Here is a 57671-nt window from a genome sequence, read left to right on the forward strand (position 1 = left end):
TTACGTCAAACTCAGGTTATAGTATGCATATTTATCCAATTATCTCCTACCTTGGTTTCGACAATGAGCGGAACCATTAATTTAGATGAATTTTCCATAGTAGTTTTAATTAGTTGTGTCGCTAGTTCTACTTCATCAATGGGCGATTCAAAAAGTAATTCGTCATGGATTTGTAAGATTAGCTTGGTTTTCAATTTTAGTTGTTGCATTTTACGGTCAAGATCAATCATCGCTATTTTGATTATGTCGGCACTAGTCCCTTGGATTGGAGCGTTGATTGCTGCCCTTTCGGCAAATTGCTGTAAGGAATGTTTTTTATCATAGATTAAGGGAATAAAGCACTTTCGCCCGAAGAGATTCAGGACATAACCATGCTCTCTGGCGTAGTTTTTTGTATATTTCATATATTTTTGAATTTCTGGATATTCTTCAAAATATTTCTTTATATATTCAGCTGCTTGTGTAGAGCTAATATGTAACTGCTTTGCTAGTCCAAAAGCACTAATACCATAGATAATGCCAAAATTTATAGCTTTTGCTTTATGCCGATGTTCGGAAGTTAACTGCTCTTTAGTAATTTTAAATATATTACAAGCGGTTTTACTATGAATATCCTCACCATTAACAAAAGCTTGTTTTAAAGAAGGTATATCTGCCATGCTACTTAATATTCGCAGTTCAATCTGTGAATAGTCCGCTGAAATTAATTTATGCTTATCTTCTGCAATAAAAGCTGCTCTGATTTTATTACCTTCTTTCGAGCGAATTGGTACATTTTGTAAATTGGGTTCTTGAGAACTAAGCCTACCAGTACTAGTTGAAGTTTGTAAAAATGTTGTATGTACCCTATGAGTTATCGGATTTACTTGCATAGGTAAGCTATCTGTATAGGTATTTTTTAATTTAGTAAAGTGACGCCATTTTAGCAATAAATCAGCAATAGCAAAGCCACTTTCGCTAATTTTTTCAAGAATTTCTGCACTAGTAGAATAAGATTTTGCTTTTGATGACAATTTACCAAAGGGTAATTGCATTTTTTCAAATAAAATTTCTCCCAGTTGCTTTGGTGAAGCGATATTAAACTTTGTGCCGGTAATAGCAAAAATATTATGTTCTAATTGAGTAATTTCACTGCCAAATTCATCCGATAATTGTTTAAGATATGGTGAATTGACCTTAACCCCAATTTTTTCCATTTTATCTATTATATAACATAAAGGTAAATCAATATCTCGATATAGTGCTAAGGCATGATTATCTTTTAGTTCTAGCAACAGTTTTTGGTAATTATCACTAAAGCCGGTAACTACTTTTGCTAAATTGTCTAAACTATCCTGCTGTATTCCATCAAATGGATTCTTCTGAGGCTTGCCAGCAGAAATCAGATATTGCATTAGTTCAATATCTTCACATGAATATATTTCATTATCGACAAAGAATTTTAATAATGATTTAAGCTTATAGGTGATCTTCTTAATAGATTTATTTTTTAGCAATTGAAGAATATCAGCCATAAAACATTGTTCCAGGTAATTTTGACGAAAATCGTAAGCAAGTAAATCAGACATATTGCCAGAAATTTTAGCAATAAACTTAATATTGTAGCATTTACCATCAATTGATAAAATTATAGAAGGAGTTTGCCCAGGGTAATCGGATAAATGAATATTGACAATCCCATATTCTTCTGCCTTAGTTAGCATAGCATCAAACTGTTGTTGAGAAGCAACTTCTTGAATTATAATTTGCTTAGTAGGTAAAGATTCGTTGGTAATTTGTATTTGGAATAAGTTCTCCACTCTTTTATTTAGAGATTTAAAACCATATTTTACCAGAAAATCAGATATTTGTTTGCTATCAGGTGCGGTATACTGCAATAAACTAAAATCTAAATCGATATCAACATTATAATCTAGACTAAATAATTGCCAGGAAATTAAAGCTAAATCTTTTGAGGAGCTGATGATTGCTCTCTGGCGATCGTTAGTGATTTGATCGAGTGAATTTAACAGCTCTGCTAATGAACCAAATTGTTTAATAAGTGTTGCAGTAGTTTTAGGACCAATGCTTGGTACGCCTGGTATATTATCGGATTTATCGCCGATCAACGCCATTACTTCCCTGATTTTACTTGGTTCTACACCAAATTTCTCTATCACGTCATCTTCGGAAATATATTTTGCTTTTATTGGGTCATACATTTTAGTATGCGAATTAATTAATTGCATTAAATCTTTATCAGAAGAAATAATGATAGTATTTTGTTGTAATGCAGAAGCTTTATGGGCTAAAGTGGCAATTATATCATCTGCTTCATAACCAGCTTTCTCAATTATTGGAAAATTTAGGCTATTTGCTGCAAGGCGAATAAGTGGTAATTGACTCTTTAAATCCTCTGGTATAGGGGGTCTATTTGCTTTATATTGTTGATAAATTTGATGACGAAAATTCTTACCACCAGAATCAAAAACTACAATAGCATGTTCTGGCTTAAAATCATTCAATAACTTCAATAGCATTGAAGTAAAACCATAAAGTGCTCCAACAGCTAAGCCACTCGGAGAAGTTAATGGTGGCTGAACATGGTAGGCTCTAAAGATAAATCCGTAGCCATCAATTATTAATAAAGTATTTTTATTAGTCATTTTGTTATTAGGTCAAATTGTTATATTTATGTAGTATACAACAATTATAATCTGCACTAAGCTTTATTAGTAATAATTTTATAAAAAATATTATATTTAAGCTGAAACAGGTTCTTCCACAAATCCCTTGATTGATATTTTATTTGACTTTTTAGACAAACAGCAAAAGCCGATAATTCCGATAAGACAACAAATGGGAACTATAGAAATTGCCACAATAAAATCATAGTGACTATAAATAGGAGTGCCAGATTCACTCAGTAAGCCGTCCCAATTATAAGAGATTAAATAACTCATAATTTTGTGAAAGAAATGCCCAAAAGACATGTTGATACAGTTGACTATCGCAACGGCAAGTCCAATAGATTTCTCCGTAACAAGGTTACTGACAATGGTAAAGATTAGAACCTGATAACAACAAAAAATTCCTAATAAAAACATTAAAGAACTACTAGTAAAGAAATTTAATAAAGGACAATATAATAGAATGATAAAAATTACTATTGTCAGCAATCCAGTGATAGTTATTATAGCATCAGATGATTTTACTAAATTAGCAATAAGAGCAAGTATTGGACCGCCAAGACACATCCCTATATAAACAAATGAGGTAGCTAAGTTACTATTCATATCATTCATTTGATAAATTTGTTTGAAAAATGGAATAGCCCATACTATAATGGTTCCAATATTTTGGACAGAAAAATAAGAAAAATGAGATAGAATTCTTTAGCAAACAAGGAGAGCTAGAGATGAAAAAACAAGTAAGGCAATATAGTGCTGAGGAGAAAGCCAAAATTGTCATAGAAGCAATTAAGGGAGAGCTAACAATAGCCCAGATAACCAGTAAGTATGGTGTTCATGCAACACAGATCAGTAACTGGAAAAAACAAGGTCTTGAGTTGTTAGTACAAGGTTTTAAGAATAAAACACAGAGTGCTGATCCAAATCAGCAGGGGGTTAATCAAGAATCTATATGAGCAAATTGGTCAGTTAAGCGTTGAGTGTGACTGGCTCAAAAAAAAATCTGCATTGTTTGGAATTAAAGGTTAGGTGTAATATGATAGAGCCTAATCATAATAAGTTAACAATTGTACAACAGTGTAAGTTATTGGATATTAGCAGGTCAACCTATTACTATCAACCTACTGGTATTAGTGAACAAGATATCAAGATTATGGCAATAATTGATGAGACCTATACTATGCATCCATATTATGGTATGCGGCGGATGGCTAAATATTTACAAGCCCAAGGTTTTTCGGTAGGTCGTAAAGCTGTTAGACGTTACTACAAGATAATGGGTCTTGAAGCTGTTTATCCTAAAATAAATTTAAGCAAGAGGAATCAAGTGCATAAAATATATCCTTATTTACTAAAAGGATTAGAAATAGTATTGCCAAACCAGGTTTGGAGTGCAGATATAACGTATATAAGACTGAGCCAAGGGTTCGTATATTTAGTAGCTATTATTGACTGGTATAGTCGTTATATTCTAAGTTGGCGAATCTCCATTAGTTTGGAAAGTGAATTTTGTGTAACAGCCCTTGAAGACGCTATAGAAAAATATGGTATGCCAAAAATATTTAATACTGATCAAGGAGTACAATTTACCTCGGAGAATTTTATTAGTATGCTAAAGCTACATAATATCTTGATTAGTATGGATGGTAAGGGACGAGCCTTAGATAATATTTTTATTGAACGTTTTTGGCGATCATTAAAACAGGAAAAAATTTATCGGATTATTTTAACAACAGTAAAGGAGGCAAAGACAGCAATTAACGAATATATGGACTTTTATAATAGACAAAGGATGCATCAAGCTTTGGATTATAAAACTCCAGAATGTGTATATTTTGAAAAAAATATTGTATAAAAACAACAATTTAATTTTTGTGAATTATATCTCTATTTATCTAAATTTTTGTCTAGACAAAGGGGACCACCTTAGTCTTAATATAAATTGAAAGGCAAAAAACATGCTGGCAAGAGACCATAATAAAAATGGTTTTTTCAAGGATAGAGCTGTATTCATAAAAAATTTAAATTATAATTATGTTGTATTTTAAGGTAACAAATTATAGTATTGAAGAGTATTTTGTCAAACTTTATAAACTAGGAGGTTGTCGGAAATAACTAAAGTAACCTGAGTTTGACGTAAGCACCAAACAAAATGCTAAGCATTATGTAATAACATAAACAAACTGTTGGTGGTGAGCTATGGTAAAAATAAAACCTTCTTTCAAACCAGTTTGTTAGAAAGAATATTTGAAAAGTAAGAAGGGAGGGATTATAAAGTTCTCGAATAATAACAACAAAATTGGAGAATATATTATGATCCCTCTTACGGAGATTTTCTGCTTAATTGATGATTTTTGCAAGCATTTTGATACGGAGCAAAATAAATATATATTACCAAATCCTAACCGTAAGCGTAAAGTAGTTTGCAGTATAGGACTCTCAGAGATTATTACTATTATAGTAAGGTGGTCCCCTTTGTCTAGACAAAAATTTAGATAAATAGAGATATAATTCACAAAAATTAAATTGTTGTTTTTATACAATATTTTTTTCAAAATATACACATTCTGGAGTCAATCATTTAATTTGTGTAAGTTCATTTTTTATTTTCCAATAAATCATATTTAAAATCTCCACAAAGTATTTCAAATTGATTTAAAGCTAAAGACCAATCTTTAATAGGCATGGTCCATTTTTTGGCTGCATTTTGTAGGGATAAAAATATTATTTTTTGAATTGACTTATCATCTGGAAACACCCCCCTTATTTTTGATAATTTTTCTAATTTGACGATTTACAGATTCTATAGTGTTAGTAGTATAAATTACCTTTCTGTTCTCTTCAGGAAAGGCAAAAAACGGTATTATCCCAGACCAATTACGTTGCCAAATATCAGAAATTACCGGATATTTTTTATCCCATTTTACACCAAATTGCTGAAGTTTTAAACGTGCCATTTCGTCATTATTAGCTGTATAAATTTGTTTTAGATCTGATGTGACCTCTTTTAAATCTTTATATGACACATACTTTACTGAATTGCGAACCATATGTACAATACATAATTGTACTATAGTACTCGGGAATACACTGCTTATAGCTTCTGGAAAGCCCTTTAAACCCCACACAAGCAACATAAATTTGTTCAATTCCTCGATTCTTTAACTCAGTAACTACTTGCATCCAAAATTTAGCACCTTCATTTTTGCCTATCCAAATGCCAAGTAACTCCTTTTTCCCTTCTATATTTACAGCAAGTGCTAAATATACTGCTTTATTTATTACTATGTGATTGTCTCTAGATTTTACATAGATACAGTCCAAGTATAATATTGGATACACCCTATCTAAACAACGATTTTGCCACCTAGTTACTTCTTCTATTACCCCATCTGTTATGGTGGATATCAAGTCACCAGATACATCAGTTTGATATATTTCTTCTAAATGCCCTCGGATCTCGCTGACTGTCATACCGCGACCATAAAGGGATATCACTTTCTCATCAAATCCATTAAATCTCCTCAGCCCTTTTGGTATTAATTGAGGATTATACTCTCCTTCCCGATCTCTTGGTACTTCTACTGTCAGCTTACGACCATCCCCATCAATTACTGTCTTCTCATAGCTACCATTACGACGATTATTATCTACTTTTGCCATCTTGCTATGTTTTGAATATCCTAATTCATGATCCAACTCACTTGCTAATATTTTATCAACTATTTGCTTCTTTAGCTGTTGAAATAAACCATCTCGACCAAATAACTCCGATGGATCTGCTTTTGATAATAATTCTTCTACTAGCTGATTACTGATGTTTAATGTATCTTTATCTGTATCTAATTTTTTAGCCATAATACCAATTGCAATAATTAACGCAGTGGTGTAAAATGGGTTTTTAACTGATAAAGGTACTCAAATGGCTAGGTTAATATTACCACAAGGTTTTCATGGTCATGATTTTATAAAAATGATGAAACATGAGCCGCATGGTCGAAATCGTATACGTTTATTGGCGATGTATCACCTTCAATTAGGCAAATCTTTAAAAGCCATATCTGAAATAGTGAAGTCACACTGGAAAACTGTGCAATCATGGCTCAGAAGATTTAGGAATCATGGTTTTGAAGGATTATTTGAATCACAAAGAAGCGGTGCCCCTAGGAAGATTAACACTATACAAGAGTCTGCTCTTTTTGATAAAATCAATACGCTCAGTGAAAGTAAAACTGGTGGGTATATAACTGGAAAGGAGCTACATATCATGTTACTTGAGAAATATGGTGCTAAATGCGCTTTAAAAACAGTCTACAATACTATGCACCGCCTTGGTTTTAGCTGGATTACTTCTCGTTCAATGCATCCAAAGTCAAATCAAGAGACTCAAAATACATATAAAAAAACTTCCCAGACATGTTAACAAAATTATTACCAAAAAATATCGATAGATGTAAAGTTGATATATGGTCTCAGGATGAAACTCGAGTTGGGCAACAAGGTAGCTTAACTCGTATATGGGCTAAGCGTGGCACTAGACCCCGTAAAGTTCGGCAACAGCAATTCATTTCAACATATATTTATGGAGCTGCTTGCCATGATACAGGAGAAGCTTTTGCATTAATTTTACCATATGCAAACACACAGGCAATGAATAAATTCTTAGAAGAGCTTTCTCGCAGTATTCAAGGCAACCGACATATAGCTTTACTAACGGATAATGCAGGTTGGCACACAGCCAAAAAACTAACTGTGCCAAGCAATATCACTTTGATACCGCTTCCGCCCTATGCACCGGAACTTAATGCAATGGAACAAGTTTGGGAATGGATCAAAAATCATTTCTTGTCTAACCAATGTTATGGTGTATATGAAGATATCGTCACTATGGCTTGTTACGCTTGGAATCAATTTGCTCATAATGTAGATTTAGTAAAATCAATTATGTATAGAGACTGGATAAACACACCGTGTTAATTATTGCAATTGGTATAATACCAGTAGGTTGATAGTAATAGGTTGACCTGCTAATATCCAATAACTTACACTGTTGTACAATTGTTAACTTATTATGATTAGGCTCTATCATATTACACCTAACCTTTAATTCCAAACAATGCAGATTTTTTTTTGAGCCAGTCACACTCAACGCTTAACTGACCAATTTGCTCATATAGATTCTTGATTAACCCCTGCTGATTTGGATCAGCACTCTGTGTTTTATTCTTAAAACCTTGTACTAACAACTCAAGACCTTGTTTTTTCCAGTTACTGATCTGTGTTGCATGAACACCATACTTACTGGTTATCTGGGCTATTGTTAGCTCTCCCTTAATTGCTTCTATGACAATTTTGGCTTTCTCCTCAGCACTACATTGCCTTACTTGTTTTTTCATCTCTAGCTCTCCTTGTTTGCTAAAGAATTCTATCTCATTTTTCTTATTTTTCTGTCCAAAATATTGGAACCATTATAGTTTGTTTATGTTATTACATAATGCTTAGCATTTTGTTTGGTGCTTACGTCAAACTCAGGTTAAATATAATGTAGAGACTCTTTCTATTATTTATGTTTGTATTTACCAAATGGTTCTATAACCTGATAGAATAATAATAGTTTAAATAAATTAGATTTTATGGAAGATAAAGAGATACTATGTCCACAAGATATTTATGAAAAGCACTTGATAATAATTAACAATATCAGCTTTACATCAAGAGAAATAGACGTGATAGCATGCATTATGCATGGGAAAAACACAAAAGGAATAGCTAATTTCCTATCAAATGAGGATAAACAGATCGAGACAAGGACTATTGAAAGTCATATCTCTAATATCAAACGGAAAATACGAACAAATACCCGAGAGGGAATTATAAACTTTATAGAAACATCTGATAAATACAAGCTAATACAAAGTTATTATTTAAGTTTGTTAATTCAACAAGAATTTAAAAAAATCTTAAAGGAAATTTTAATATTAACAAAGTCTGATAATATATCATTTTTTATTGTTTTACAGATGCTAGAAAACAATGATTTAAACTTGATAATTAATAAGATACGTAGTGATTTACAACTTATAGGCATAACAGTTTTTATAGAACTACGGGAAAATTTTGATAACATTCCTATAGTTTTAAGGCACAAGGAGACACATGATGAAGGCAGAAAGCAATTAAGGCAATGTACTGTCTATGTTTTACCTGTAAATGAAGCTAATATATCTAAACAACAGCAAGGTGATAATTCTGTTATTATGTCTAATGAGCACGATATATCTAAAGTATTTTTTCTTATACCGCAGGAATGTATAAAATTTTCATCTAAACAAACTAATTTTGAATATATTAATCTCTCTTTGTCCAAACAATATTATTTTGTTTTTTTAGAAATTATTACAAAGATTTTTCCTAATATGAATGTAAACAACATTATTATTAAGTTCAAGGAAAGGTATAATAATATTATATCCAATAATTCTGCTTCACTTTCTCCTCAATCTTATTTGACAAATAAAAGTGTTCAAGGTAAAGCTAGAAATATTTATCTACTAATAGTTGGTGTATTGATTTTGATTATTTGTAGTACTTATTTTTTAATATTTAGCCCAACTATTAAAAAAACGGTTAAAAATCAAGAAGCAGAAGTGTCATATCTTAAAACACAAGAATCAGTAATACTTCCTAAGAACTTGACTAGTTGGAATATACCTAGACAAGATAATGTTTTTGTTGGAAGAGAAAAACTATTGAGTGATTTATACAATAAATTGCATAAGAATCATACACCAAAAGGAATAAGCAATTTAGCAATTAGTGCATGTGCTGGACTTGGGGGAATTGGTAAAACACAATTAGCCTTGCAATATATAAATCATACAAAACATCCTTATACACTTAAAGCTTGGTTTCCTGCAGAGAACATTGATTATTTGTATAATAAATATGTTGAATTTGCTAAGTTATTAGGATACACAGAAGCCGTCTATACAAAAGAAAACATTATTGCTTATATTAAACAATGGCTAATTGACAATCCAGGATGGCTTTTAGTTTATGATAACGTAAACAACTATCGTGAAATTGAACCATTTCTACCAGAAGCTGGTGGACATGTGATTTTAACAACTCGTCAGCGTTATTGGCCAACAAAGTTTTCAATATTACCGGTTAATATCATGACAGAAGAGGAAGCTATCAAAACAATAAAGACTTTAATAGAGCGAGATATAACAGCAGAAGAACAAGATGCTATAAAAGAATTAGTAGAAGTTTTAGGATATTTACCCTTAGCACTAGTACAAGCTGGTTCTTATATTAAGCAAAAACATATAACTATTCCAGAATATTTAGGTCTTTATAAGAGGTATGAATCAGAACTATTAGCGGATAATTCTTTTTTAGAAGAAACAAAAGGCTATAACTATCCAGTGGCAATAACCTGGAATATTAGCTTAGAGGCAATTGTTAGAGATACTAAAATTAATAATGAACCCCCTATAGCTATTGAACTTTTAGCGGTATGTGCATATCTAGCTCCAGACAAAATCTCTCGTAAACTATTACTGACATGGCTACAAACAGCTTATCCACATTTATTGTCTCCACAATTAACATTAAATAAACATATTGCTCTATTATGGCAATATTCTATGATCAATTATGATGATAATGATAATATTGCTATTCATCGCCTAGTACAAGCAGTTTTATATCACCAGATAAGTCAAGTGTCAGAGAGCAAAAATAATATTTATTCTACCTTAAATTTAAGATGGTTTGAATCACTATTACAATTTTTTATAAATAATGAATACGAATTTAAACTAACTAATTCTTTTCAACAACTTATTGAAACTGGTCAGCAATTTAAAACTAAATTTAAGGATAAATATAATGGAAATCTTGCAGCAATGGACTTAATAATTTCTTTGGTCTACTTTGAGCAAGAGAAATATGAAGATTTTCTAAAGATACTTGATCAGGTTAATACATATTTGCAAAAAACTGATGGTTTAGAAATATTAAAGTGTAAAATTCTAGGTTTATACTCACTATATTTTCGTAAAATTGGTAATTATCACAAGGCTGAAGAAAAAGTAAATGAAGCATTTTATGAGTATAATAATATAAAAATAAGTAAGTCAGAAAAAGATAATGATATAAAAAATTTAAAGGCAAATTTATTGTCGAATAAAGCTAGTCTTATCTTAGTCAGAAATAAAGCAAAGGATAAAATCAATATAAATATACTAGAAATAGAGACTGCTATAAAATCAATTCAAGAAGCAATATTTTTATTCAAGGGAACTCATAACACTAGAAACTTTTTACGATCCATAATATTATATGGAAAATTATTTATTTTAGCCAACCAAGCTGATAAAGTAATAATAGAGTTTAATAAATATAATAACTTAATTGAGCAAGTAGCTGATAACAGAACTAAAATGTTTTTTTATATAACTTATTCAGATGCTTATTTTAGTAAAGGTGATTTCAATAAAGCTTTGGAGTATTGTGGTAAGGCTAAACAACAAGCAGAAAGATTGCATCTTAACGATGCACTAAATGATATTAACAATAAGGAAAAAACTATTAAAGCATCGCTGCAATAAAATTGAGTAGGGCTTACAGCATAGTACCACAATTTTTATAAGGAATAGTTAGAGTCTGTCCTATAGTTTGTGTAAGTTGCAAAGAAAGCAGTAAGAGATTACTGTAAAAAAAGTAACTTAAGCAAGCAAGGAGGAATTATGGCTAAAAAATTAGATACAGATAAAGATACATTAAACATCAGTAATCAGCTAGTAGAAGAATTATTATCAAAAGCAGATCCATCGGAGTTATTTGGTCGAGATGGTTTATTTCAACAGCTAAAGAAGCAAATAGTTGAGAAAATATTAGCAAGTGAGTTGGATCATGAATTAGGATATTCAAAACATAGCAAGATGGCAAAAGTAGATAATAATCGTCGTAATGGTAGCTATGAGAAGACAGTAATTGATGGGGATGGTCGTAAGCTGACAGTAGAAGTACCAAGAGATCGGGAAGGAGAGTATAATCCTCAATTAATACCAAAAGGGCTGAGGAGATTTAATGGATTTGATGAGAAAGTGATATCCCTTTATGGTCGCGGTATGACAGTCAGCGAGATCCGAGGGCATTTAGAAGAAATATATCAAACTGATGTATCTGGTGACTTGATATCCACCATAACAGATGGGGTAATAGAAGAAGTAACTAGGTGGCAAAATCGTTGTTTAGATAGGGTGTATCCAATATTATACTTGGACTGTATCTATGTAAAATCTAGAGACAATCACATAGTAATAAATAAAGCAGTATATTTAGCACTTGCTGTAAATATAGAAGGGAAAAAGGAGTTACTTGGCATTTGGATAGGCAAAAATGAAGGTGCTAAATTTTGGATGCAAGTAGTTACTGAGTTAAAGAATCGAGGAATTGAACAAATTTATGTTGCTTGTGTGGATGGTTTAAAGGGCTTTCCAGAAGCTATAAGCAGTGTATTCCCGAGTACTATAGTACAATTATGTATTGTACATATGGTTCGCAATTCAGTAAAGTATGTGTCATATAAAGATTTAAAAGAGGTCACATCAGATCTAAAACAAATTTATACAGCTAATAATGACGAAATGGCACGTTTAAAACTTCAGCAATTTGGTGTAAAATGGGATAAAAAATATCCGGTAATTTCTGATATTTGGCAACGTAATTGGTCTGGGATAATACCGTTTTTTGCCTTTCCTGAAGAGAACAGAAAGGTAATTTATACTACTAACACTATAGAATCTGTAAATCGTCAAATTAGAAAAATCATCAAAAATAAGGGGGTGTTTCCAGATGATAAGTCAATTCAAAAAATAATATTTTTATCCCTACAAAATGCAGCCAAAAAATGGACCATGCCTATTAAAGATTGGTCTTTAGCTTTAAATCAATTTGAAATACTTTGTGGAGATTTTAAATATGATTTATTGGAAAATAAAAAATGAACTTTGTGAGTAGACCTAACCAATTGCTTGGTTAAGCCCCTCCTCAGAACCGGACATGCAGAGCTACCGCATCCGGCTCCCGAAAGGTAAGATAGGCTTGTACCCTATTTTTTTTTGTTGGTTTTAGAACATTGAAATGGTCTTCCACTTATTTGGAAAGTCGACCCTTTTGAGTATTTCAGCTAATCTTTGCCAATTCATCTTACGCTTCCCACCCATTCTATTAAACCACCCATATATTGCTCGCCTAGTTTGGTGAATAAATGAACTTACTCGTCTTTGATTATCTGATATACCATGATAATTGATCCACCCCTTTGTAGCTCTAATGACTTGCAATAATATCTGTTCTTTGCCCCTCTCATTAAGGTGACTTCGTAGATATTCTCTTAGCCCTTTAAGCTTCTCGGTAAATCGATCTTTCCTTGTGGTATATTTTAATCTCCATATGTTACCAAACCTTGATTTACCCCAATAGCAAGTAAAGCCAAGAAAATTATAACTCTTGATCTTCTTACCTTGCTTAGCTAAGTCCTCAGCATGGTATCTACCGGACTGAATCATCTGCGATTTAGCTTCATTGATGTTCAAGCCATACTTGTTTAATCTTTTGGGCAAAACCTCATAAAACTTCCTCGCGTCTTCTTCATTCTCAAAGACGAACACCATATCGTCACAATACCTCACCATTCCAGTTTGCCCTCTTATGTTTTCCTTGCTGATTTTAGCAAACCAACAGTCAATAACATAATGTAGGAAGACATTTGCCAAAATTGGTGATGTTTTAGACCCTTGGCGGCATCCTTCCTTGTTAGTAACTGTAATGCCGTTTTCTATAATTGGTGTTTCCATCAGTTTCATAACTAGTCTTAGGAATCTTTTGTCAGATATTCTCTTTCTTAGGAATCCCATCAACTCAGAATGTTTGATTGAATTGAAGCACTTAGTTATATCAATTTCAACTACAGCTCCTTTATTGAAGTTATACGTAAGTCTATTCAACTCCTTAAGTGCATCATGGGCGTTTAATTTAGGTCGAAACCCGTAAGAACATTTTAAGAATATTGGCTCGAACACTGAGTTTAATATCTTGCTTACTGCCGACTCGATTATCTTGTCTTCAAAGCATGATATTACCAAAGGTCTTTTGCCTCCATCTTCTTTTGGAATCAATGTAATTCGTGCAGGTTTAGCTTGATATTGCCCCTTGCGAATTTTAGTAAGGAGCGAGAGCAAATTTGCTTCCAACTTCTTACCATAAACCGCTTTGGTTATACCATCTATTCCTACAGCTTTCTTGCTATCAAGTTCCTTATATTGTTCTTCTAACATCTTTAAATCAATAATATGTCCAAGATTATTAAACTTTATGTCTTGATTTTGTGATGATAGCAACTTTATACGCTCAAGTTTCGTTGACCATGTATTTCCGTCTATGCTGTGTACGGTCATTGTTTCCCTCTTACGTTCTTACCTTTCTGTCAGCCCTTCGCTCCACTCCCATTACGAAGCTTCATCACTACTACAACTGACTCAGCCATCCTTAACACCATCTCCAAAGCCTTATGTTTCGGCACTTGTACTTTGAATACTTACTTAACTCAGTAAGAGTTATAAGGACTTCTCAAGTTGTGTCATTAATCTCTACAAACTCGCTGACGCCTGAGACCCCGATGGTTGAAAACTTTCGGATTTTCGCTAGTTTGACCTCTAGTTTTCTCTTGTCTACTGCGTTGTGTAGCACATCGACTTCCACTACCAATATCATTTCAGGGCTATCACGTTCACCATTTGGTTTCGGCTCGGATGTTTCGCTGTCTACGCTTTACTACTGTCGTTACCTTCAGCAGCACAAGACTCGCTATATGGTGGAGCTAGCTACTCCTTCCATAACAGGACTTTCACCCGTAAGATTAATGCACCTTATCTTGACGCACACACAAATTAAATGATTGACTCCATGAATTTTAGTACTAAAACCACCTTTGCTTCTACCTAAAGCTGCTTCCTCTTGATTACCTTTAATATATCCAGATGAGCAAGCATGTGCTCTTACAATAGTTGCATCAATCATCATTGATTCCATATCTACATCTACTTTAACATGATCCATTAAAGCTTCCCATATACCTTTGTATAATGGTCCCAATATTTTGGACAGAAAAATAAGAAAAATGAGATAGAATTCTTTAGCAAACAAGGAGAGCTAGAGATGAAAAAACAAGTAAGGCAATATAGTGCTGAGGAGAAAGCCAAAATTGTCATAGAAGCAATTAAGGGAGAGCTAACAATAGCCCAGATAACCAGTAAGTATGGTGTTCATGCAACACAGATCAGTAACTGGAAAAAACAAGGTCTTGAGTTGTTAGTACAAGGTTTTAAGAATAAAACACAGAGTGCTGATCCAAATCAGCAGGGGTTAATCAAGAATCTATATACGTTAATTCGGGATAAGGATTAGTAAAAATAGCAGACATATATACACTACGAAGAGCAATTAATGTATGAATTCACAGAAATGCAATTTATACATATCCAAAATCTTGTATTAGTTATAGCTAAAGCATTTTTACTAATCCTTATCCCGAATTAACGTAAATTGATTACAATAACGTGAATTATGATAAGTTTGTATAAAAATATTTATAGAATTCAAGAAAATACATACAAATCTTTAACAGAAAAATAGATTATTCGTCTTAAAGTTGAGTGGATCGCAATGCTAAAATTTCCCTATGTATCCATAATGTCATATTTGGAATTGCTGGTTTGAAAGAAGGTTTTATTTTTACCATAGCTCACCACCAACAGTTTGTTTATGTTATTACATAATGCTTAGCATTTTGTTTGGTGCTTACGTCAAACTCAGGTTATCTTAGATAATTTATCCAACTTTGACTACTTTTTTAACTATTCCTCTACGAAAAACTTATTCCATATCCTTTTACTTACCTTCCTTCTATGACATATTTGGAATCGCTGTGAGCGTGGCAATGGCAATTAGAATTTCAGGCAAAAATTAGTTGTGCTTACTATTATATTTACTATAATAAACTATTTGAAGCTTTATCTTAAAGGGCAGATATTACGTAAATTAAGGATGGTTATGTATAGAATTAACTTTATTATTATAATCTTATCTTTCATACTTACAGGTTGTCTTCCAGCTATTTTTACTGCATCCACTAGTTCTACTATCGCTGCTGCAAAAGATCAGTCCATTGCCGAAACAATTGATGACGTAAAAATATCGGCAAAGATCAAAGCTTCTTTTATAAAAAATAGTTTCAGGGGATTATATACTAAGATTAAGGTTGAGGTAGAACGGGGTAGGGTGCTACTGACTGGAATCATAGACAAAAAAGAAGATGCATTAAAAGCTGTAGAACTTGTCTGGGATGTAACAGGAGTTAGTGAAGTTATTAATGAATTGATAATAGATAAAAAAAGTGATCATTTTGACTTAGTACAATACACTAAAGATGCTATGATTACTAGTCAGATTAAAGCTCGGCTTTTTATTAAGCGAGATATAAAGTGGGTAAATTACACCATTATTACAGTTAATAATATAGTATATATATTTGGTATAGCAAGGTCTGAAGAAGAGCTAGAAATGGTCACTTCTATTGCTTCTCAGATTAATGGGGTGGAAAGAGTAATCTGTCACGTTAAAATGAAGGAAACTAAAAAGATTAATAATGAACATGATATAAATGAAAGTGAAATTTAGATATATTCTTTTGTTGCTAGTTTGTTGTATGGGGCTTAGTTCTTGTTCTACTTCATCAAAGACTAGCATATATAAAAAATTATCTCAGGAAGATCCTAAAAATACTCATTATAAGGGACATTATAAGATAGGCAAAAAATATACTATCAAAGGTAAAACTTATAAGCCTAAGGAAGATGTTAATTGTGATCAAATAGGTATGGCATCTTGGTATGGTTTCAAGGATAATACCCATGGGAAAAAAACAGCCAATGGTGATACCTATAATAAACATATGCTAAGTGCAGCTCATCGTAGTTTACCGCTGCCTAGTTTGGTCAAAGTTACTAACTTAAGTAATAATAAGTCCCTGATTGTGATGGTTAATGATCGTGGGCCTTTTAAAAAAGACCGTATTATAGATGTTTCAGAAAAATCTGCTAAGATTTTAGGATTTAAAAGACGTGGTATAACAAAGGTTAGAGTGCAATATATGGGTAAGGAGACTAAAGAATTTTTGCATAATATTGCTTTAAGACCGAAGGAAAATTGTATTGCCCAAAGAAAAGTAGCCAATCCTAAATGTAGCGTTAATTGTCATATAAAATTAGTAAATCTAAAACATAAATTGACAGTTAATCCTTGATTTAGTTTCATTCCTGTGTAGGATGTCACCCCTGCGAAAGCAGGGGTCTAGATTCCGCACCGAAGCTGGAATGACGAAAAAGTTAGGATAACGTTTTTTATGGGATGGCATAAAGTTTGTAAATAGTTGAGAATATAGAGGAGTCATAGATGATTGTTCCTGGGAAATATAAACTAAACAGTACTCAATATCTCGAATCTTATAGAAAAATATTGTTGCTTAGAAGATTTGAAGAAAAATGTGGACAATTATACGGTATGGGTCTAATAGGTGGGTTTTGTCACTTATATATTGGACAAGAAGCGATAATTACTGGTATAAATTTAGTAAAACAGGCGGGTGATAATACTATTACCAGTTATAGGGATCATGCTCATATTATTTCAGCCGGGACTGAAGCAAAATATGTGTTAGCAGAGCTAATGGGTAAAGAAACTGGTTGTTCGAAAGGCAAGGGTGGTTCAATGCATATGTTTGATGTACAAAACAAATTTTACGGTGGGCATGGCATTGTAGGAGCCCAGGTGCCCATAGGTACTGGTCTGGCTTTTGCTGAAAAATATCGAAATACTGATAATGTGTGTTTTACCTTTTTAGGAGATGGGGCAGTTAACCAGGGGCAAGTATATGAAGCTTTTAATATAGCGGCATTATGGCATTTACCGATAATTTATATTATTGAAAATAATCAATATTCAATGGGTACCTCAGTAGCCCGTTCGACCTTTATGACTGACCTTTACAAGAAAGGGGAGTCGTGTGGTATTACTGGCTTTAAAGTAAATGCTATGTCATTAGAATCGGTTTATGATTATGCTCGGCAAGCTGCAGAGTTTACAAGAAATGGTGGCGGACCAATAATATTAGAAATGGATTGTTATCGTTATCGAGGACACTCAATGTCTGATCCAGCCAAATATCGTACTAAGGAAGAAGTGGAAATCTATAAAGAACAAGATCCCTTATCACAAGTGAAAGATATAATCTTAGCTAACAAATATGCTAGTGAGCAGCAGTTGAAAGAAATTGACAAAGAGGTCAAAGATATTATTGCAGAAGCAGTTGAGTTTTCAGAAAGCTCGGCCTTACCGGATGAGAAAGAATTATATACTAATATTTATGTTGTGAATGAGTAGGAAGATGTTACAAATAACAGTACGGGAAGCTTTGCGTCAGGCAATGCAGGAAGAGATGTTGAAGGATGACAGCATCTTTATTATGGGAGAGGAAGTTGCTGAGTATCAAGGAGCATATAAGGTAACCCAAGGATTGTTAGAGCAATTTGGAGCAAAAAGAGTAATTGATACACCAATAACAGAACATGGCTTTGCTGGGGTGGCTATTGGTGCAGCTTTTTCGGGATTGCGTCCAATTGTTGAATTTATGACATTTAATTTTGCTATGCAAGCAATGGATCAAATAGTTAATTCTGCAGCTAAGACTCATTATATGTCTGGTGGAATTATTAAATGTCCAATAGTATTTCGTGGACCAAATGGAGCAGCAAGTCGAGTTGCTGCACAACATAGTCAAAATTATACAGCTTGTTATAGTCATATTCCGGGGTTAAAAGTAGTAGCTCCCTATAGTGCAGAAGATCACAAAGGGTTGTTAATGACGGCTATTCGTGATGATAACCCAGTAATTTTTCTAGAGAATGAAATTCTCTATGGGCATAGTTTTGAAGTTCCAGAAATAATCGAGCCTATTCCTTTTGGGCAAGCTAAGAAACTTATGGAAGGTGATGATGCTACCATAGTAACATTTTCCTTGCAAGTTAAGTTGGCTTTAGATGCAGCAAATAGTTTGCAGGATAATGGTATTAACTGTGAGGTGATTGACCTTAGAACGATCAAGCCTTTGGATATAGAAACTATATTACAATCAGTCAAAAAGACTAATCGATTGGTTATTATAGAAGAAGGTTGGTTTTTTGCCGGGGTTGGGGCAACTATAGCTAGCATGGTGATGAGTCAGGCATTTGATTATCTAGATGCTCCTATAGAAATTATCTCGGCTAAGGATGTTCCCTTACCATATGCTGTTAATTTAGAGAAATTAGCCTTACCAACTATCGAAGATGTTATTAGTGCTGTGAAGAAAGTGTGTTATAGTTAAGAGGAGTAACTACAGCACCATATTGGTTGCTTTTTTGGATTGCTTCGGAGGCTTACGCCTCCCTTGCTAATAGACAGCACTAATTCAGGTTAATTGACTATATTTGTAAAGTCAATCAGTCAGTCATTTAACTAATTTTAAAATAAATGAAAATAGTACTTGCAATATTATAAAAACGCCGTATAAACCGGAACAGACGGATGAAATATCGTCATATATTATTAACAAATTTATTTATTAGGAAAAAATTTATGTCAGACGATAATGATAAATGGTTTAAAAAGATGAAGGCAAACCTAGCTAAGGAAGGATTGCCAGAAGAAACATCTACAACTACGTTTGGTTTACCTAACGAGCAGTATAAGGAATGGGTAGCTGAGAATACTAAATGCTTTAAAGAGATAAAGGAGAAATTAGCTCAGGAAGAATTGGCAAAGTCAGAGCTATTGGAAAATCATGTACGTATGTTGAGCGATGATAATCGTATCTCAGAAATCAGTAAAAGCTTATTTGGTCGTGAAAACGGATTTATAGACAAGGGGACTGAAGCACAATTTATGAAAAATGTGAGCAATTATGTAAATGTTAAGTGTTGGGGTGCTAGTTCTGCAGTCTCTTCACCCGTTACTACTGAACCTAAAGTTTCTTCTGATGCCATCAGTAATAGCGACAATAAAGAAACTGACAGTACTGATACTGTAAGTGAAATAACTGTAGTTACAGAACTAGCAAGTGATAGAGAAGATTCATCTATAATTTTGCCTCCTTCTGAGAATGCGGATAATACTAATGAACTTGAGAGCGAAGACGAATCATATGATGACCTAGTATCTTCTTCTGATGAGAGTAACATTGATATCCCTAAATATACAGAAGTAGAACCAACAGGTTCATTAAAGGGTGTCGAGTCAATCATTTAATTTGTGTGTGCGTCAAGATAAGGTGCATTAATCTTACGGGTGAAAGTCCTGTTATGGAAGGAGTAGCTAGCTCCACCATATAGCGAGTCTTGTGCTGCTGAAGGTAACGACAGTAGTAAAGCGTAGACAGCGAAACATCCGAGCCGAAACCAAATGGTGAACGTGATAGCCCTGAAATGATATTGGTAGTGGAAGTCGATGTGCTACACAACGCAGTAGACAAGAGAAAACTAGAGGTCAAACTAGCGAAAATCCGAAAGTTTTCAACCATCGGGGTCTCAGGCGTCAGCGAGTTTGTAGAGATTAATGACACAACTTGAGAAGTCCTTATAACTCTTACTGAGTTAAGTAAGTATTCAAAGTACAAGTGCCGAAACATAAGGCTTTGGAGATGGTGTTAAGGATGGCTGAGTCAGTTGTAGTAGTGATGAAGCTTCGTAATGGGAGTGGAGCGAAGGGCTGACAGAAAGGTAAGAACGTAAGAGGGAAACAATGACCGTACACAGCATAGACGGAAATACATGGTCAACGAAACTTGAGCGTATAAAGTTGCTATCATCACAAAATCAAGACATAAAGTTTAATAATCTTGGACATATTATTGATTTAAAGATGTTAGAAGAACAATATAAGGAACTTGATAGCAAGAAAGCTGTAGGAATAGATGGTATAACCAAAGCGGTTTATGGTAAGAAGTTGGAAGCAAATTTGCTCTCGCTCCTTACTAAAATTCGCAAGGGGCAATATCAAGCTAAACCTGCACGAATTACATTGATTCCAAAAGAAGATGGAGGCAAAAGACCTTTGGTAATATCATGCTTTGAAGACAAGATAATCGAGTCGGCAGTAAGCAAGATATTAAACTCAGTGTTCGAGCCAATATTCTTAAAATGTTCTTACGGGTTTCGACCTAAATTAAACGCCCATGATGCACTTAAGGAGTTGAATAGACTTACGTATAACTTCAATAAAGGAGCTGTAGTTGAAATTGATATAACTAAGTGCTTCAATTCAATCAAACATTCTGAGTTGATGGGATTCCTAAGAAAGAGAATATCTGACAAAAGATTCCTAAGACTAGTTATGAAACTGATGGAAACACCAATTATAGAAAACGGCATTACAGTTACTAACAAGGAAGGATGCCGCCAAGGGTCTAAAACATCACCAATTTTGGCAAATGTCTTCCTACATTATGTTATTGACTGTTGGTTTGCTAAAATCAGCAAGGAAAACATAAGAGGGCAAACTGGAATGGTGAGGTATTGTGACGATATGGTGTTCGTCTTTGAGAATGAAGAAGACGCGAGGAAGTTTTATGAGGTTTTGCCCAAAAGATTAAACAAGTATGGCTTGAACATCAATGAAGCTAAATCGCAGATGATTCAGTCCGGTAGATACCATGCTGAGGACTTAGCTAAGCAAGGTAAGAAGATCAAGAGTTATAATTTTCTTGGCTTTACTTGCTATTGGGGTAAATCAAGGTTTGGTAACATATGGAGATTAAAATATACCACAAGGAAAGATCGATTTACCGAGAAGCTTAAAGGGCTAAGAGAATATCTACGAAGTCACCTTAATGAGAGGGGCAAAGAACAGATATTATTGCAAGTCATTAGAGCTACAAAGGGGTGGATCAATTATCATGGTATATCAGATAATCAAAGACGAGTAAGTTCATTTATTCACCAAACTAGGCGAGCAATATATGGGTGGTTTAATAGAATGGGTGGGAAGCGTAAGATGAATTGGCAAAGATTAGCTGAAATACTCAAAAGGGTCGACTTTCCAAATAAGTGGAAGACCATTTCAATGTTCTAAAACCAACAAAAAAAAATAGGGTACAAGCCTATCTTACCTTTCGGGAGCCGGATGCGGTAGCTCTGCATGTCCGGTTCTGAGGAGGGGCTTAACCAAGCAATTGGTTAGGTCTACTCACAAAGTTCATTTTTTATTGTCCCAAAATTTGGTTAAAACCTCCGGCTTCAGCCGGAAAAGACTTCAGTCCTTGTTCTAAAATATTTCAATTTACTAATGTTATCATATATATTATTCTCTGAATAGAGAATAATATATATGACTGATTATAGTAAGTCTAGCCACACCGTATTTTACCACCGCTTCCATATCGTTTGGATTACTAAGTATCGATACAAAGTACTCACAGGTAACCTCAGGATTAGAATTAGAGAAATTATTGCTCAGGTAGCAGAATATCTTGGTATCAAAATCATCAATGGAATATTATCTGCCGATCATGTCCATATTATGGCTGAAATTCCACCTCATATATCCATTAGTCAGTTTGTTAAAGCAGCTAAAGGACGTTCATCATATAAAATTCAGCAAGAATTTCCTGAAATTAGAAAAACTTACTGGGGACGCCACTTTTGGGCTAGGGGCTTCTTTAGCTCAACCAGTGGTAATGTCACTGATGATATAATCAATAACTACATTAACAATCATTCAGATGCACATCAGCCTAATAATGTAATGAATATCTCTTTAGAGTAAATCCGTGACTTCTAGTCGCAACTTCAACCTACCAGCTTCAGCTGGTTAGTTATTGAGTTTCCAATAAATCATATTTAAAATCTCCACAAAGTATTTCAAATTGATTTAAAGCTAAAGACCAATCTTTAATAGGCATGGTCCATTTTTTGGCTGCATTTTGTAGGGATAAAAATATTATTTTTTGAATTGACTTATCATCTGGAAACACCCCCTTATTTTTGATAATTTTTCTAATTTGACGATTTACAGATTCTATAGTGTTAGTAGTATAAATTACCTTTCTGTTCTCTTCAGGAAAGGCAAAAAACGGTATTATCCCAGACCAATTACGTTGCCAAATATCAGAAATTACCGGATATTTTTTATCCCATTTTACACCAAATTGCTGAAGTTTTAAACGTGCCATTTCGTCATTATTAGCTGTATAAATTTGTTTTAGATCTGATGTGACCTCTTTTAAATCTTTATATGATACCAATTGCAATAATTAACGCAGTGGTGTAAAATGGGTTTTTAACTGATAAAGGTACTCAAATGGCTAGGTTAATATTACCACAAGGTTTTCATGGTCATGATTTTATAAAAATGATGAAACATGAGCCGCATGGTCGAAATCGTATACGTTTATTGGCGATGTATCACCTTCAATTAGGCAAATCTTTAAAAGCCATATCTGAAATAGTGAAGTCACACTGGAAAACTGTGCAATCATGGCTCAGAAGATTTAGGAATCATGGTTTTGAAGGATTATTTGAATCACAAAGAAGCGGCGCCCCTAGGAAGATTAACACTATACAAGAGTCTGCTCTTTTTGATAAAATCAATACGCTCAGTGAAAGTAAAACTGGTGGGTATATAACTGGAAAGGAGCTACATATCATGTTACTTGAGGAATATGGTGCTAAATGCGCTTTAAAAACAGTCTACAATACTATGCACCGCCTTGGTTTTAGCTGGATTACTTCTCGTTCAATGCATCCAAAGTCAAATCAAGAGACTCAAAATACATATAAAAAAACTTCCCAGACATGTTAACAAAATTATTACCAAAAAATATCGATAGATGTAAAGTTGATATATGGTCTCAGGATGAAACTCGAGTTGGGCAACAAGGTAGCTTAACTCGTATATGGGCTAAGCGTGGCACTAGACCCCGTAAAGTTCGGCAACAGCAATTCATTTCAACATATATTTATGGAGCTGCTTGCCTGATACAGGAGAAGCTTTTGCATTAATTTTACCATATGCAAACACACAGGCAATGAATAAATTCTTAGAAGAGCTTTCTCGCAGTATTCAAGGCAACCGACATATAGCTTTACTAACGGATAATGCAGGTTGGCACACAGCCAAAAAACTAACTGTGCCAAGCAATATCACTTTGATACCGCTTCCGCCCTATGCACCGGAACTTAATGCAATGGAACAAGTTTGGGAATGGATCAAAAATCATTTCTTGTCTAACCAATGTTATGGTGTATATGAAGATATCGTCACTATGGCTTGTTACGCTTGGAATCAATTTGCTCATAATGTAGATTTAGTAAAATCAATTATGTATAGAGACTGGATAAACACACCGTGTTAATTATTGCAATTGGTATAATTTCTCCTTTTGTTATATTATATTTTTATATAACCTTTGAAAAATTTACACACTTATTTGTACAGAGCCAAAACATTAGATAAAGTTATGCAGTTTTGCTGCAGGTATACATTGTTTTCATTATTTACCTATGGCTTTGATCATATCAAAAATGCTTTTTATCAATCTACAACAGCCATAACGCAGCTAATATCCACATTATTAATACCTCCCAAACAAAAACTTTTTTCTATCCTAATACCATCTTTACAAAAATTGTAGGGTACTATGGTATAATCCTCAATTAATACCAAAAGGGCTGAGGAGATTTAATGGATTTGATGAGAAAGTGATATCCCTTTATGGTCGCGGTATGACAGTCAGCGAGATCCGAGGGCATTTAGAAGAAATATATCAAACTGATGTATCTGGTGACTTGATATCCACCATAACAGATGGGGTGATAGAAGAAGTAACTAGGTGGCAAAATCGTTGTTTATACCAATTGCAATAATTAACACGGTGTGTTTATCCAGTCTCTATACATAATTGATTTTACTAAATCTACATTATGAGCAAATTGATTCCAAGCGTAACAAGCCATAGTGACGATATCTTCATATACACCATAACATTGGTTAGACAAGAAATGATTTTTGATCCATTCCCAAACTTGTTCCATTGCATTAAGTTCCGGTGCATAGGGCGGAAGCGGTATCAAAGTGATATTGCTTGGCACAGTTAGTTTTTTGGCTGTGTGCCAACCTGCATTATCCGTTAGTAAAGCTATATGTCGGTTGCCTTGAATACTGCGAGAAAGCTCTTCTAAGAATTTATTCATTGCCTGTGTGTTTGCATATGGTAAAATTAATGCAAAAGCTTCTCCTGTATCATGGCAAGCAGCTCCATAAATATATGTTGAAATGAATTGCTGTTGCCGAACTTTACGGGGTCTAGTGCCACGCTTAGCCCATATACGAGTTAAGCTACCTTGTTGCCCAACTCGAGTTTCATCCTGAGACCATATATCAACTTTACATCTATCGATATTTTTTGGTAATAATTTTGTTAACATGTCTGGGAAGTTTTTTTATATGTATTTTGAGTCTCTTGATTTGACTTTGGATGCATTGAACGAGAAGTAATCCAGCTAAAACCAAGGCGGTGCATAGTATTGTAGACTGTTTTTAAAGCGCATTTAGCACCATATTCCTCAAGTAACATGATATGTAGCTCCTTTCCAGTTATATACCCACCAGTTTTACTTTCACTGAGCGTATTGATTTTATCAAAAAGAGCAGACTCTTGTATAGTGTTAATCTTCCTAGGGGCGCCGCTTCTTTGTGATTCAAATAATCCTTCAAAACCATGATTCCTAAATCTTCTGAGCCATGATTGCACAGTTTTCCAGTGTGACTTCACTATTTCAGATATGGCTTTTAAAGATTTGCCTAATTGAAGGTGATACATCGCCAATAAACGTATACGATTTCGACCATGCGGCTCATGTTTCATCATTTTTATAAAATCATGACCATGAAAACCTTGTGGTAATATTAACCTAGCCATTTGAGTACCTTTATCAGTTAAAAACCCATTTTACACCACTGCGTTAATTATTGCAATTGGTATTATAATGCGTCACAAACAAAATGAAGCAATGAATCAAGCAATAGATTTATTAATAAATAATGATACAGATATATCAACTTTATTTAAAGAGGATGGTTTATTAAAACAATTAACCAAAAGGCTTGTAGAGAAGGCATTGCAGTCAGAGATGAATAATCACTTAGGATATGATAAATATTGTCATACTGATAGCAATAATGTTCGTAATGGTAGTAAAGTAAAGAATCTAGTAACAAATAATGGAGTTGTAGAGATTGGGGTTCCAAGGGATAGAAGTAGTACATTTGAACCTGCATTAATTCCGAAGCGTCAAAGACGTATTGAAGGATTTGATGATAAAATAATATCGTTATACGCTAAAGGAATGAGCTTATCTGATATTAAGATTCAAATGCAAGAATTGTATGGAGCTGACGTTAGCGAAAGTTTGATAAGTCAAATTACTGATGATGTAATTGAGGATGTCAAGATATGGCAAAGCCGACCATTGGATCGAGTATATGCTATAGTATTTTTTGACTGTTTAGTAGTAAAAGTACGTCAAGATAAACGAATTATCAATAAGTCTGTATATGTAGCATTAGGTATTGATTTATCTGGAAGGAAGGATATTTTAGGATTGTGGAACAGTGAAAATGAAGGAGCTAAATTTTGGCTTGGTAATTTTACTGAGATGAAGAACAGAGGTATGCAAGACATGCTTATTGCTTGCAGTGATAATTTAACCGGTATGTCTGAGGCAATAGAAGCAGTTTTTCCGAAAACCGAACATCAATTATGTATTGTACATCAGATTAGAAATAGTTTAAAATATGTATCATATAAAGACCGAAAAGAATTAGCGGCTGATTTAAAGCCTATATATACTGCTAGCACAGAGGAAGAAGCACATCTTGCTTTAGAATCTTTTGAAGCTAAATGGAGTAAACAGTATCCACAAATTGCTAAATCTTGGTATGTTCATTGGGAAAATTTAATGGTTTTTCTAGAATACCCTGAGGCGATAAGGAAAGTAATATACACAACTAATAGTATAGAATCTGTCAATAGCCAATTACGTAAGGTTACTAAGAATAAAAGGGTTTTTCCAAATGATAATGCCGTTTTTAAGACCTTATATTTGGCAATTGATTATATGACCAAGAAATGGGTTATGCCGATTCCGAACTGGAACGCAGCTATGGCTCACTTTTTGATAAAATTTGAAGGTAGAATTTAAGCCCTATGAAAAATTTACACACTTAATTAGAAAGGCTCAATGTTTTTGCTAGTATGAATTTTTTATACATTTGGATTCCATACTATGCAAATACCATCAATTACTATTGAGCAAGTAGCTCAGCAATTTAAAGCCTGGCGTCAAACTAAAACTAATAAGTTTGATCCTATACCAAACCATCTAAAGGAATTAGTTTACCAATTACTCCATCATTATTCTTACCAAGAGATAGCTAAACATCTTAATATTAATAAAGCAACAATCAGTTCAATTAAAAAAGCCCATGAGCCTACCCTCAAAACTTCTCCTGTCTCAACTTCAAATCAAGCTCTACAACAAAATATTAATTTTCTCCCATTTCAACTATTATATTCTATAGATACCGATCCTGTAGCTGCCCCCAAACAAAATCACTATACTTGTCACATTATTAAACCAAATGGTACCAAACTTATTATCCAAACACTAGAACCAAAAACCATAATTCAGACATTTTTATGTTGCAACTAACCCCGGCGTCAGTTATTTTTGTTACCACTATTGCCATCGATTTTCGCAAAGGTATCGATGGCTTAATCGCTGTTTGTAGACAAAAACTTTCTTCTGACCCTCTTAATGGTTCCTTGTTTTTATTCTATAATAAAAACAGAACTGCCATTAAAATTTTGTCCTTTGACGGTCAAGGCTTTTGGCTATGCTCTAAACGCCTATCCAAAGGTAAATTTACCGCAAAACTTTTCCCATCTGATAATTCATCTTATCAAATTTGTTATAGAACCTTACACATTCTTATTCATAATGGTAATCCTAGTTCTGCCAAATTCTCTAATGATTGGCTTCCTGTCGTTTAAGCTGCTGTCTCGATTAATTCCGTATTATTCATATATCTTGCATAGGCAAAAGGCGTATAATTCGCAGGACTTATATCGACTCTACTAAACTTCCTGCTTGCCCTAATTTAAGAATTAATAGACATAAAGTATTCAAAGACATAGCAAAAAGAGGTAAGACTTCCACTGGGTGGTTCTTTGGTTGTAAGCTACATATTGTCATTAACAGTTGCGGAGAGATTATGAGTTTTTCTTTAACTCCAGGAAATGTTGATGATAGAGCAGTGGTAGAAAATTTAGTAGATAAATTACAAGGCTGGCTTTTTGGTGATCGTGGGTATATCAGTAAAAAACTCACTCAATCCCTTGCTAATCAAGCTTTAGAACTAATAACAAAAATTAAAAGTAATATGAAAGAAAGAATAATAGATCCTATTAAAAAGCGGTTTTTAAATAAAAGGTATATTATTGAAACCATTAACGATCAACTAAAAAACCTTTGTCATATAGACCATACAAGCCATAGATCTGTTATGAATTTTCAAACTAACGTATTAGCTGGACTGCTTGCCTATGTTTTTAAGCCTAATAAAATTTCTGTAGCTTTTGGAAAATTAAACAATCTCAACCTTCCTCTTACATCAAACTGAGGTTATATTATGCATTTTGTTATAAAAATACCTACCTTATACTACTTCACACCACTCTAAATCAACCATTCTTCTTCATCTTCTCAAAATTGTAGGGTACTTATATCTTTAAATTATGATATAAGTAATGGTAAGAGGGTGATTTGAGGGGTACTTGATTGAGATAATCGAGCATAGAATAAGTACCCTCTTACAAAGTTTGCTTTGAACAAATTGCAGAAGGTGTTGGAAGTAGCAGCCTTGCACAATAAGACGAAGGAGATTATATCATGAGTAAAATAATAGGTCTAGATGTAAGTAAACAATGGCTTGATATATGTGTATATAATACAAGCGATAAACTAAATATCATCGTTTTGCCAATGATGCAGCTGGTCATGAAGAGGTGATTAAATTAGCAAAAGAGCAAGAGATTAAGCTAATAATATGTGAACCCACTGGAGGATACGAAGCTGAGATTTGTCAAAAGCTGTATAATAATAAGCAACAAATACATAAGGTCAATACATATAGTTTTAATTCTTTTAGTAAATCGGTAAATTTGTGTAAAACTGATAGGAAGGATGCATTTAAATTAGCATATTATGGTGATAAGATGCAGCTTTCAGCGAATTATATATATCAAGTTGAATCAGAGAATTTGAAGAGATATAAGCAAAGACGAGAAGATTTAGTATTAATGCTTAGCAATGAAAAGAAAAGACTACATCATAGTATTGATGGTATTGATAAAGATAGTATAGAAAAACACATTAAATTCTTACAAAATGAAATAGCTGAGCTTGATAAGAAGTTAAACAAAACAATAGATGAGTCAGAAGAGTTAAAAGAGAAGGTAAAAATATTAGAGACTGTACCTGGTATTGGTAAATGTTTGGCTACAAAACTAATTAGTTTTGTACCTGAATTAGGGGATAAAAATTATAGTAGTAATGAATTGTCAGCAATTGTGGGGATAGCTCCGTACGCCCGTGATAGTGGTAATAAGCAAGGACGAAGATTTATTAGGGGAGGCAGAAAAATACCACGGGATGCTTTATACATGGCGGTATTAACTGGCAAAAATGGTTTTCAATATTTAAAAACTTTATACAATAGGCTTGTTAATAATTTTAAACCTAAGAAAGTTGCGATAGTTGCTTGTATGCGTAAGCTACTTGAAGTTTGCCATAAACTTATTCAACAAAAACGTTGTTTTATTATTTAGATAAATATTTTTTTGAAAATTTAGATAAAAGATAATTGCTATGGATTCCAGTTACTAATTTATATGAATGGCGTGACAAGGCTTTAAGTAATCTATACCAAGTGTTTATACCAGAAAGTGAGTATATTAAAAAGCAAAAGCTTGTATTACAGGAGATTGAAGATCTACACAAAATTATAGGAGAAATAACAATAGAAAATAATTATCTCAAAAAAAAATTATTGAGATAGATAAAAAAGATAGATTGAAGATGATAGAGTTAGGCAGTAATGTATCTGTACGCAAACAAGCTCTATTGCTATCGATATGCAGATCGGGGCTTTATTATAAATCTATAATTAATGATTATGCAGAAACTGCTAATTTGCTCAATGAAATATATTTGGCTTCTGATTGTCGTTATGGATATAGAAAAATTACAGCGGAACTCAAAGCTTCTGGTATAAAAGTTAATAGTAAAAAAATACTTAGAATAATGCAAGATATGGGATTGCAGGGCTTATATCCAAAGAAACAATGTAATACTAGGCTCTGTGAACAAAATTTTAATTGTTTAGATTTTGAGTATTTTTAAGCGAAAATTAATAAGATTTTTGCCGGAATAGTTAGTTCTATTTCAAAAAAATCTTATAATTTGCAGCTAAAAAGAGTCGAAATCTAAACAATTAAAATTTTGTTCACAGAGCCTAGTACATTCTGGTAGCGAGGGAGGGATTTGAACCCCCGACATGCGGATTATGATTCCGCCGCTCTAACCAACTGAGCTACCCCGCCATGATTGAAAGAGCTTCAATAGACCTCTTGCATAACCTAATCTAATTGGTAATTTTGTTGTTAAAACTCGTCTCCGTTCCTCACATACATCTTAGTACACTGCGATACTCGACTTAGTTTTCCCTAAAAATTCCTCAATTATCTTTAGGTTATGCAAGAGGTCTAATACAAAAAAAGTAAGCATCTACCATTTCGCTTTAAAAACTGTTTTTTGAAAACACTAGGAGGTTGCCTGCGATATAGTCAATTAACCTAATTTAGTGCCAAATAAGCATCCATCGTGCTGTCTATTAGAAGGCGTTAGCCGACAAAGCAATCCACTCTTTTATGGATTGCTTTGTCGGCTAACGCCTTCTCGCATGACGGCTTTCCAATTATTACCTTCTTAAACTGACGCATATGCACAATGACGTTGACCACATACGATTTTTAAAATGCATGCCTAGTATCTTTAACGTTTAGAGAACTGAGTACTTTTTCTAGCTTTATGCTTACCATATTTTTTCCGTTCTACAACTCTTGAATCTCTTGTTAAGAAGCCAGATTTGCGTAGAATACTGTGAAATTCTGGGGCGATTTTATCAAGAGCTCTAGCAACGCCATGTAATACAGCCCCCATTTGTCCTGATTTCCCGCCACCTTTGACAGTACATATTATATCATATTGTCCAGAAGTTTTGGTTACAACGAATGGTTGTAAGAGAGATTTGGTATGAGATTCACGAGTAAAATATTGCTCAACATTTTTTTTGTTAACAATTACTTTACCACTACCACTTTTTAACCAAACTCTAGCAATCGCATTTTTCCTTCTGCCTGTACCGTAAACCTTGTTATCACTGTTTTTTGCAGATGGTTTTTGCTTAACTAACTTACTCTGAACTGGACTGTTCTTAGTGTTTTCACTTTGAAACTTCAATGTTGTCATAATTCACTATTTTTTATTCTTGGTATTTTTGCTTGCAAAATCATAAAATTCTGGTTGTTGAGCTTTATGCGGGTGTTCATTCTCTGCGTAAACATATAGATTACTCATTTGCTTTGATCCCAGAACATTTCTTGTGATCATTCTTTTTATAGAGAGTTTAACGACTCGTTCAGGGTGCTTGCCAGCCAGGATTTTTCCAGCAGTTGTATCTTTTATTCCACCCGGGAAACCAGTATGACGATAATAAATTTTACCATCTTTAAGAGCTGATTTTTTACCTGTCAAGCAAATATGTTTGGCATTAATTATTACTACATAGTCCCCACAATCTAAATGAGGAGTGAAGGAAGGTTTATGCTTACCGCGTAAGATTTTAGCCACCTCACTAGCAAGCCTACCTAATACAAGGTCTTTAGCATCTATAACCCACCACTTTTTTTGAATTTGCGATGGTTTTGCAGAATAAGTTTTCACGTTATATATCTTTATTAATTACAATTATACTTGAAAATAGCAAAAAATTGCTGTTTCCACTACCAAATTTTCACTATCCAAGCAGTGAGCTATATTAAATAGCATTATAACCAGTATTTTGTCAAGACAAATTACAATAAATTATACCATAACATAGCCTCTTGACTAATCTACTAGTATAATTTTTTTATCAGTAGTAAAATACATAGTACCACAGCAGGTTTTGCCATAATATTCAATATTTTTAGTAATTTTACTAATTACCGGAGTGGTGCTTAAATTACCATTAATATCTGATTGGAAACTATATAATTCACCTTTAGCAGAGATAATATTTAAACTCCAATCTTTTTCTTCCCCTTCTTTTTCCCCAGTTGTTTTACCAATTATCGGAGCTAAAAATGATGAAGCTTTAACTTTTTTGATATCTTTTCCATCGTTTAAATCTGCTACAAACTTAACTTTACCAAATTCAGTGCTTATAGCAGCTACTTGTCCAGCATTATTTGTTACAAATAAACTATTGCCAGCTAAAGACATTGATTGTACATCATAAGCTTTAATTTGCCATAGGATATTACCGGTCATAATATCTAGCTTTATTATCTTGCCGGCACTATTAGCTATATATAGGTGGGAGTTATTGACAACAGGTTTGCATAATATAAAAGCTGCCTCAAAATTTGGTAAACCTATTTCTTGCTGGCTAGATAAATCGTTAGTCCACAAAATTTTACCACTATTAGATTCTAAAGCAAGAATTTGCCCTGAATTATAGTTTACTATCACATAACCATTTTGTACTATTGGAGCCACATGATAACTTGATGATAAAATTTCAATTATCCCTTCATGTTGCCAAACAAAATTTAATTTCTCAGTATTAATAGCTAATATTTGATTAGTTACTGTTTGAACTATAATAGTATGATTATTAATTAATACCGGTTTTATTCTGATAATATCAGGTAGTTCTTTTCTGATTATTTCATGACCTGATTTACTATCTAAAACTACCAAGAATCTTGAACCATAGGTAACGTATAGTTTATCATTATGGTATAATATTCCGCCACCAACATAATGATCATTTTTGTTGGTACTTATATTATATGACCAAATAATAGCTTTGTCTTTCATAGAAAAGGCAGAAACATTACCTTTGTTATCGATGGTATAGACAACAGCTTTCTTAAAAATTGGCTCGGCTATTATTTTGTGTTTTGTAACAGTATATTCATTATTCTGAAGCATCTCAGGGCTAAATATATCGGTTTTTGCAGAATCCACTTGAATTGCTTCATTAGTTTCTACAGATAATCTAGGAGTTAATTCTACAATATTTTTTATTTTTTTACTTATTAGATCACAAGAAGTTAGCATTAAAGGTAGTAAAAAAATAATTAATCGTTGTTTTGTCACAAGTTGTTTTGTCATAATCTAGACCTTTATTATTGTAAATTTGCAAGTAAAGCTTTAGCTTGCTCTTTAACTGTTTGAGTTGTACTTTCTAGTGATATCAACTTTTTTAAAGTATCTTCGGCTAAATCTTTTGAGTTGTTATTAATATACCAAATTGCTTTGATAATATTTGCTGTCCCAAAAAATGGTTTATTTTGATCATCAAAATAATTTAAATATTTCTCGATTTCATTAGTGTTTACATCAGATGAATTTGGTTCATCTATCATTAAACTCAACCAAACTAGATGGGCATAGGCATTTGTTAATTCATCATAATTGTTGTTATCGATAACTTTTTTTAATAAAGTTCTTGCTTCAATAAAATCTCCTTGGTGTATTTTGATACTAGCTTGCTCGATAGCAGCTAAACCACTTACTTTATTATTACTTGTTGTCATTAAATTATCCAAAGACTTTATAGTAAGGTCTTTGTTATCATTAATAAGGGCTATAGATTTAGCTAAAATATCACCTGTCTTTTGGTTATTCTCTATTGCCTTTCTATCACGCCAATTATTTATTAACATAAATAATATTACTATAAGTGTAAGGATTATAGTAATAGGAAGAATTTTTTTAAAGTAATAAAGTTTTTTTTCTTCATTTTTATCACTTAAAACTTCTTGCAAAATGTCAGTCATGATTATTTACCAATTATTATTCACCAACTATTATTCATATATCCTAATGCTTACAAGCAAATTTAATTCTTGCCTCCTTAGCTCTTTTTATTGAGGTCGCTGGTCTATTTGGAAACTCTGCTTCAAGTTTATCAAGAATAGAACATGCCTCTTGTCCTTTTTTAAGCTCTCCAAGAGATAATGCTAATTTTAGCAATGAGTCGGAAGCTTTGATCCCTTTTGGCGATTGTTTATAACCTTTTAAATAATTTATTGCGGCTTTATCAAACATCTTACGTCTAAAAAAAGATTCACCATACCAAAAATAAGCATTACTTAACAAAGGACTCTTAGAGTAGTTTTTTAAAAAATTTGCAAATTTTTCTTCAGCCTCTGTTAATTTATTATCTTTTAAAGCGGCAAGTGCTAAATCATAAAGTTGTTTATCTGGTGCCACTCCCGAAATAGGTTTTACAACATCAGTAGCAACAACTTCTTTCTCTACTTTTTTAGTAGATGGTATATCAAAGACATCATTAGCCACAGAATCATCTACTGAATTTTTTGATGTATCGCTACTATCTTGGGAATTTGTTACCTCTTGTTTTGTCGAGTTTAAAATTTTCTCTAATTTATCAATAGTATGCTCAATTATTTCAATTCTGCCAAGTAAATGTTGATTTTCTTTTTCTAAACCATCTAATCTTTCCGTATAATCATTAGAGGTATCAAATTTCAAATTTTTTCTAGTAATTTGATTATCAGCTAATACTTGCGTAGCAATCAAAATAATCAATAAATATATAGAAATTATTTTCATACATTAATATTTTATTTAAAGGTTATAAAACCAGCTGAGTATACTAGAAATTTTATAGTAATCTATAACTTTTCATTGCCGCTTGATTTTTTATAGCTAACTCAGTTAGCATTTCTTCATAATAAACTGCTGTCATTGCGAGGAGCCGCTAAAAGCGGCGACGCGACAATCCAAGAAAAAGTGAATAAAAATGGATTGCTTCGTCGGTCTGGCGACCTCCTCGCAATGACACATAGGCGTCATTCCCGTCCACTATTGTCATTCTCGCGTAGGCGAGAATCTATTATATCCCTGCTTACGTAGGTGGCAACCTCCTAGCTAACTATACAAGTATAGCAGATTTTTATGCTCCACTAATAGCTATTTTCATTATTTTTGTGATATTGGTTATTTTTTTATTTGTTGGGAAAGCGAGAACTTAGCCTGGATATTGCATGAAGGTGGTATTTAACCTGAGTTTGACGTAAGCACCAAACAAAATGCTAAGCATTATGTAATAACATAAACAAACTGTTGGTGGTGAGCTATGGTAAAAATAAAACCTTCTTTCAAACCAGTTTGTTAGAAAGAATATTTGAAAAGTAAGAAGGGAGGGATTATAAAGTTCTCGAATAATAACAACAAAATTGGAGAATATATTATGATCCCTCTTACGGAGATTTTCTGCTTAATTGATGATTTTTGCAAGCATTTTGATACGGAGCAAAATAAATATATATTACCAAATCCTAACCGTAAGCGTAAAGTAGTTTGCAGTATAGGACTCTCAGAGATTATTACTATTATAGTAATGTTTCACTTGAGTCACTACCGTACCTTTAAAGATTTTTATTTATGCTGCCTATGTCAAAGTTATAGAAAGGAATTTCCAAAACTTGTGAGCTATAGTCGTTTTGTTCAGTTAATGCCAATGAGCTTCATGCCCATGGTATTACTGCTAAAAAGCCTATCAGGAAAACAAACTGGTCAATATTATATCGACTCTACTAAACTTCCTGCTTGCCATAATTTAAGAATTAATAGACATAAAGTATTCAAAGACATAGCAAAAAGAGGTAAGACTTCCACTGGGTGGTTCTTTGGTTGTAAGCTACATATTGTCATTAACAGTTGCGGAGAGATTATGAGTTTTTCTTTAACTCCAGGAAATGTTGATGATAGAGCAGTGGTAGAAAATTTAGTAGATAAATTACAAGGCTGGCTTTTTGGTGATCGTGGGTATATCAGTAAAAAACTCACTCAATCCCTTGCTAATCAAGCTTTAGAACTAATAACAAAAATTAAAAGTAATATGAAAGAAAGAATAATAGATCCTATTAAAAAGCGGTTTTTAAATAAAAGGTATATTATTGAAACCATTAACGATCAACTAAAAAACCTTTGTCATATAGACCATACAAGGCACAGATCTGTTATGAATTTTCAAACTAACGTATTAGCTGGACTGCTTGCCTATGTTTTTAAGCCTAATAAAATTTCTGTAGCTTTTGGAAAATTAAACAATCTCAACCTTCCTCTTACATCAAACTGAGGTTAGCTATGGAAGCATGTGGAGGAGCTAATTATTGGTCACAGGAAATTGCTAAGCTTGGTTTGCAAGTCAAACTAATGAAAACAAAAGATGTAAAAGTTTATGCTACATCGAAACAGAAAAATGATTATAACGATGCGTTAGCAATATGCAAAGCGGCTCGTGATCCAGAATTAAAAACTGTGCTGCCAAAAAGCAAAGAGGAACAAGATATAAAATTTTTGCATAAAATTAGAAGTAATACGATCAGAGATCGTGTGCAAAAAACTAATTCTACAATATCAAGTTTATGTGAATATGGCTATAATACAAAATTAAGTAAAAATAAATTTTGCAAATCATGTAGGCTGGAGGTAGAGTTAGCGTATAACGTTAATTCGGGATAAGGATTAGTAAAAATAGCAGACATATATACACTACGAAGAGCAATTAATGTATGAATTCACAGAAATGCAATTTATACATATCCAAAATCTTGTATTAGTTATAGCTAAAGCATTTTTACTAATCCTTATCCCGAATTAACGTGTATAGTAAAGGTTATATAAATTCTGGGATACGGTCAATTTTACTTTTAGAATGTAAAGAAATTGAGGATTTATGTGACAAAGAGAAAACTTTAGAAAAGCTGATTATCAGCAATAATAAGCAAAGTGAGAAAGCTACTAGGTTGCAGACAATTTTTGGCATTGGAGCAATCAATGCTAGTTGTTTGAGTGTAGCCCCAATGGAAAGTTATCCAACCCCGAGGGATTTTGCTGCTTCGCTTGGTTTGGTACCAAAGCAACATAGCTCAGGAGATAAGATAGTTTTAGGAGGGATTACCAAACAGGGAGATAGATATGCCAGAACTATGTTGATTCAAGCCGCAAGGACAATAGCAATAAGAGCAAAAAGTGGTAAGGAATCGAAAGATAAACTAGTGCGTGCAGTGGGCAGTGAAGAAATTTGCTGAAAATAAATCATATAATATTATATGTGTTGGTTTAGCAAATAAGTTAGCAAGGATTGCTTATGCAGTAGTCACCAATGGTAGCGAATATGTTGCAAATTAGTTTAGTTGAGAAAAAAGAAGAAACTATGTCAACTAAATAAAAATTGGTAATTGATAAATATTGCGAGTAAAGAATAGTAACAATAAAGAGAACGAAAGTTAAAGAGTTAATGAATAAGTATTCTGAATAAAATCCGTAATTATGTCGAGGCTCTAGAAGCCGTGGGAATGAGAGGTCACTCAAGGATATTTATAAGAATGCAGAAACCATTATGGCACTCGATGCCGAATATATGACCGCTTCCTTTGTGGCTCTATTTTTTTATTTTCTTTGTTGACAAATTCACTCGTCCATATATGACAAGGAGTCAGGAATATATATCCCGCACTAAAGCAGGGATGACACAAAACAGGATTGCTTCACCGGCTTACGCTTTCTCATCAATTGACTATAATGCTATTCGGGTTAGTTATAGACTATAAGTCAGTAGCACCAACTAATGATTTTAAAATTTAAACCATTAGTTGATGCCGCCCGGCTTTAGGTAGCTTTAGAGAGTGATATAGCTGTTTTTTTAATAATCTATAGCATGTTCAAGCTCTCCAGCTATCTTCATGATCTCCGTATCCATCTGTGTTTCGTTTGGCAATTTTAGGGCTGCTAAATATTTTGTGTATTGTGGATTCTGGGAAAGGTTATAAGATTTTAGTTGTTGTTCAATAGTTGACAATAAATATTTATTCTTATCATGAGAAAGAAAATAAGCTTTTATAAAACACAGTGCAGCTCCTGCATAAATATACTCTTTATCCATTACATAGCCAAGAGCTAAGAATTTTTGATCAAAATTTAGATCAACAGAATTATTATCGCTTTGTTTAGATAAGTAGTGATACGACACCATAGAATTTCCTGAATATTTATTTAATATCTCCAGAGATTCCATATCAACATCTTTATATATCTTAGGCTCCATCGTAACAGCTTTTTTACACTCTTCTGTAGCTTCAGTATCCTTTCCTAAAGAAGAATAAATTTTAGCTCTAGCTATGTAAACCTCAGCTTTCTGTTTGTTCTTGAGTGCTTGAAATTCAGTCTGTGCTAAAGTTTTTAAAGCAAGATCAGTATCGGTATCGTCTAAGCTTTGTGCTATTTCTTTTAATAACTGATAATTCTCTAGAGAAGGTACACTTTTTAACTTATATGATTGTTCACAAGTTTCAATACTCTTGGTATAGATTCCTTCATCACGATAGACCTTAGCTAAGCAATCCAAAACTTTACGATCCTTAATGCTCATATATGCATTAATGTCTATACCAATAATTTTATTGCAAATTTCTTCAGCTTTTTCCAAGTTATTTGAAGATAAATGGCTAGAAACTAAACACGCCAAAGCTTCTAAATCATTAGAAGTGAGGGTAACTTTATCATAAATTTCTTCAGCTTTTTCTGGCTGATTTAAATGGCAATATCTAGGAGCCAAAAACTTCAAAATGGTGCTATCTTCAATATTTTGATATATATTAGGATTAGTCTTAATAGCTTTATCACAACGGGCTCTAGCTTGGGTTATAGAGTCTGTTCCGTTTGAATTAAGCAAATCTGTTACCTCTCGTACTAGCTTTTCGGCAATAGCATTGAGATTAGTATCTGTAGACATAGCTGTAGTATTTGTAGTTACAGCTGTAGTATTTGTTGGAGTAGAGTTAGTTTTAGTAGCTAGTTTAAGGTAATTATGGGATTCTATTGACTCATTATAAGTAGGTAGATGCCCATTAGACTTGTCACTAATAAGAGGTGCATTGGGGCTGACTACTTGAGCAGCGGTATCTTGATTAGTTGTTATAAGAGATGAAGCTTGATCTTGTAGAATCTTTATTTGCTCTTGCAGATCCTTTAATGTAGCTTCTGCTGTAGCTTTGATCTGGGAGTTTGTTTGGGCTTGGTCAGCTGCGTATTTTTTATTAAGTAGATCGATTTGTTCTAGACGTTTAGCTTCAGTTTGGTCTTGTGCCGTAATTGTTTGAGCCTTAACGCCAATAGTAACAGCTTTTTCTTGAAGTACTATACTTTGCTGCAGAAGTTTTTTAGCATCTTGTTGTAATTTTTGCACTTCCTTGTTTACAGGCACAGCTGCAGCTAAAGGTGCGTCTGCTTTTTCAGTAGGTGTATTGTACCTTGCGGCAATTTTACTAGCTGTTTTTGCATTGTCGTACTCATCAATTTCTTCAAACTTTTTTGATAATTCTGTCAATATATTAAACAGCCCACTATGTTTTCCAGGGGCAAATTTTTCGAGTAGTATTAACTCATACTCTGTAAAGACTTTTTTGTATGCAGCTGCTTTTGCTGCTGGTTCCTTCAAAGAATTACCTTCTGCTATACAAATTTTAATGCATGTCTCAACTATTTTAGGACTGAGGGAATGAGTTTGCAAATACTTTATTTCCTCAAAAGCATCGTTATATTTTTTCTTATTAATGTGAAGTTCTACTTCTTTTATGGCATTTTCTAACAAAGCTGTGTGTAGTAATTTATTTTTTGTTTCCTCGTTAGATACTTGTTTTATTTTTAGTTGTTCTATTTCTATCGTAAACTCATCTGTGCTAAGGCTGTTGTTTTTCCGCATATTTGATAAGCATTCAGCTAGTAATTTTTTCTCACCTGCCCGAGTAGCAATAATAGCTAGAGATTTGTTTAACTGAAACGACCAATCACCTGACTTTAGCTGCAAATTTTGCATATCTATAAGTTTTTTTGGGGACTCTGCATTTGCAAGTTTACTTAACTTTTCTATCTCTCCAGCTAAATTTTTATCGAACTGGCTTATCTTGGCAATTAAGTTAGTACCTTCCTTGTTAAGTGCTTCAAACTGATGTTTACTGAACGTTTCATTAATTTTCTCAATACTGTCATAGTCTTTGAAAAATTCCAAATTTGTTTCAATTGACTTTGCAGATACACCGATGTCTGTAGTTTTTTTAAAAAATGGTAATAGTGGCATAATATCCTCTCATATATTCATTGTAATTATATTTAGTAACAGATTTTTGCATAACTTTACTAATTGTAAGGTAATTTTGTTGTCAAAATTAAGCAAAAAATCGTACTAAATATTTTATTAGTGGAAGTTCTTTGCTTAATTTTTCTTTCCAAATTTCTCTTTCAATAAAGCTATACAAGGAACCTATTATTTAAATTAAGACAGATTTGTAAGTAATAATCAAGTAATATTAAATACTTTTTCTTAAAATATAGACAATAATTAGTAACTTTTCTGTAATTTATGATATTTTTACAAGCTCTAGAATTCTTCAACTATAGTCAATTTAGGAAAATTGGAGGCTAGCCTGAATATTGCATGAAAGAATAGAGACAAAACCCTTGTAATACTATATAATATCAGTGTTAAAAGAAGATTACATAGAGGGTTTTGCCATGACAAATTGTACAGGATTAATTTACCAATCGAAAGTAAAAAATCGTCAAATAGAAATAAATTTCACAGGAGGTAATATTAGTAGCGATGGAGGTGTATTATTGCTAAGAGAAGCAGATAAAAGACTTGGTCTAACTAATGAACTGGCTAAGATTTTTCCTGATAAGCGAGATTCTGATAAAATTACTCATACTATTTTAACAATGCTCAAACAGCGTATTTATGGTATTGCTCTTGGTTATGAAGATTTAAATGATCACGATAATTTAAGAAAATGTCCAGCTTTGCAAACAAGTATAGACACACTGGACGATATGGCTAGTAGCTCTACTTTATGCCGTTTAGAAAATAAAGCAGATCGTGGATTTGCTCTTAAAGCTCATAAGGTGATGATTGACAAGTTTGTCGAATCTCATAAAACCGTGCCGAAACAATTAACACTTGATTTTGATGCCACTGATGATGAAATTTATGGCAATCAAGAGGGGAAGTTTTATCATGGATATTATCGTCATAATTGCTTTCTACCTTTATATGTTTTTTGTGGAAAAAAGCTGTTAGTAAGCAATCTTCGCAGCTCAAAGCTAGAACAAGCAAAGCATAGCTGGGCAATATTATCTCTATTAGTCAAGCGTTTTCATCAATCGTGGCCTGAAGTAGAGATTATTTTTCGTGGTGATGGTGGATTTTGTCGTCATCAGATGCTGGATTGGTGTGATGAAAATAATGTAAAATATATAGTCGGAATAGCCCAAAATACTAGACTCAACAAGCTGCTTGAGCCATTGATGCAACAATCTAACGAAGCCTTCACAATTAGCAAAGAGAAGCAACGCTTTTTTAGTGAATTTAAATATAAAGCTGATAGCTGGAGTCGTCATCGTAAGATAGTTGGTAAAGCAGAAGTAATTAGCCTTGGTGAGAATCCAAGATATATAGTAACTAATTTAACCTCAGTTTGATGTAAGAGGAAGGTTGAGATTGTTTAATTTTCCAAAAGCTACAGAAATTTTATTAGGCTTAAAAACATAGGCAAGCAGTCCAGCTAATACGTTAGTTTGAAAATTCATAACAGATCTATGGCTTGTATGGTCTATATGACAAAGGTTTTTTAGTTGATCGTTAATGGTTTCAATAATATACCTTTTATTTAAAAACCGCTTTTTAATAGGATCTATTATTCTTTCTTTCATATTACTTTTAATTTTTGTTATTAGTTCTAAAGCTTGATTAGCAAGGGATTGAGTGAGTTTTTTACTGATATACCCACGATCACCAAAAAGCCAGCCTTGTAATTTATCTACTAAATTTTCTACCACTGCTCTATCATCAACATTTCCTGGAGTTAAAGAAAAACTCATAATCTCTCCGCAACTGTTAATGACAATATGTAGCTTACAACCAAAGAACCACCCAGTGGAAGTCTTACCTCTTTTTGCTATGTCTTTGAATACTTTATGTCTATTAATTCTTAAATTATGGCAAGCAGGAAGTTTAGTAGAGTCGATATAATATTGACCAGTTTGTTTTCCTGATAGGCTTTTTAGCAGTAATACCAATTGCAATAATTAACACGGTGTGTTTATCCAGTCTCTATACATAATTGATTTTACTAAATCTACATTATGAGCAAATTGATTCCAAGCGTAACAAGCCATAGTGACGATATCTTCATATACACCATAACATTGGTTAGACAAGAAATGATTTTTGATCCATTCCCAAACTTGTTCCATTGCATTAAGTTCCGGTGCATAGGGCGGAAGCGGTATCAAAGTGATATTGCTTGGCACAGTTAGTTTTTTGGCTGTGTGCCAACCTGCATTATCCGTTAGTAAAGCTATATGTCGGTTGCCTTGAATACTGCGAGAAAGCTCTTCTAAGAATTTATTCATTGCCTGTGTGTTTGCATATGGTAAAATTAATGCAAAAGCTTCTCCTGTATCATGGCAAGCAGCTCCATAAATATATGTTGAAATGAATTGCTGTTGCCGAACTTTACGGGGTCTAGTGCCACGCTTAGCCCATATACGAGTTAAGCTACCTTGTTGCCCAACTCGAGTTTCATCCTGAGACCATATATCAACTTTACATCTATCGATATTTTTTGGTAATAATTTTGTTAACATGTCTGGGAAGTTTTTTTATATGTATTTTGAGTCTCTTGATTTGACTTTGGATGCATTGAACGAGAAGTAATCCAGCTAAAACCAAGGCGGTGCATAGTATTGTAGACTGTTTTTAAAGCGCATTTAGCACCATATTCCTCAAGTAACATGATATGTAGCTCCTTTCCAGTTATATACCCACCAGTTTTACTTTCACTGAGCGTATTGATTTTATCAAAAAGAGCAGACTCTTGTATAGTGTTAATCTTCCTAGGGGCGCCGCTTCTTTGTGATTCAAATAATCCTTCAAAACCATGATTCCTAAATCTTCTGAGCCATGATTGCACAGTTTTCCAGTGTGACTTCACTATTTCAGATATGGCTTTTAAAGATTTGCCTAATTGAAGGTGATACATCGCCAATAAACGTATACGATTTCGACCATGCGGCTCATGTTTCATCATTTTTATAAAATCATGACCATGAAAACCTTGTGGTAATATTAACCTAGCCATTTGAGTACCTTTATCAGTTAAAAACCCATTTTACACCACTGCGTTAATTATTGCAATTGGTATAATACCATGGGCATGAAGCTCATTGGCATTAACTGAACAAAACGACTATAGCTCACAAGTTTTGGAAATTCCTTTCTATAACTTTGACATAGGCAGCATAAATAAAAATCTTTAAAGGTACGGTAGTGACTCAAGTGAAACATTACTATAATAGTAATAATCTCTGAGAGTCCTATACTGCAAACTACTTTACGCTTACGGTTAGGATTTGGTAATATATATTTATTTTGCTCCGTATCAAAATGCTTGCAAAAATCATCAATTAAGCAGAAAATCTCCGTAATAGGGATCATAATATATTCTCCAATTTTGTTGTTATTATTCGAGAACTTTATAATCCCTCCCTTCTTACTTTTCAAATATTCTTTCTCCTAACACACTAGTTTGAAAGAAGGTTTTATTTTTACCATAGCTCACCACCAACAGTTTGTTTATGTTATTACATAATGCTTAGCATTTTGTTTGGTGCTTACGTCAAACTCAGGTTATTATAGTATTTTTTATGCTATTATTTATCATGGTATGGACCTATTAATTAAACTCGTCCATACCATCTATTAACCCTATTTTCCATAATATATATTATAGAACTATAATATGCAATCTTACTTTTGTATTTAGTAATTTATTTTACTACAATAGAATATTATATAAACTAACCTCAGTTTGATGTAAGAGGAAGGTTGAGATTGTTTAATTTTCCAAAAGCTACAGAAATTTTATTAGGCTTAAAAACATAGGCAAGCAGTCCAGCTAATACGTTAGTTTGAAAATTCATAACAGATCTATGGCTTGTATGGTCTATATGACAAAGGTTTTTTAGTTGATCGTTAATGGTTTCAATAATATACCTTTTATTTAAAAACCGCTTTTTAATAGGATCTATTATTCTTTCTTTCATATTACTTTTAATTTTTGTTATTAGTTCTAAAGCTTGATTAGCAAGGGATTGAGTGAGTTTTTTATTGATATACCCACGATCACCAAAAAGCCAGCCTTGTAATTTATCTACTAAATTTTCTACCACTGCTCTATCATCAACATTTCCTGGAGTTAAAGAAAAACTCATAATCTCTCCGCAACTGTTAATGACAATATGTAGCTTACAACCAAAGAACCACCCAGTGGAAGTCTTACCTCTTTTTGCTATGTCTTTGAATACTTTATGTCTATTAATTCTTAAATTATGGCAAGCAGGAAGTTTAGTAGAGTCGATATAATATTGACCAGTTTGTTTTCCTGATAGGCTTTTTAGCAGTAACACCATGGGCATGAAGCTCATTGGCATTAACTGAACAAAACGACTATAGCTCACAAGTTTTGGAAATTCCTTTCTATAACTTTGACATAGGTAGCATAAATAAAAATCTTTAAAGGTACGGTAGTGACTCAAGTGAAACATTACTATAATAGTAATAATCTCTGAGAGCCCTATACTGCAAACTACTTTACGCTTACGGTTAGGATTTGGTAATATATATTTATTTTGCTCCGTATCAAAATGCTTGCAAAAATCATCAATTAAGCAGAAAATCTCCGTAAGAGGGATCATAATATATTCTCCAATTTTGTTGTTATTATTCGAGAACTTTATAATCCCTCCCTTCTTACTTTTCAAATATTCTTTCTCCTAACACACTAGTTTGAAAGAAGGTTTTATTTTTACCATAGCTCACCACCAACAGTTTGTTTATGTTATTACATAATGCTTAGCATTTTGTTTGGTGCTTACGTCAAACTCAGGTTATTTTAGTTATTTCTTCTTGGTCTGATGCACTACCAATATGTCGAACAACCCGTTGTTTTACTTTATTAGTTATGGGATCCAGCAATTCCAAATATGACATTATGGATACATAGGGAAATTTTAGCATTGCGATCCACTCAACTTTAAGACGAATAATCTATTTTTCTGTTAAAGATTTGTATGTATTTTCTTGAATTCTATAAATATTTTTATACAAGTTTTTATAAACTTATCATAATTCACGTTATTGTAATCAATTTGGTAAAAACCAACGGTTAGCAATAAATAAGTCTATTGCTCTAGAAAAAGCTTTTGATAGGTCGAATCTATATTGGCGGGACTCTGTAATCTCGTTTGCCAGCTAATATCTCCCATAACATTTCCATTGATTCAAAGAAAAAAAGGTCTACTAAACTTCTTATTCGTTCCCATAACGATCCTAATCTACCAAATTGCTCCCTCATTTCTTGAAATAATTTATCAACTAATTGGTGTATTTGATGAATAGTAAATGCTAACAAAGTAAAATTGTAGAAATTATAACATAGATTCTCAGAACCATGACCGTAATTATGTTCTATATTATAACCATGATTCTTTAAGCTATTAAAGCATTCGTTCTCTATTTTCCAACGTGCTCTTGCTCCGTCTATTATTGTTTTAGCATTATCTGAGGTGATTTCTAGATCAGTAATCCATTTACCATAATACTGACTTTTGTTACTACCATCTTTCTGCGGCACTAGCTCCCATGCCGCTATATAATTTGTTCTTACCTTAGTGCTAGTAAATAATTCAACATCATTAACCCATTCAATTATCAATTTGTTCCTTCTAAGGCTCAATGTCTCTATCTTTGATTTATCTACAGATTGAACATTATCCATTAATGTCTTATGATTATTGGGTTTTACTTTAAAAATATAATTAGCTTTATGATCACGAATTGTTTCTATCACTGGAGTTGTTGCATATAAGGCATCAGCATTGATTATTATCCCTAATTTATCATGATCCTTTCTAAATCTTGTCAAAAATCTCTTGAAAGCATTCGTCTCACAATCCTCTTTCTCATCACCATCTTGTACACGAATTTCCTCAGGCATTACTGGTATTACTTGTCGTAACCCAAATTTTACAATAGCCCCTTGTAATACTTGATGACAATGATATTGGTTATTTTTATGCCCTCTAATTAGGCAACGTTTACAACTCACTTTATCAGAGCTGTAATATTGTGTACCATCAACATTTAATAAGTATTTACCAGGAAATATTTGATATTGTTCTAGATGCTTCCCTCGTTGTAATTTACTAAATAATTCTTTGAAAATAGGTCTAAACGTTACGTCACTATCTACTTGGTCTATTACGTTCCTCATCCCCTGATCGCTAGGAAGCGATTGTACTGTAAACATGCTACGCAGATTATTACGTTGTTCCTTCCTTTCCATACGCCTTTGAAATTCTAGCAAAGATACTGATTGAAAATACATACACGCCAAACCAGATAACATAATATCTGCTATACTATTACTACTATTTACACCCCTTCTATCTTCTATACCAGCAAATTTATCTGCAATCATACTTCTGATTGCACTAAAACTTAAATGTTTCTTTGAATGCATAACTTGATACCAATATTATATTGATATTATCTTAGATAATTTATCCAACTTTGACTACTTTTTTAACTATTCCTCTACGAAAAACTTATTCCATATCCTTTTACTTACCTTCCTTCTATGACATATTTGGAATCGCTGCATCATTCCATTTTGAAATTAAGTTTTCTCTATTTGTGTTAAATTGAGTAGCTAATGCATTACTCAATGTATCAGGACTACAATATACCTGCTCTAAAGAAACACTATTTTTGAAAATATCATATATAATTTCAGAGTATTTGTACTCCAAACAAGAAGTACTGATAACAAACTTTTTGAGAGTCTTATTATTTTCTACCATTGCTTTTGCAGCTTTTTGTACTTTAGGATATTGATAATAAGAATCCATAGTCTCATGTGACATGGACTTATCATGCCAAGATATGTTCAAACCAATTATAGTGGTATTATTTTTTAGAAGATCTAATATTTTGATATATAAATTTTTATCACACCGCACAAGAAACCAAAAATCAGATTCTTTTACCGAGGGCAAATTAATATATTCTAAATGCGGTTGAGACATTATTTCTAGTAATGCTTCACCCCCATTTACCTTCATGTTTCTTATATTCAAACTCTTAATATTAGAAGGTGATCTTTCAATAATACGCTTTATAATATCCCAATCTATATACTGATCTACATCCCTACTACATATCGATTCCACTGGTTCAGGTTTTGCAAAATAATGTGCTAGATCTTTAACACCTTGTTGTGATGTTTGACAGGGTAATATTGTAAGAGTTCTCGCTTGTAAGTGATAATACATAGAATAAATAATTTTTAATTAGTTGAAATCAAACCATTATAAGTAATATTCTATTTGTAGTCAAGCGGTTTTATTTTCCCACTTTGGGAGAAAAACCCCGCACTTGCAGTGCGTCGTTTCAACATAAATTTTATAAATCTTATCTAGAAAAGATAAGATTTTTTAACAAAATCTTACACTTGACAGCAATGGTTCTGTCGCATCTATAAATTATGCTATACCAAAATTGTTACAACTTATATTTTGGACATTATGATGCCATTAACATAGCAAAATTCTCAAAAGTAGAAAGATTATCATTAGCTCCAATTATTTGTCTTTTTTGAATCATACGAACATTTTCTATACCGGTAATAGTCATTTCTGCAGAATGAAAACTCTTAAAACCAAGCATTGGCTTTGTACGTTTTTTGATAAACCTATGATCTTGTTCTACAAGATTATTTAGGTATTTTTTCTGAATAACCTTAATTTTATAATCTTCAGGAGCTTCTGTATTCAGATCATTAAGAGCAGCCGTATTACTACCGCTTTTATCAATTACTACTTTCTCAGGAAAATTATTCTCTCTGAAAGCTTTACGAAAAAATGCAAGTGCTGCAGGCTTGTCTCTATGCTTACGTAGCAGAAAGTTTACAGTATTACCAAGACTATCTAGTGCTCTATATAAATAAACCCATTTACCGTTTAATTTAATATAAGTCTCATCCATTCTCCAACTACTACCAACTGGCTTCTTGCTTTTTCTAACCACCTGATCTATCAATGGTACAAATCTTATAACCCATCTTTGTAATGTAGAATGATCAATTTTTGCTCCCCTTATACTCATCATTTCTTCCAAATCTCGATAACTTAAAGAAAATCGGCATTTCATATAGACAAATAACATTATTATTTCTGGTGAAGAACAAAATCCTTTGAAATATGGTAATAATCTTGCAGTAATACGACACATATTAACATCTTTTTTAGGTCATTATATCAATCTTTTTTCTATTGTCCAACATATGCGACATGTATCTTGAGAGAGCAAGAAAAATACTTGCAAGAATGCTTTCAAAGGAGTTAGCTTACTTTTGAAGGTAGAAAGAGGTGACTCTGTAAATGCGACTAGATATTAAATCTGTGGTTCTGATAAGAGCCCTCTTTCACAAGCCTAAAGCTGAACAGTATCTTAAGAAAAGTCTATACTTATTCTGTATAAACATGGTTAGCTAAAGTCTTGTTTCCTTTTTTAAACCTCATCTTCCAAGGAGCAATATAATGTCTAAACCAATTTTAGGAATTGATGTATCCAAATTAGATTTAACTATTTCCTTACTCATTGATAAAAATCATTATCACACTAAAGTATTGGACTTTGGACAAAATAATTTAGCCTATATTTAGCAACTTATAATCTATATGAGATATAAAGTAATTTACTTGAGATTGTAAAAATATTAACTATAGATTGATAAACTTTTTAAGATTATTATTAATCTATAGTTAATATTTTTACAATCTCAAGTAAATTACTTTATATCTCATATAGATTATAAGTTGCTAAATATAGGCTAAATTATTTTGTCCAAAGTCCAAATACCACTGCTATGTTGTTTTCATTACTATGAAAACACATTATGCATGCTTTCCAACTTCAACAATAAGTGTTGGGTACCTATGACATTAGGCATTCATGCCGTAATATTAAGCTCTGCACTTGCAGAATGGTTAACTTTTAAGATAAGAGAGGCTTATCTTTTAATTCTTGATCAAAAATATTTCGACCAATTTTAGTCCATTGGTCTTTGATATGTGGGAACTCTGTTAATTCATTTTTCAAAGAGACTAATGCTCCAAATAAACTATTGGTAGGTAAGTCATCAAGCTTTGCTTTAGCAATCAATCCGCCCAGTTCAATTAAGCGACGAGTACGCATTTTTCTTTCTATAATTTTAATTTTAGCTTCTTCAGTAATAATTTTAGCTTTCTTTTGTTGTAATTTTAATCTTTGTTTTATGACATTTTCCATATAAGTATAATATTCTAAAAATTATTGCTTACATGTCATGAATGCACAATAAATTTAAGAAGTCCAATGAATTATAGAGTTTCAATAAAAATTATTCATATTTTTTTCTGAACCAGATAATTGATACAACAGAAGACTACAAGCAATAATAAATGGATAGGATAATTCAAGAATCCCCACTCCTACCGAACCAGCAAATTAATATAAACGAAGATATTGCGATTATTTTAAGTAGCAGCTGAAAAGCTACAGAGAATAGGTTATTAACCTAACTTCAGATTAGGTTACAGCGGGTAGGTAGGCACTTAGCGTGCTTTCCTCCCAAAGAACCGTACAAGCGAATTACTCCGCATACGGCTCAAGCAATTTACTAACAGCTGCAATTAGTTGACCTCGCTTGCTATGTACTTGCCTATGACAATTTGTATGCAATAAGCACAAATTGTTAATATGGTCAGTGCCGCCACATCTTGTAGGTCTTTTATGATGGACTTGCACATTTTCCCCATTATCTATTGAATCTAAACAAACAGGACATTTACCTTCTTGTCTACGCCAAAGAATCTGTCTGGTTTTGAAGAAGTACTTTGGTTTACTAGCTTGACGTTTTTGCCAGTATTCCTTAAGTTCTGGATTATCAGGAGATGCTTTGCCTTTAACTAGAATATGCCTTTTGATTGCTGTCCATTGTAATTTCCATAGATATAGCTCTTTACTTTTATTCGTAAAAACCCAATTATCATTTCGTGCTTTGATTCTGCCCCAATACTTTTCTTTAAGCCACCACCAGTATTTATTAGGATGTCTTCGACACACAAATCTTGCTTGTCGCATCCACATCCACCGATCTAGTTGAGTAAAAGTTCTCTTAGAGATAACTTTATTAAAATAACTGCACCATCCCATTATTCTAGGATTAAGATTGTCAATTACTTTATCAATTTCCCATGAGAAACTTCTTTTCCATTCTATCATCATTCGTTTTTTGAATGATTTTATAGTATCTTTGGATGGTTTAACTAGTAGTGTTACACCTTTTCTTGTACTTTTGGTATTATATTGACGAATATTAAATCCCAGAAAGTCAAATCCTTCCTTAATATGGAGTATTTTGGTTTTTTCTTCTGATAATGTTAATCCTCTAATATTTAACCAATCGTTAATTATCTTCTTTGCTTTAATACAAGAGCTTTCAGATTTTGCACAAACTATAAAATCATCAGCATATTTTACTAAAGCATATTCAGATTTTGGATGGAGATGATCATATTTATCATAAGTTATGTTAAGTATGTCTTCCATTCCATGAAGAGCTGTGTTTAAAAGTAATGGACTGATTACTCCCCCTTGAGGAGTTCCAACTGTTGTTTTGGTGAATTGATATTCTTCCATCACACCAGATTTAAGCCATGCTTTAATCCAATTTCGTGCTGGAAAATTTCCTATAATTTTCAAAAGAACATTATGATCAATATTATCAAATGCACCTTTAATATCAGCATCTAGTATCCACCCCCTGGTTGTGCCAGGGCAGACAATAGCAGAAATTCTCTGTATTGCATCGTGGGTGCTACGTCCAGGTCTGAAACCATAGTTATTACCTTCAAACTTAGCTTCCCAAAATGGTTCAAGTGCTGATTTAACAACAGTTTGCATACATCTATCCAAAATAATAGGTAAACCTAAAGGTCTAAGTTTGCCTTTTCGTTTGGGAATATACACACGCTTGATCGGTTTAACAGATGATAGATTATTATTTGCTAACTTTTCCATTAACAAATTTCTTTCTTTATCTGTATTAACAACTATTTTATCAATACCAGGACTTTTCTTCCCTTTATTGATTTGGGTAACACGTCTTATAGCAAGTAATTTATTTGTTCTTGATTTCAACATCAATTTCTGTAAACTACGTACTAATTTCATGTTACACGTTAATTCGGGATAAGGATTAGTAAAAATAGCAGACATATATACACTACGAAGAGCAATTAATGTATGAATTCACAGAAATGCAATTTATACATATCCAAAATCTTGTATTAGTTATAGCTAAAGCATTTTTACTAATCCTTATCCCGAATTAACGTATAATGGAGAACGAAATTGGCATGCTCATCTGCTTGTTACTACTAGGAGATTTACAAAAGACGGTAAAAGTTTAGGAGCAAAAGCAGTAGATTTAAATCCTGAATTTAAAAAAGTTAACGGTAAGGCATTTATTATTCCAGAATTACAGATGATTCATCAGAGAGCCAAAGAAGTTAGTAATCTCTTACTGCTTTCTTTGCAACTTACACAAACTATAGGACAGACTCGAATAATACAAAATGCCTTAAATCCCATCCGAATAAAACGGTACAAAACCATTGAAAGACAATTGTTTTCATTATTTACCTATGGCTTTGATCATATCAAAAATGCTTTTTATCAATCTACAACAGCCATAACGCAGCTAATATCCACATTATTAATACCTCCCAAACAAAAACTTTTTTCTATCCTAATACCATCTTTACAAAAATTGTAGGGTACTATGGGCAATCGCCCATTCTTCGTTATCACAATTCCTCGCCTTTTTCAATCGGCTCTATTCCATATAGTGACACCATTCGCTCAAGGACTCTCCCAACGGTAGGAGCGGCAGTCCAACCAGAGGTAGCAAAACCAAAGGACTCCTTTGTTCCTTTTGGTTCGTCAAACATTATAAAAATAACATATTGTGGATTAGAGGCTGGTAATAAACCTAAAAATGATGACATTCTGCTATTCTTAAGATATTTTCTTTTGCCATGCCCATCTGCCGTTAATTTCTCAGCCGTACCAGTCTTCCCACCAACAAGATATCCTTTTACATCAGCTCTACGTCCGGTTCCTTCTTTTACCACCAAACGAAATAATTCACTCATTTGCCTAGAGGTTTTTTCACTAAAAACCTTTGTACCAACAAGACGCTCATCTTGTCTTTTGATTAGAGTCAAATCATATAATGTCCCACCATTCACTACCGGCAATACTGCTTGTATAAAGTGTAAAGGACTAATTGAAATACCGTAGCCATATGACATGACAACACTCGTTAAATCACTCCATCTCTTATCGGATGGAAACAGAGGGGTGCCTCTCTCTGGCAATTCAATTTTAAGCTGATCTAGTAACCCTAATCTTTTTAAGTATTTTTTGAAATCATTTTTGCCGACTTCTAACATAATTTGGCTAACCCCAATATTTGATGAATGCAGAAAAATTTCTGGAACACTATGCCATCCATGCCTTGGGTGATAATCTTTTACATTAAACGCCCCTACCTTCATATAGCTAATATCATAAGCATCGTTCATTGCTATAGCATCAGTATCAAAACCTACAGCCATAGTTAAGGTTTTAAATACCGACCCCATCTCATAAATACCAAGACTTGCCATATTAAATAACTCTTCTGGCTTTGCACTACTCGGGTAATGTGGATTGAAATCAGGTTTACTAATCAGAGCTAAAATTTCACCATTATTAGGATTGGCAATTATCCCTACCGCTCCTATTGCACTAAATTCCTTTAATGTCTTATCTATTTCTTCATTTAGGATATTCTGTAATCTTACATCTATAGATAATTTAAGTGGTTTTTTAAGTTGTTCTGGCTGTGCTAAGTCAAAATCCGAATTAGTTAAAAATTTGTCATAACCCCTTTCCAGCCCAGCAAGACCAGCCAAATCCCTACCCACATATCCTATAACATGTGATAATAAATTAGAGAAAGTATATATCCTCTTTTGTTCTTGTTCAAAACTAAAGCCTGGCATTGCCAAATTTAACACCGCCTCTTGCTCTTTTGGCAATAAATCCCTTTTTACCCACACAAAACTTTTATTACCGTTTAGTTCTGCAAGTAATTTCGTTTTATCAATCTCAGGCAAGATTTTAGATAATCTTTCTAAAGATTGCTCTGGGTTGATTACTTTCTGTGGATTAACAAATAATGAGGAAGAGGGTAAGTTAACTGCTAATAAATTACCATTACGGTCTACTATCTCTTTTCTAAAGTTACTACTCTTTACTTGATATTCTGGTTTAACATAACCATTAGTCGCAACGATTATTAAGCGGTATGATAACCCACAAAAAAACACAGCAAAACAAAAGCTAACTATGAATAATCTGATTTTGGTATTGTCAGCACAAATATCCCATAAAATAATATTACTAAAACTTCTTTTCATTTTAGTTATAGTATTTTTTATCAATGCTAATAAAACTATATTATTATTCATAACCTACTCGCGTCATTGCGATGAACCACGAAACTCGAACAAAGCAATCCATTCCTAATCACTTTCCTGGATTGCTTCGTCGGTACTAAAGTACCTCCTCGCAATGACCAGTGGCTAAGAAGTCCTTCCGTCATTGCGAGACCATGAAGTGGTCGTGACAATCCATACTCATTAGATTGCTTCATCGGCTTACGCCTCCTTACAATGGCGTATTCATAGGCAAAAAGAGTACCTTTCATCGAATATACTCTGATTTTTTAGTTGAAACAGTTTTTATGTATTTACTATTAGGAGTTGTTTTATAACGCCACTTAATATTGGTTTTATTAAAATATGAACCACTCACTTCATGAGACTTGACATATTTCTTACTATCAGGCATTAAAGGATCACTAATCATTTGCTTGACTTTAACAGTATCTAATTGTAAATAAAGTGATGATAATTTTCTTAGTCTAGCTGGAGAAGTAAGGTATGATTGTTCGACTTTTAACACGTGAATTCTATTACTCTCATCAATCAGTTGTTTTGAAACCTCTCCAAGCTGATAATGTAAGATAATAACCTTATCTTTCACTTTAAATAACCCATAAATGGAAAAAATTATAGTACAGACAGCTATATAACTAAATATTCTAACCGCCATATGTAGCACCATCTATTTTCTGTCCAGCCCTTAACTTTGCAGACCTTGCTCTTGGATTAAGTGCAATTTCTCTAGACGATGGACATAATGGCTTCTTTGTAAGAATCTTAAGCCATTCCTTAGAATTTTCTTTAGTAAAAACCTTTGCCGCATATTTAGACCTGGCAACTAACTTAGCAGAATTTGCTTTAAAAAAATTCTTAACAATTCGGTCTTCTAATGAGTGAAATGAGACAATTACTAGGTGACCATTTGCTGCTAGAATATTTTTGCTATTACTTAGAAATCTTTCTAATTGACCCAATTCATCATTAATGTAAATGCGAATTGCTTGAAAACTCTTGGTAGCGGTATCTATCTTACCTTTTCGAAAACCTATACTACTACGAACAATATAAGCAAACCTTGCTGTATTGGTAATAGGCTCTAACCTCCTATGTTCTACAATCCTTTTAGCGATTCTTCGAGAATAAGACTCATCGCCATATTTATAAATCACATCCGCTATTTCTTGTTCATCAGCATTATTTATAAAATCTGCAGCACTCTGACCTATTTCACTCATTCTCATATCGAGTGGACCATCATGAGTAAAGGAAAATCCCCTATCGCCAGAATCAATCTGCATAGAAGAAACCCCTAAATCCATAACTATGCCGTCAAATTTCAATGAACCTAATTCTGAAAAGCTTTCAGCAAACCCTGTTTGAATAAATCTCACTCTACCAGGATAATCTTTTATCAACTGATTGGCGTAAGTTATAACATTTGGATCACGATCAATTGCCACTAATTGACAATTACAAGAATCGAGTATCATTCGACTATAACCACCAAAACCAAAAGTGCAATCCAGATAAATTCCACCATTTTTAGGACACAAGACTTCCTTAACTTCATTTAACATAACAGCTGTATGAGAGGACTCTTGTATCATATTTCCTTATTAATATTCTTAAGAGTTAAACGGTTATTTTGAGCTATTTGCCGAGCTGAGGAAAGATAGGTCTCAAAATTTTGCGGCTGCCAAATTTCAAAAACTAATCCCTTTCCTACAAAACAAACCTGCTCTGATATATCAGAATGCTCTATTAAAGATTTAGGCAAAATCACCCTACCTTCACCATCAAACGTAAGCTGGGCCCCGCCAAGAATGATTGTTTCAAAAGCATCTCGTTCCTCAGAATATGGGTCTAAGGTTTGAATCATTTGGCTTAACTCCTTAAGCCTCTTTAAACTACACGCTTCAATACACTTATTTCTAAAAGACGGATAGACAATAACCCCATTAAATGACTGGCTAGACAAAGCTGCTCTATAGCTAGCAGGTACCGAAACCCTACCTTTCTTATCAAGATTATTTATATATTTTGACAAAAAAATATTCATTTACTTATTTACCTTCCAATAATTGGTAGTGTCACCCCTGCTTCAGTGCGGGGGTCTAGATTCCCGCTTACGCGGGAATGATGGTATGGACGAGTGAAGCGAAATATGCTTTACTGGTACGGAGTCAGCTGAAAAATAGTTTTCAGCTGCTCCAAATTAAATAATAATTTAATTAATAGGTCCATACCATGATAAATAATAGCATAAAAAATACTATAATAGGAATAGATTTAGCAAAAAATAGTATGCACTTGGTGCAAGTCGATCAAAATGGCAAAAAAATAGGTTATCAAAAAGTTACAAGAGATGAGTTAATAGCCTATTTAAGCAATCTCGATAAAAGTTCATTGGTAGCTATGGAAGCATGTGGAGGAGCTAATTATTGGTCATAGGAAATTGCTAAGCTTGGTTTGCAAGTCAAACTAATGAAAACAAAAGATGTAAAAGTTTATGCTACATCGAAACAGAAAAATGATTATAACGATGCGTTAGCAATATGCAAAGCGGCTCGTGATCCAGAATTAAAAACTGTGCTTCCAAAAAGCAAAGAGGAACAAGATATAAAATTTTTGCATAAAATTAGAAGTAATACGATCAGAGATCGTGTGCAAAAAACTAATTCTACAATATCAAGTTTATGTGAATATGGCTATAATACAAAATTAAGTAAAAATAAATTTTGCAAATCATGTAGGCTGGAGGTAGAGTTAGCGTATAGTAAAGGTTATATAAATTCTGGGATACGGTCAATTTTACTTTTAGAATGTAAAGAAATTGAGGATTTATGTGACAAAGAGAAAACTTTAGAAAAGCTGATTATCAGCAATAATAAGCAAAGTGAGAAAGCTACTAGGTTGCAGACAATTTTTGGCATTGGAGCAATCAATGCTAGTTGTTTGAGTGTAGCCCCAATGGAAAGTTATCCAACCCCGAGGGATTTTGCTGCTTCGCTTGGTTTGGTACCAAAGCAACATAGCTCAGGAGATAAGATAGTTTTAGGAGGGATTACCAAACAGGGAGATAGATATGCCAGAACTATGTTGATTCAAGCTGCAAGGACAATAGCAATAAGAGCAAAAAGTGGTAAGGAATCGAAAGATAAACTAGTGCAGTGGGCAGTGAAGAAATTTGCTGAAAATAAATCATATAATATTATATGTGTTGGTTTAGCAAATAAGTTAGCAAGGATTGCTTATGCAGTAGTCACCAATGGTAGCGAATATGTTGCAAATTAGTTTAGTTGAGAAAAAAGAAGAAACTATGTCAACTAAATAAAAATTGGTAATTGATAAATATTGCGAGTAAAGAATAGTAACAATAAAGAGAACGAAAGTTAAAGAGTTAATGAATAAGTATTCTGAATAAATCCGTAATTATGTCGAGGCTCTAGAAGCCGTGGGAATGAGAGGTCACTCAAGGATATTTATAAGAATGCAGAAACCATTATGGCACTCGATGCCGAATATATGACCGCTTCCTTTGTGGCTCTATTTTTTTATTTTCTTTGTTGACAAATTCACTCGTCCATATATGACAATAGTAGGCGGGAATGATGGTATGGACGAGTGAAGCGAAATATGCTTTACTTGTACGGAGTCAGCTGAAAAATAGTTTTCAGCTGCTCCAAATTAAATAATAATTTAATTAATAGGTCCATACCATGATAAATAATAGCATAAAAAATACTATAATAGGAATAGATTT

General features: G+C 33.2%; 55 protein-coding genes, 1 tRNA gene and 10 pseudogenes (1 of these 66 cut by a window edge). 35 read left to right on the forward strand and 31 right to left on the reverse strand.

Annotated features, from left to right (window positions below; all coding sequences use genetic code 11):
• Positions 1-11: 11 nt before the first annotated feature.
• Positions 12-2645 (reverse strand): DNA polymerase I, encoded by a 2634-nt coding sequence (gene polA, locus NBW66_RS08270; RefSeq protein WP_250310683.1) that lies wholly within the window; start codon positions 2643-2645, stop codon positions 12-14.
• 96 nt (positions 2646-2741) lie between these two features.
• Positions 2742-3284 carry an MFS transporter gene (locus tag NBW66_RS08275; RefSeq protein WP_250310684.1) on the reverse strand — a complete coding sequence of 181 codons (543 nt, stop codon included), beginning with the start codon at positions 3282-3284 and terminating at the stop codon, positions 2742-2744.
• Positions 3285-3397: 113 nt separating this feature from the next.
• Between NBW66_RS08275 and NBW66_RS15285 the strand changes: the two genes are divergently transcribed.
• The 3 genes and pseudogenes from NBW66_RS15285 to NBW66_RS08290 all read left to right on the forward strand — a co-directional run.
• Entirely contained in the window at positions 3398-3625 is a 228-nt protein-coding gene (locus tag NBW66_RS15285) for a transposase (protein ID WP_250310685.1), read from the forward strand.
• An 80-nt stretch (positions 3626-3705) separates the two neighbouring features.
• Complete coding sequence (locus NBW66_RS08285; protein WP_250310686.1) at positions 3706-4524, forward strand: IS3 family transposase; 819 nt, start codon at positions 3706-3708, stop codon at positions 4522-4524.
• 458 nt (positions 4525-4982) lie between these two features.
• Positions 4983-5132: pseudogene (locus tag NBW66_RS08290) on the forward strand (IS982 family transposase); the annotation flags it as partial.
• 133 nt (positions 5133-5265) lie between these two features.
• Here NBW66_RS08290 and NBW66_RS08295 read toward each other — a convergent pair.
• Positions 5266-6527: pseudogene (locus NBW66_RS08295) on the reverse strand (IS256 family transposase).
• A gap of 64 nt (positions 6528-6591) precedes the next feature.
• On the opposite strand from NBW66_RS08295, the gene NBW66_RS08300 reads away from it, so the two are divergent.
• On the forward strand, positions 6592-7092 hold the full coding sequence (locus tag NBW66_RS08300) for a helix-turn-helix domain-containing protein (RefSeq protein ID WP_250310651.1): 501 nt from the start codon (positions 6592-6594) through the stop codon (positions 7090-7092).
• Entirely contained in the window at positions 7086-7646 is a 561-nt protein-coding gene (locus NBW66_RS08305; protein WP_250310543.1) for an IS630 family transposase, read from the forward strand. Before NBW66_RS08300 ends, NBW66_RS08305 begins: the two co-directional genes overlap by 7 nt.
• Here NBW66_RS08305 and NBW66_RS08310 read toward each other — a convergent pair.
• Positions 7612-7758, reverse strand: coding sequence for a hypothetical protein (locus NBW66_RS08310; protein ID WP_250310688.1), 147 nt, complete (start codon positions 7756-7758; stop codon positions 7612-7614). The genes NBW66_RS08305 and NBW66_RS08310 overlap by 35 nt on opposite strands.
• Positions 7759-7765: 7 nt before the next feature.
• Complete coding sequence (locus tag NBW66_RS08315) at positions 7766-8065, reverse strand: helix-turn-helix domain-containing protein (RefSeq protein WP_250310689.1); 300 nt, start codon at positions 8063-8065, stop codon at positions 7766-7768.
• 237 nt (positions 8066-8302) lie between these two features.
• Between NBW66_RS08315 and NBW66_RS08320 the strand changes: the two genes are divergently transcribed.
• Positions 8303-11287, forward strand: a complete 2985-nt coding sequence (locus NBW66_RS08320) for a DUF7779 domain-containing protein (protein ID WP_250310690.1) — start codon at positions 8303-8305, stop codon at positions 11285-11287.
• Positions 11288-11425: 138 nt separating this feature from the next.
• Entirely contained in the window at positions 11426-12688 is a 1263-nt protein-coding gene (locus tag NBW66_RS08325) for an IS256 family transposase (protein ID WP_250310691.1), read from the forward strand.
• Positions 12689-12811: 123 nt separating this feature from the next.
• On the opposite strand, the gene NBW66_RS08330 is transcribed toward NBW66_RS08325, so the two are convergent.
• The gene (locus NBW66_RS08330; protein WP_250310618.1) at positions 12812-14140 is read right to left on the reverse strand and encodes a reverse transcriptase domain-containing protein; all 1329 of its coding nucleotides are present in this window, start codon (positions 14138-14140) and stop codon (positions 12812-12814) included.
• A 502-nt stretch (positions 14141-14642) separates the two neighbouring features.
• Positions 14643-14822: pseudogene (locus NBW66_RS08335) on the reverse strand (IS5/IS1182 family transposase); the annotation flags it as partial.
• 78 nt (positions 14823-14900) lie between these two features.
• Between NBW66_RS08335 and NBW66_RS08340 the strand changes: the two are divergent.
• From NBW66_RS08340 to tnpA, 8 genes and pseudogenes are all read left to right on the forward strand, one after another.
• Complete coding sequence (locus NBW66_RS08340; RefSeq protein ID WP_250310692.1) at positions 14901-15149, forward strand: transposase; 249 nt, start codon at positions 14901-14903, stop codon at positions 15147-15149.
• A 639-nt stretch (positions 15150-15788) separates the two neighbouring features.
• Complete coding sequence (locus tag NBW66_RS08345) at positions 15789-16421, forward strand: BON domain-containing protein (protein ID WP_250312167.1); 633 nt, start codon at positions 15789-15791, stop codon at positions 16419-16421.
• 4 nt (positions 16422-16425) lie between these two features.
• A pseudogene (locus NBW66_RS08350) lies at positions 16426-17046 on the forward strand (septal ring lytic transglycosylase RlpA family protein); the annotation flags it as partial.
• Positions 17047-17195: 149 nt separating this feature from the next.
• The gene (gene pdhA / locus NBW66_RS08355) at positions 17196-18182 is read left to right on the forward strand and encodes a pyruvate dehydrogenase (acetyl-transferring) E1 component subunit alpha (protein WP_250310693.1); all 987 of its coding nucleotides are present in this window, start codon (positions 17196-17198) and stop codon (positions 18180-18182) included.
• 4 nt (positions 18183-18186) lie between these two features.
• The gene (locus NBW66_RS08360) at positions 18187-19164 is read left to right on the forward strand and encodes a pyruvate dehydrogenase complex E1 component subunit beta (RefSeq protein ID WP_250310694.1); all 978 of its coding nucleotides are present in this window, start codon (positions 18187-18189) and stop codon (positions 19162-19164) included.
• 251 nt (positions 19165-19415) lie between these two features.
• Positions 19416-20084, forward strand: a complete 669-nt coding sequence (locus tag NBW66_RS08365) for a hypothetical protein (protein WP_250310695.1) — start codon at positions 19416-19418, stop codon at positions 20082-20084.
• A 492-nt stretch (positions 20085-20576) separates the two neighbouring features.
• A complete protein-coding gene (locus NBW66_RS08370; RefSeq protein WP_250310618.1) occupies positions 20577-21905 on the forward strand; it encodes a reverse transcriptase domain-containing protein in 1329 nt (442 codons plus the stop codon).
• A 255-nt stretch (positions 21906-22160) separates the two neighbouring features.
• Positions 22161-22598 carry an IS200/IS605 family transposase gene (gene tnpA, locus NBW66_RS08375; protein ID WP_250310592.1) on the forward strand — a complete coding sequence of 146 codons (438 nt, stop codon included), beginning with the start codon at positions 22161-22163 and terminating at the stop codon, positions 22596-22598.
• Between the two features lie 49 nt (positions 22599-22647).
• On the opposite strand, the gene NBW66_RS08380 is transcribed toward tnpA, so the two are convergent.
• Positions 22648-23082, reverse strand: coding sequence for a transposase (locus NBW66_RS08380; RefSeq protein ID WP_250310696.1), 435 nt, complete (start codon positions 23080-23082; stop codon positions 22648-22650).
• 50 nt (positions 23083-23132) lie between these two features.
• Here NBW66_RS08380 and NBW66_RS08385 point away from each other — a divergent pair, with 50 nt between their 5' ends.
• The 5 genes and pseudogenes from NBW66_RS08385 to NBW66_RS08405 all read left to right on the forward strand — a co-directional run.
• Complete coding sequence (locus NBW66_RS08385) at positions 23133-23633, forward strand: helix-turn-helix domain-containing protein (protein WP_250310542.1); 501 nt, start codon at positions 23133-23135, stop codon at positions 23631-23633.
• Positions 23627-23833: a hypothetical protein gene (locus tag NBW66_RS08390; RefSeq protein ID WP_250310697.1), complete on the forward strand. Its 207-nt coding sequence runs from the start codon at positions 23627-23629 to the stop codon at positions 23831-23833. The genes NBW66_RS08385 and NBW66_RS08390 overlap by 7 nt, the downstream gene beginning before the upstream one ends.
• The gene (locus tag NBW66_RS08395; RefSeq protein ID WP_250310698.1) at positions 23803-24186 is read left to right on the forward strand and encodes a transposase; all 384 of its coding nucleotides are present in this window, start codon (positions 23803-23805) and stop codon (positions 24184-24186) included. Before NBW66_RS08390 ends, NBW66_RS08395 begins: the two co-directional genes overlap by 31 nt.
• 129 nt (positions 24187-24315) lie before the next feature.
• A complete protein-coding gene (locus tag NBW66_RS08400) occupies positions 24316-24465 on the forward strand; it encodes a hypothetical protein (RefSeq protein ID WP_250310699.1) in 150 nt (49 codons plus the stop codon).
• A 10-nt stretch (positions 24466-24475) separates the two neighbouring features.
• Positions 24476-24682 (forward strand): annotated as a pseudogene (locus NBW66_RS08405) (transposase); the annotation flags it as partial.
• A gap of 15 nt (positions 24683-24697) precedes the next feature.
• On the opposite strand, the gene NBW66_RS08410 reads toward NBW66_RS08405, so the two are convergent.
• Together NBW66_RS08410 and NBW66_RS08415 are read right to left on the reverse strand one after the other, a co-directional pair.
• Positions 24698-25258, reverse strand: coding sequence for an IS630 family transposase (locus tag NBW66_RS08410; protein ID WP_250310543.1), 561 nt, complete (start codon positions 25256-25258; stop codon positions 24698-24700).
• Entirely contained in the window at positions 25252-25752 is a 501-nt protein-coding gene (locus NBW66_RS08415) for a helix-turn-helix domain-containing protein (protein ID WP_250310542.1), read from the reverse strand. The genes NBW66_RS08410 and NBW66_RS08415 overlap by 7 nt, the downstream gene beginning before the upstream one ends.
• Positions 25753-25819: 67 nt before the next feature.
• Between NBW66_RS08415 and NBW66_RS08420 the strand changes: the two genes are divergently transcribed.
• The 6 genes and pseudogenes from NBW66_RS08420 to NBW66_RS08445 form a co-directional block, all read left to right on the forward strand.
• On the forward strand, positions 25820-27034 hold the full coding sequence (locus tag NBW66_RS08420) for an IS256 family transposase (RefSeq protein WP_250310665.1): 1215 nt from the start codon (positions 25820-25822) through the stop codon (positions 27032-27034).
• A gap of 84 nt (positions 27035-27118) precedes the next feature.
• Entirely contained in the window at positions 27119-27544 is a 426-nt protein-coding gene (locus NBW66_RS08425; RefSeq protein WP_250310639.1) for a hypothetical protein, read from the forward strand.
• Complete coding sequence (gene tnpB / locus NBW66_RS08430; protein WP_250310638.1) at positions 27532-27885, forward strand: IS66 family insertion sequence element accessory protein TnpB; 354 nt, start codon at positions 27532-27534, stop codon at positions 27883-27885. Before NBW66_RS08425 ends, tnpB begins: the two co-directional genes overlap by 13 nt.
• 71 nt (positions 27886-27956) lie before the next feature.
• Positions 27957-28514: pseudogene (locus NBW66_RS08435) on the forward strand (IS982 family transposase); the annotation flags it as partial.
• 385 nt (positions 28515-28899) lie between these two features.
• Positions 28900-29721, forward strand: a complete 822-nt coding sequence (locus tag NBW66_RS08440) for a transposase (protein WP_250310700.1) — start codon at positions 28900-28902, stop codon at positions 29719-29721.
• 44 nt (positions 29722-29765) lie between these two features.
• Positions 29766-30262, forward strand: a pseudogene (locus NBW66_RS08445) (IS3 family transposase); the annotation flags it as partial.
• Positions 30263-30418: 156 nt separating this feature from the next.
• Here NBW66_RS08445 and NBW66_RS08450 read toward each other — a convergent pair.
• The 6 genes from NBW66_RS08450 to ybgF form a co-directional block, all read right to left on the reverse strand.
• Positions 30419-30495: transfer RNA gene (locus NBW66_RS08450), tRNA-Met, on the reverse strand.
• A gap of 451 nt (positions 30496-30946) precedes the next feature.
• Positions 30947-31423, reverse strand: coding sequence for a 30S ribosomal protein S9 (gene rpsI / locus NBW66_RS08455; protein ID WP_250310701.1), 477 nt, complete (start codon positions 31421-31423; stop codon positions 30947-30949).
• A gap of 6 nt (positions 31424-31429) precedes the next feature.
• Positions 31430-31897: a 50S ribosomal protein L13 gene (gene rplM, locus NBW66_RS08460; RefSeq protein ID WP_250310702.1), complete on the reverse strand. Its 468-nt coding sequence runs from the start codon at positions 31895-31897 to the stop codon at positions 31430-31432.
• Between the two features lie 165 nt (positions 31898-32062).
• Positions 32063-33334 (reverse strand): outer membrane protein assembly factor BamB family protein, encoded by a 1272-nt coding sequence (locus NBW66_RS08465; RefSeq protein ID WP_410525789.1) that lies wholly within the window; start codon positions 33332-33334, stop codon positions 32063-32065.
• A gap of 14 nt (positions 33335-33348) precedes the next feature.
• Positions 33349-33990 carry a DUF2659 family protein gene (locus NBW66_RS08470; protein WP_250310703.1) on the reverse strand — a complete coding sequence of 214 codons (642 nt, stop codon included), beginning with the start codon at positions 33988-33990 and terminating at the stop codon, positions 33349-33351.
• 55 nt (positions 33991-34045) lie between these two features.
• Complete coding sequence (gene ybgF / locus NBW66_RS08475; protein WP_250310704.1) at positions 34046-34801, reverse strand: tol-pal system protein YbgF; 756 nt, start codon at positions 34799-34801, stop codon at positions 34046-34048.
• Between the two features lie 640 nt (positions 34802-35441).
• On the opposite strand from ybgF, the gene NBW66_RS08480 reads away from it, so the two are divergent.
• From NBW66_RS08480 to NBW66_RS14565, 4 genes are all read left to right on the forward strand, one after another.
• Entirely contained in the window at positions 35442-36332 is an 891-nt protein-coding gene (locus tag NBW66_RS08480; protein WP_250310601.1) for an IS982 family transposase, read from the forward strand.
• Between the two features lie 8 nt (positions 36333-36340).
• Positions 36341-36718: an IS110 family transposase gene (locus NBW66_RS08485; protein WP_250310705.1), complete on the forward strand. Its 378-nt coding sequence runs from the start codon at positions 36341-36343 to the stop codon at positions 36716-36718.
• A gap of 140 nt (positions 36719-36858) precedes the next feature.
• Positions 36859-37287, forward strand: a complete 429-nt coding sequence (locus NBW66_RS08490; RefSeq protein WP_284346676.1) for a transposase — start codon at positions 36859-36861, stop codon at positions 37285-37287.
• Positions 37259-37387, forward strand: a complete 129-nt coding sequence (locus NBW66_RS14565; RefSeq protein WP_284346674.1) for a hypothetical protein — start codon at positions 37259-37261, stop codon at positions 37385-37387. Before NBW66_RS08490 ends, NBW66_RS14565 begins: the two co-directional genes overlap by 29 nt.
• Positions 37388-37901: 514 nt before the next feature.
• Here the strand turns inward: NBW66_RS14565 and NBW66_RS08495 are convergent.
• Positions 37902-40334, reverse strand: a complete 2433-nt coding sequence (locus NBW66_RS08495; protein ID WP_250310706.1) for an outer membrane factor lipoprotein domain-containing protein — start codon at positions 40332-40334, stop codon at positions 37902-37904.
• Between the two features lie 401 nt (positions 40335-40735).
• Between NBW66_RS08495 and NBW66_RS08500 the strand changes: the two genes are divergently transcribed.
• A complete protein-coding gene (locus NBW66_RS08500; protein ID WP_250310707.1) occupies positions 40736-41731 on the forward strand; it encodes an IS1380 family transposase in 996 nt (331 codons plus the stop codon).
• On the opposite strand, the pseudogene NBW66_RS08505 reads toward NBW66_RS08500, so the two are convergent.
• From NBW66_RS08505 to ltrA, 10 genes and pseudogenes are all read right to left on the reverse strand, one after another.
• A pseudogene (locus tag NBW66_RS08505) lies at positions 41723-42334 on the reverse strand (IS982 family transposase); the annotation flags it as partial. The gene NBW66_RS08500 and the pseudogene NBW66_RS08505 overlap by 9 nt on opposite strands.
• A 3-nt stretch (positions 42335-42337) precedes the next feature.
• A complete protein-coding gene (locus NBW66_RS08510; protein WP_250310543.1) occupies positions 42338-42898 on the reverse strand; it encodes an IS630 family transposase in 561 nt (186 codons plus the stop codon).
• Positions 42892-43392 (reverse strand): helix-turn-helix domain-containing protein, encoded by a 501-nt coding sequence (locus tag NBW66_RS08515; protein ID WP_250310542.1) that lies wholly within the window; start codon positions 43390-43392, stop codon positions 42892-42894. Before NBW66_RS08515 ends, NBW66_RS08510 begins: the two co-directional genes overlap by 7 nt.
• Before the next feature lie 62 nt (positions 43393-43454).
• Positions 43455-43748: pseudogene (locus tag NBW66_RS08520) on the reverse strand (IS982 family transposase); the annotation flags it as partial.
• 368 nt (positions 43749-44116) lie between these two features.
• Entirely contained in the window at positions 44117-45007 is an 891-nt protein-coding gene (locus NBW66_RS08525; protein WP_250310710.1) for an IS982 family transposase, read from the reverse strand.
• Positions 45008-45528: 521 nt separating this feature from the next.
• Positions 45529-46833, reverse strand: a complete 1305-nt coding sequence (locus NBW66_RS08530) for a transposase (protein ID WP_250310659.1) — start codon at positions 46831-46833, stop codon at positions 45529-45531.
• Positions 46834-46948: 115 nt separating this feature from the next.
• A complete protein-coding gene (locus NBW66_RS08535; protein WP_250310711.1) occupies positions 46949-47644 on the reverse strand; it encodes a hypothetical protein in 696 nt (231 codons plus the stop codon).
• Between the two features lie 250 nt (positions 47645-47894).
• The gene (locus NBW66_RS08540; RefSeq protein ID WP_250310712.1) at positions 47895-48602 is read right to left on the reverse strand and encodes an IS6 family transposase; all 708 of its coding nucleotides are present in this window, start codon (positions 48600-48602) and stop codon (positions 47895-47897) included.
• Positions 48603-49367: 765 nt separating this feature from the next.
• The gene (locus NBW66_RS08545) at positions 49368-49661 is read right to left on the reverse strand and encodes a conjugal transfer protein TraD (RefSeq protein ID WP_250310713.1); all 294 of its coding nucleotides are present in this window, start codon (positions 49659-49661) and stop codon (positions 49368-49370) included.
• 342 nt (positions 49662-50003) lie between these two features.
• Entirely contained in the window at positions 50004-51587 is a 1584-nt protein-coding gene (gene ltrA / locus NBW66_RS08550; RefSeq protein ID WP_250310714.1) for a group II intron reverse transcriptase/maturase, read from the reverse strand.
• 163 nt (positions 51588-51750) lie between these two features.
• Between ltrA and NBW66_RS15020 the strand changes: the two are divergent.
• Positions 51751-51934: pseudogene (locus tag NBW66_RS15020) on the forward strand (conjugal transfer protein TraA); the annotation flags it as partial.
• 288 nt (positions 51935-52222) lie between these two features.
• Here NBW66_RS15020 and NBW66_RS08560 read toward each other — a convergent pair.
• The 4 genes from NBW66_RS08560 to NBW66_RS08575 form a co-directional block, all read right to left on the reverse strand.
• On the reverse strand, positions 52223-53881 hold the full coding sequence (locus tag NBW66_RS08560) for a peptidoglycan D,D-transpeptidase FtsI family protein (RefSeq protein ID WP_250312170.1): 1659 nt from the start codon (positions 53879-53881) through the stop codon (positions 52223-52225).
• Positions 53882-54167: 286 nt separating this feature from the next.
• Positions 54168-54578: a cell division protein FtsL gene (gene ftsL / locus NBW66_RS08565; RefSeq protein WP_250310716.1), complete on the reverse strand. Its 411-nt coding sequence runs from the start codon at positions 54576-54578 to the stop codon at positions 54168-54170.
• Positions 54568-55515 (reverse strand): 16S rRNA (cytosine(1402)-N(4))-methyltransferase RsmH, encoded by a 948-nt coding sequence (gene rsmH, locus NBW66_RS08570; RefSeq protein WP_250310717.1) that lies wholly within the window; start codon positions 55513-55515, stop codon positions 54568-54570. The genes ftsL and rsmH overlap by 11 nt, the downstream gene beginning before the upstream one ends.
• Positions 55512-55967 carry a division/cell wall cluster transcriptional repressor MraZ gene (locus tag NBW66_RS08575; protein WP_250310718.1) on the reverse strand — a complete coding sequence of 152 codons (456 nt, stop codon included), beginning with the start codon at positions 55965-55967 and terminating at the stop codon, positions 55512-55514. The genes rsmH and NBW66_RS08575 overlap by 4 nt, the downstream gene beginning before the upstream one ends.
• A gap of 188 nt (positions 55968-56155) precedes the next feature.
• On the opposite strand from NBW66_RS08575, the gene NBW66_RS08580 reads away from it, so the two are divergent.
• The 3 genes from NBW66_RS08580 to NBW66_RS08590 all read left to right on the forward strand — a co-directional run.
• Entirely contained in the window at positions 56156-56359 is a 204-nt protein-coding gene (locus NBW66_RS08580) for a hypothetical protein (RefSeq protein WP_250310719.1), read from the forward strand.
• A gap of 18 nt (positions 56360-56377) precedes the next feature.
• Positions 56378-57202, forward strand: a complete 825-nt coding sequence (locus tag NBW66_RS08585; RefSeq protein WP_284346677.1) for an IS110 family RNA-guided transposase — start codon at positions 56378-56380, stop codon at positions 57200-57202.
• 425 nt (positions 57203-57627) lie between these two features.
• On the forward strand, positions 57628-57671 hold the 5' portion of the coding sequence (locus NBW66_RS08590) for an IS110 family RNA-guided transposase (RefSeq protein ID WP_250310721.1). Its footprint extends 874 nt past the window's final position; only the first 44 of its 918 coding nucleotides appear in the window; it begins with the start codon at positions 57628-57630; its stop codon lies off the right edge, out of view.

Source organism: Rickettsia endosymbiont of Oedothorax gibbosus (genome assembly GCF_936269705.1).
Taxonomy (GTDB): Bacteria; Pseudomonadota; Alphaproteobacteria; order Rickettsiales; family Rickettsiaceae; genus Tisiphia.

What these genes read in the sequence shown, in the direction of transcription:
- NBW66_RS08485 (WP_250310705.1), top strand. Translation starts at nt 36,341, where the DNA reads ATGGAAGCATGTGGAGGAGCTAATTATTGGTCACAGGAAATTGCTAAG.
- NBW66_RS08410 (WP_250310543.1), bottom strand. Translation starts at nt 25,258, where the DNA reads ATGTTAACAAAATTATTACCAAAAAATATCGATAGATGTAAAGTTGAT.
- NBW66_RS08365 (WP_250310695.1), top strand. Translation starts at nt 19,416, where the DNA reads ATGTCAGACGATAATGATAAATGGTTTAAAAAGATGAAGGCAAACCTA.
- NBW66_RS08545 (WP_250310713.1), bottom strand. Translation starts at nt 49,661, where the DNA reads ATGGAAAATGTCATAAAACAAAGATTAAAATTACAACAAAAGAAAGCT.
- NBW66_RS08370 (WP_250310618.1), top strand. Translation starts at nt 20,577, where the DNA reads ATGACCGTACACAGCATAGACGGAAATACATGGTCAACGAAACTTGAG.
- rsmH (WP_250310717.1), bottom strand. Translation starts at nt 55,515, where the DNA reads ATGATACAAGAGTCCTCTCATACAGCTGTTATGTTAAATGAAGTTAAG.
- NBW66_RS08345 (WP_250312167.1), top strand. Translation starts at nt 15,789, where the DNA reads ATGGTTATGTATAGAATTAACTTTATTATTATAATCTTATCTTTCATA.
- ftsL (WP_250310716.1), bottom strand. Translation starts at nt 54,578, where the DNA reads ATGGCGGTTAGAATATTTAGTTATATAGCTGTCTGTACTATAATTTTT.
- NBW66_RS08540 (WP_250310712.1), bottom strand. Translation starts at nt 48,602, where the DNA reads ATGTGTCGTATTACTGCAAGATTATTACCATATTTCAAAGGATTTTGT.
- NBW66_RS08495 (WP_250310706.1), bottom strand. Translation starts at nt 40,334, where the DNA reads ATGCCACTATTACCATTTTTTAAAAAAACTACAGACATCGGTGTATCT.
- NBW66_RS08425 (WP_250310639.1), top strand. Translation starts at nt 27,119, where the DNA reads ATGCAAATACCATCAATTACTATTGAGCAAGTAGCTCAGCAATTTAAA.
- polA (WP_250310683.1), bottom strand. Translation starts at nt 2,645, where the DNA reads ATGACTAATAAAAATACTTTATTAATAATTGATGGCTACGGATTTATC.
- NBW66_RS08340 (WP_250310692.1), top strand. Translation starts at nt 14,901, where the DNA reads ATGAAAAAACAAGTAAGGCAATATAGTGCTGAGGAGAAAGCCAAAATT.
- ltrA (WP_250310714.1), bottom strand. Translation starts at nt 51,587, where the DNA reads ATGAAATTAGTACGTAGTTTACAGAAATTGATGTTGAAATCAAGAACA.
- NBW66_RS08515 (WP_250310542.1), bottom strand. Translation starts at nt 43,392, where the DNA reads ATGGCTAGGTTAATATTACCACAAGGTTTTCATGGTCATGATTTTATA.
- NBW66_RS08480 (WP_250310601.1), top strand. Translation starts at nt 35,442, where the DNA reads ATGATCCCTCTTACGGAGATTTTCTGCTTAATTGATGATTTTTGCAAG.
- NBW66_RS08275 (WP_250310684.1), bottom strand. Translation starts at nt 3,284, where the DNA reads ATGAATGATATGAATAGTAACTTAGCTACCTCATTTGTTTATATAGGG.
- NBW66_RS08320 (WP_250310690.1), top strand. Translation starts at nt 8,303, where the DNA reads ATGGAAGATAAAGAGATACTATGTCCACAAGATATTTATGAAAAGCAC.
- ybgF (WP_250310704.1), bottom strand. Translation starts at nt 34,801, where the DNA reads ATGAAAATAATTTCTATATATTTATTGATTATTTTGATTGCTACGCAA.
- NBW66_RS08360 (WP_250310694.1), top strand. Translation starts at nt 18,187, where the DNA reads ATGTTACAAATAACAGTACGGGAAGCTTTGCGTCAGGCAATGCAGGAA.
- NBW66_RS08575 (WP_250310718.1), bottom strand. Translation starts at nt 55,967, where the DNA reads ATGAATATTTTTTTGTCAAAATATATAAATAATCTTGATAAGAAAGGT.
- NBW66_RS08300 (WP_250310651.1), top strand. Translation starts at nt 6,592, where the DNA reads ATGGCTAGGTTAATATTACCACAAGGTTTTCATGGTCATGATTTTATA.
- NBW66_RS08390 (WP_250310697.1), top strand. Translation starts at nt 23,627, where the DNA reads ATGTTAACAAAATTATTACCAAAAAATATCGATAGATGTAAAGTTGAT.
- NBW66_RS08310 (WP_250310688.1), bottom strand. Translation starts at nt 7,758, where the DNA reads ATGATAGAGCCTAATCATAATAAGTTAACAATTGTACAACAGTGTAAG.
- NBW66_RS08465 (WP_410525789.1), bottom strand. Translation starts at nt 33,334, where the DNA reads ATGACAAAACAACTTGTGACAAAACAACGATTAATTATTTTTTTACTA.
- pdhA (WP_250310693.1), top strand. Translation starts at nt 17,196, where the DNA reads ATGATTGTTCCTGGGAAATATAAACTAAACAGTACTCAATATCTCGAA.
- NBW66_RS08285 (WP_250310686.1), top strand. Translation starts at nt 3,706, where the DNA reads ATGATAGAGCCTAATCATAATAAGTTAACAATTGTACAACAGTGTAAG.
- tnpA (WP_250310592.1), top strand. Translation starts at nt 22,161, where the DNA reads ATGACTGATTATAGTAAGTCTAGCCACACCGTATTTTACCACCGCTTC.
- NBW66_RS08325 (WP_250310691.1), top strand. Translation starts at nt 11,426, where the DNA reads ATGGCTAAAAAATTAGATACAGATAAAGATACATTAAACATCAGTAAT.
- NBW66_RS08385 (WP_250310542.1), top strand. Translation starts at nt 23,133, where the DNA reads ATGGCTAGGTTAATATTACCACAAGGTTTTCATGGTCATGATTTTATA.
- NBW66_RS08510 (WP_250310543.1), bottom strand. Translation starts at nt 42,898, where the DNA reads ATGTTAACAAAATTATTACCAAAAAATATCGATAGATGTAAAGTTGAT.
- tnpB (WP_250310638.1), top strand. Translation starts at nt 27,532, where the DNA reads ATGTTGCAACTAACCCCGGCGTCAGTTATTTTTGTTACCACTATTGCC.
- NBW66_RS08330 (WP_250310618.1), bottom strand. Translation starts at nt 14,140, where the DNA reads ATGACCGTACACAGCATAGACGGAAATACATGGTCAACGAAACTTGAG.
- NBW66_RS08305 (WP_250310543.1), top strand. Translation starts at nt 7,086, where the DNA reads ATGTTAACAAAATTATTACCAAAAAATATCGATAGATGTAAAGTTGAT.
- NBW66_RS08535 (WP_250310711.1), bottom strand. Translation starts at nt 47,644, where the DNA reads ATGTATTATCACTTACAAGCGAGAACTCTTACAATATTACCCTGTCAA.
- NBW66_RS08580 (WP_250310719.1), top strand. Translation starts at nt 56,156, where the DNA reads ATGATAAATAATAGCATAAAAAATACTATAATAGGAATAGATTTAGCA.
- NBW66_RS08530 (WP_250310659.1), bottom strand. Translation starts at nt 46,833, where the DNA reads ATGCATTCAAAGAAACATTTAAGTTTTAGTGCAATCAGAAGTATGATT.
- NBW66_RS15285 (WP_250310685.1), top strand. Translation starts at nt 3,398, where the DNA reads ATGAAAAAACAAGTAAGGCAATATAGTGCTGAGGAGAAAGCCAAAATT.
- NBW66_RS08560 (WP_250312170.1), bottom strand. Translation starts at nt 53,881, where the DNA reads ATGAAAAGAAGTTTTAGTAATATTATTTTATGGGATATTTGTGCTGAC.
- NBW66_RS08315 (WP_250310689.1), bottom strand. Translation starts at nt 8,065, where the DNA reads ATGAAAAAACAAGTAAGGCAATGTAGTGCTGAGGAGAAAGCCAAAATT.
- NBW66_RS08420 (WP_250310665.1), top strand. Translation starts at nt 25,820, where the DNA reads ATGCGTCACAAACAAAATGAAGCAATGAATCAAGCAATAGATTTATTA.
- rpsI (WP_250310701.1), bottom strand. Translation starts at nt 31,423, where the DNA reads ATGACAACATTGAAGTTTCAAAGTGAAAACACTAAGAACAGTCCAGTT.
- NBW66_RS08525 (WP_250310710.1), bottom strand. Translation starts at nt 45,007, where the DNA reads ATGATCCCTCTTACGGAGATTTTCTGCTTAATTGATGATTTTTGCAAG.
- NBW66_RS08415 (WP_250310542.1), bottom strand. Translation starts at nt 25,752, where the DNA reads ATGGCTAGGTTAATATTACCACAAGGTTTTCATGGTCATGATTTTATA.